General features: G+C 69.3%; 60 protein-coding genes and 2 pseudogenes (1 of these 62 cut by a window edge). 40 read left to right on the forward strand and 22 right to left on the reverse strand.

The genetic code is table 11. The features are described from left to right. Positions 1-95: 95 nt before the first annotated feature. From AB0M79_RS09140 to AB0M79_RS09155, 4 genes and pseudogenes are all read left to right on the forward strand, one after another. Positions 96-464: a TIGR02452 family protein gene (locus AB0M79_RS09140; RefSeq protein ID WP_364209958.1), complete on the forward strand. Its 369-nt coding sequence runs from the start codon at positions 96-98 to the stop codon at positions 462-464. Then, positions 461-586: a hypothetical protein gene (locus tag AB0M79_RS09145; protein WP_364209961.1), complete on the forward strand. Its 126-nt coding sequence runs from the start codon at positions 461-463 to the stop codon at positions 584-586. Before AB0M79_RS09140 ends, AB0M79_RS09145 begins: the two co-directional genes overlap by 4 nt. A 42-nt stretch (positions 587-628) precedes the next feature. Next, positions 629-1,033: pseudogene (locus AB0M79_RS09150) on the forward strand (nucleotidyltransferase family protein); the annotation flags it as partial. 79 nt (positions 1,034-1,112) lie between these two features. Further along, the gene (locus AB0M79_RS09155) at positions 1,113-1,757 is read left to right on the forward strand and encodes a hypothetical protein (protein WP_364209964.1); all 645 of its coding nucleotides are present in this window, start codon (positions 1,113-1,115) and stop codon (positions 1,755-1,757) included. An 80-nt stretch (positions 1,758-1,837) separates the two neighbouring features. Here the strand turns inward: AB0M79_RS09155 and AB0M79_RS09160 are convergent, their stop codons facing one another. Beyond that, entirely contained in the window at positions 1,838-3,481 is a 1,644-nt protein-coding gene (locus tag AB0M79_RS09160; protein ID WP_364209967.1) for a plasmid pRiA4b ORF-3 family protein, read from the reverse strand. A gap of 6 nt (positions 3,482-3,487) precedes the next feature. On the opposite strand from AB0M79_RS09160, the gene AB0M79_RS09165 reads away from it, so the two are divergent. Then, on the forward strand, positions 3,488-4,084 hold the full coding sequence (locus AB0M79_RS09165; protein WP_364209970.1) for a DUF6518 family protein: 597 nt from the start codon (positions 3,488-3,490) through the stop codon (positions 4,082-4,084). A 73-nt stretch (positions 4,085-4,157) separates the two neighbouring features. Further along, positions 4,158-4,499: a VOC family protein gene (locus tag AB0M79_RS09170; RefSeq protein WP_364209973.1), complete on the forward strand. Its 342-nt coding sequence runs from the start codon at positions 4,158-4,160 to the stop codon at positions 4,497-4,499. A 30-nt stretch (positions 4,500-4,529) separates the two neighbouring features. Here AB0M79_RS09170 and AB0M79_RS09175 read toward each other — a convergent pair whose 3' ends face one another. Then, on the reverse strand, positions 4,530-6,164 hold the full coding sequence (locus AB0M79_RS09175) for a DUF6194 family protein (RefSeq protein ID WP_364209976.1): 1,635 nt from the start codon (positions 6,162-6,164) through the stop codon (positions 4,530-4,532). 80 nt (positions 6,165-6,244) lie between these two features. On the opposite strand from AB0M79_RS09175, the gene AB0M79_RS09180 reads away from it, so the two are divergent. After that, positions 6,245-6,955, forward strand: coding sequence for a MerR family transcriptional regulator (locus AB0M79_RS09180; protein WP_364209979.1), 711 nt, complete (start codon positions 6,245-6,247; stop codon positions 6,953-6,955). A 65-nt stretch (positions 6,956-7,020) separates the two neighbouring features. Here the strand turns inward: AB0M79_RS09180 and AB0M79_RS09185 are convergent, their stop codons facing one another. Then, positions 7,021-7,557 carry a GNAT family N-acetyltransferase gene (locus tag AB0M79_RS09185; RefSeq protein ID WP_364209982.1) on the reverse strand — a complete coding sequence of 179 codons (537 nt, stop codon included), beginning with the start codon at positions 7,555-7,557 and terminating at the stop codon, positions 7,021-7,023. A gap of 67 nt (positions 7,558-7,624) precedes the next feature. On the opposite strand from AB0M79_RS09185, the gene AB0M79_RS09190 reads away from it, so the two are divergent. From AB0M79_RS09190 to AB0M79_RS09205, 4 genes are all read left to right on the forward strand, one after another. Further along, positions 7,625-8,941: an MFS transporter gene (locus tag AB0M79_RS09190; protein WP_364209985.1), complete on the forward strand. Its 1,317-nt coding sequence runs from the start codon at positions 7,625-7,627 to the stop codon at positions 8,939-8,941. Positions 8,942-9,066: 125 nt separating this feature from the next. Beyond that, positions 9,067-9,327: a hypothetical protein gene (locus AB0M79_RS09195; RefSeq protein WP_364209988.1), complete on the forward strand. Its 261-nt coding sequence runs from the start codon at positions 9,067-9,069 to the stop codon at positions 9,325-9,327. 61 nt (positions 9,328-9,388) lie between these two features. Continuing rightward, on the forward strand, positions 9,389-10,078 hold the full coding sequence (locus AB0M79_RS09200; RefSeq protein ID WP_364209991.1) for a hypothetical protein: 690 nt from the start codon (positions 9,389-9,391) through the stop codon (positions 10,076-10,078). Further along, entirely contained in the window at positions 10,075-11,193 is a 1,119-nt protein-coding gene (locus AB0M79_RS09205) for an XRE family transcriptional regulator (RefSeq protein ID WP_364209994.1), read from the forward strand. The genes AB0M79_RS09200 and AB0M79_RS09205 overlap by 4 nt, the downstream gene beginning before the upstream one ends. A 15-nt stretch (positions 11,194-11,208) precedes the next feature. On the opposite strand, the gene AB0M79_RS09210 is transcribed toward AB0M79_RS09205, so the two are convergent. Beyond that, positions 11,209-11,853 carry a DUF6308 family protein gene (locus tag AB0M79_RS09210; protein ID WP_364209997.1) on the reverse strand — a complete coding sequence of 215 codons (645 nt, stop codon included), beginning with the start codon at positions 11,851-11,853 and terminating at the stop codon, positions 11,209-11,211. Positions 11,854-11,949: 96 nt separating this feature from the next. Beyond that, entirely contained in the window at positions 11,950-13,521 is a 1,572-nt protein-coding gene (locus tag AB0M79_RS09215; protein WP_364210000.1) for a pectate lyase, read from the reverse strand. A gap of 449 nt (positions 13,522-13,970) precedes the next feature. Here AB0M79_RS09215 and AB0M79_RS09220 point away from each other — a divergent pair, with 449 nt between their 5' ends. After that, positions 13,971-14,651 (forward strand): CatB-related O-acetyltransferase, encoded by a 681-nt coding sequence (locus AB0M79_RS09220; RefSeq protein WP_364210942.1) that lies wholly within the window; start codon positions 13,971-13,973, stop codon positions 14,649-14,651. A 46-nt stretch (positions 14,652-14,697) separates the two neighbouring features. On the opposite strand, the gene AB0M79_RS09225 is transcribed toward AB0M79_RS09220, so the two are convergent. Then, entirely contained in the window at positions 14,698-15,108 is a 411-nt protein-coding gene (locus AB0M79_RS09225) for a DUF2690 domain-containing protein (RefSeq protein WP_364210003.1), read from the reverse strand. A 408-nt stretch (positions 15,109-15,516) separates the two neighbouring features. Here AB0M79_RS09225 and AB0M79_RS09230 point away from each other — a divergent pair, with 408 nt between their 5' ends. Together AB0M79_RS09230 and AB0M79_RS09235 are read left to right on the forward strand one after the other, a co-directional pair. After that, the gene (locus tag AB0M79_RS09230) at positions 15,517-16,020 is read left to right on the forward strand and encodes a matrixin family metalloprotease (RefSeq protein ID WP_364210006.1); all 504 of its coding nucleotides are present in this window, start codon (positions 15,517-15,519) and stop codon (positions 16,018-16,020) included. After that, positions 16,007-16,615, forward strand: coding sequence for a hypothetical protein (locus AB0M79_RS09235; protein ID WP_364210009.1), 609 nt, complete (start codon positions 16,007-16,009; stop codon positions 16,613-16,615). Before AB0M79_RS09230 ends, AB0M79_RS09235 begins: the two co-directional genes overlap by 14 nt. Before the next feature lie 112 nt (positions 16,616-16,727). Here the strand turns inward: AB0M79_RS09235 and AB0M79_RS09240 are convergent, their stop codons facing one another. Both AB0M79_RS09240 and AB0M79_RS09245 read right to left on the reverse strand, forming a co-directional pair. Further along, positions 16,728-17,201, reverse strand: coding sequence for a RidA family protein (locus AB0M79_RS09240; RefSeq protein WP_364210012.1), 474 nt, complete (start codon positions 17,199-17,201; stop codon positions 16,728-16,730). Positions 17,202-17,504: 303 nt separating this feature from the next. Next, a complete protein-coding gene (locus AB0M79_RS09245; protein WP_364210015.1) occupies positions 17,505-19,685 on the reverse strand; it encodes a sigma-70 family RNA polymerase sigma factor in 2,181 nt (726 codons plus the stop codon). A 443-nt stretch (positions 19,686-20,128) separates the two neighbouring features. On the opposite strand from AB0M79_RS09245, the gene AB0M79_RS09250 reads away from it, so the two are divergent. Genes AB0M79_RS09250 through AB0M79_RS09260 form a run of 3 tightly spaced genes read left to right on the forward strand, consistent with a single transcriptional unit; the run spans position 20,129 to position 23,532 of the window. Further along, complete coding sequence (locus AB0M79_RS09250; protein WP_364210945.1) at positions 20,129-21,976, forward strand: ABC transporter ATP-binding protein; 1,848 nt, start codon at positions 20,129-20,131, stop codon at positions 21,974-21,976. A gap of 9 nt (positions 21,977-21,985) precedes the next feature. Then, positions 21,986-22,666 (forward strand): hypothetical protein, encoded by a 681-nt coding sequence (locus tag AB0M79_RS09255; RefSeq protein WP_364210018.1) that lies wholly within the window; start codon positions 21,986-21,988, stop codon positions 22,664-22,666. 23 nt (positions 22,667-22,689) lie between these two features. Further along, on the forward strand, positions 22,690-23,532 hold the full coding sequence (locus tag AB0M79_RS09260; RefSeq protein ID WP_364210021.1) for a class I SAM-dependent methyltransferase: 843 nt from the start codon (positions 22,690-22,692) through the stop codon (positions 23,530-23,532). 12 nt (positions 23,533-23,544) lie between these two features. Here AB0M79_RS09260 and AB0M79_RS09265 read toward each other — a convergent pair whose 3' ends face one another. Both AB0M79_RS09265 and AB0M79_RS09270 read right to left on the reverse strand, forming a co-directional pair. Continuing rightward, positions 23,545-23,868 carry a hypothetical protein gene (locus AB0M79_RS09265; RefSeq protein WP_364210024.1) on the reverse strand — a complete coding sequence of 108 codons (324 nt, stop codon included), beginning with the start codon at positions 23,866-23,868 and terminating at the stop codon, positions 23,545-23,547. A gap of 188 nt (positions 23,869-24,056) precedes the next feature. Beyond that, positions 24,057-24,755 carry a TetR/AcrR family transcriptional regulator gene (locus AB0M79_RS09270; RefSeq protein WP_364210027.1) on the reverse strand — a complete coding sequence of 233 codons (699 nt, stop codon included), beginning with the start codon at positions 24,753-24,755 and terminating at the stop codon, positions 24,057-24,059. Positions 24,756-24,869: 114 nt separating this feature from the next. Between AB0M79_RS09270 and AB0M79_RS09275 the strand changes: the two genes are divergently transcribed. Both AB0M79_RS09275 and AB0M79_RS09280 read left to right on the forward strand, forming a co-directional pair. Then, positions 24,870-25,835: an NAD-dependent epimerase/dehydratase family protein gene (locus tag AB0M79_RS09275; protein WP_364210030.1), complete on the forward strand. Its 966-nt coding sequence runs from the start codon at positions 24,870-24,872 to the stop codon at positions 25,833-25,835. Between the two features lie 93 nt (positions 25,836-25,928). After that, on the forward strand, positions 25,929-26,537 hold the full coding sequence (locus AB0M79_RS09280) for an ABC transporter permease (RefSeq protein ID WP_364210033.1): 609 nt from the start codon (positions 25,929-25,931) through the stop codon (positions 26,535-26,537). A 76-nt stretch (positions 26,538-26,613) separates the two neighbouring features. Here the strand turns inward: AB0M79_RS09280 and AB0M79_RS09285 are convergent, their stop codons facing one another. Continuing rightward, positions 26,614-28,551, reverse strand: coding sequence for an Ig domain-containing protein (locus tag AB0M79_RS09285; protein WP_364210036.1), 1,938 nt, complete (start codon positions 28,549-28,551; stop codon positions 26,614-26,616). Between the two features lie 505 nt (positions 28,552-29,056). On the opposite strand from AB0M79_RS09285, the gene AB0M79_RS09290 reads away from it, so the two are divergent. Both AB0M79_RS09290 and AB0M79_RS09295 read left to right on the forward strand, forming a co-directional pair. After that, entirely contained in the window at positions 29,057-29,404 is a 348-nt protein-coding gene (locus AB0M79_RS09290) for a hypothetical protein (protein ID WP_364210039.1), read from the forward strand. 49 nt (positions 29,405-29,453) lie between these two features. Then, entirely contained in the window at positions 29,454-29,966 is a 513-nt protein-coding gene (locus tag AB0M79_RS09295) for a hypothetical protein (protein WP_364210042.1), read from the forward strand. Between the two features lie 30 nt (positions 29,967-29,996). Here AB0M79_RS09295 and AB0M79_RS09300 read toward each other — a convergent pair whose 3' ends face one another. Both AB0M79_RS09300 and AB0M79_RS09305 read right to left on the reverse strand, forming a co-directional pair. Further along, positions 29,997-30,422: a hypothetical protein gene (locus AB0M79_RS09300; protein WP_364210045.1), complete on the reverse strand. Its 426-nt coding sequence runs from the start codon at positions 30,420-30,422 to the stop codon at positions 29,997-29,999. Further along, entirely contained in the window at positions 30,419-30,973 is a 555-nt protein-coding gene (locus AB0M79_RS09305) for a hypothetical protein (protein ID WP_364210048.1), read from the reverse strand. Before AB0M79_RS09305 ends, AB0M79_RS09300 begins: the two co-directional genes overlap by 4 nt. 71 nt (positions 30,974-31,044) lie before the next feature. Here AB0M79_RS09305 and AB0M79_RS09310 point away from each other — a divergent pair, with 71 nt between their 5' ends. From AB0M79_RS09310 to AB0M79_RS09330, 5 genes are all read left to right on the forward strand, one after another. After that, entirely contained in the window at positions 31,045-31,959 is a 915-nt protein-coding gene (locus AB0M79_RS09310; protein WP_364210050.1) for an aminoglycoside phosphotransferase family protein, read from the forward strand. Between the two features lie 94 nt (positions 31,960-32,053). Continuing rightward, positions 32,054-32,656, forward strand: coding sequence for a helix-turn-helix domain-containing protein (locus tag AB0M79_RS09315; RefSeq protein ID WP_364210053.1), 603 nt, complete (start codon positions 32,054-32,056; stop codon positions 32,654-32,656). 3 nt (positions 32,657-32,659) lie between these two features. Then, positions 32,660-33,031, forward strand: a complete 372-nt coding sequence (locus tag AB0M79_RS09320) for a hypothetical protein (protein WP_364210056.1) — start codon at positions 32,660-32,662, stop codon at positions 33,029-33,031. Next, positions 33,028-33,951, forward strand: coding sequence for an ABC transporter ATP-binding protein (locus AB0M79_RS09325; RefSeq protein WP_364210059.1), 924 nt, complete (start codon positions 33,028-33,030; stop codon positions 33,949-33,951). Before AB0M79_RS09320 ends, AB0M79_RS09325 begins: the two co-directional genes overlap by 4 nt. Next, positions 33,948-34,745, forward strand: a complete 798-nt coding sequence (locus AB0M79_RS09330) for an ABC transporter permease (protein WP_364210062.1) — start codon at positions 33,948-33,950, stop codon at positions 34,743-34,745. Before AB0M79_RS09325 ends, AB0M79_RS09330 begins: the two co-directional genes overlap by 4 nt. Positions 34,746-34,850: 105 nt before the next feature. Here AB0M79_RS09330 and AB0M79_RS09335 read toward each other — a convergent pair whose 3' ends face one another. Both AB0M79_RS09335 and AB0M79_RS09340 read right to left on the reverse strand, forming a co-directional pair. Next, the gene (locus tag AB0M79_RS09335; RefSeq protein WP_364210065.1) at positions 34,851-35,210 is read right to left on the reverse strand and encodes a hypothetical protein; all 360 of its coding nucleotides are present in this window, start codon (positions 35,208-35,210) and stop codon (positions 34,851-34,853) included. A gap of 86 nt (positions 35,211-35,296) precedes the next feature. Beyond that, a complete protein-coding gene (locus tag AB0M79_RS09340) occupies positions 35,297-36,034 on the reverse strand; it encodes a phosphotransferase (RefSeq protein WP_364210068.1) in 738 nt (245 codons plus the stop codon). 240 nt (positions 36,035-36,274) lie between these two features. On the opposite strand from AB0M79_RS09340, the gene AB0M79_RS09345 reads away from it, so the two are divergent. Genes AB0M79_RS09345 through AB0M79_RS09355 form a run of 3 tightly spaced genes read left to right on the forward strand, consistent with a single transcriptional unit; the run spans position 36,275 to position 38,288 of the window. Beyond that, entirely contained in the window at positions 36,275-36,655 is a 381-nt protein-coding gene (locus AB0M79_RS09345) for a YciI family protein (RefSeq protein WP_364210071.1), read from the forward strand. Then, the gene (locus AB0M79_RS09350) at positions 36,652-37,047 is read left to right on the forward strand and encodes a YciI family protein (RefSeq protein WP_364210074.1); all 396 of its coding nucleotides are present in this window, start codon (positions 36,652-36,654) and stop codon (positions 37,045-37,047) included. The genes AB0M79_RS09345 and AB0M79_RS09350 overlap by 4 nt, the downstream gene beginning before the upstream one ends. Further along, entirely contained in the window at positions 37,044-38,288 is a 1,245-nt protein-coding gene (locus tag AB0M79_RS09355; protein WP_364210077.1) for a DUF6596 domain-containing protein, read from the forward strand. The genes AB0M79_RS09350 and AB0M79_RS09355 overlap by 4 nt, the downstream gene beginning before the upstream one ends. A gap of 48 nt (positions 38,289-38,336) precedes the next feature. On the opposite strand, the gene AB0M79_RS09360 is transcribed toward AB0M79_RS09355, so the two are convergent. From AB0M79_RS09360 to AB0M79_RS09370, 3 genes are all read right to left on the reverse strand, one after another. Continuing rightward, positions 38,337-39,026 carry an alpha/beta hydrolase gene (locus tag AB0M79_RS09360; protein ID WP_364210080.1) on the reverse strand — a complete coding sequence of 230 codons (690 nt, stop codon included), beginning with the start codon at positions 39,024-39,026 and terminating at the stop codon, positions 38,337-38,339. A gap of 359 nt (positions 39,027-39,385) precedes the next feature. Next, positions 39,386-39,883, reverse strand: coding sequence for a YcxB family protein (locus AB0M79_RS09365; protein WP_364210083.1), 498 nt, complete (start codon positions 39,881-39,883; stop codon positions 39,386-39,388). A 165-nt stretch (positions 39,884-40,048) separates the two neighbouring features. Further along, positions 40,049-40,453 (reverse strand): hypothetical protein, encoded by a 405-nt coding sequence (locus tag AB0M79_RS09370; RefSeq protein WP_364210086.1) that lies wholly within the window; start codon positions 40,451-40,453, stop codon positions 40,049-40,051. A gap of 58 nt (positions 40,454-40,511) precedes the next feature. On the opposite strand from AB0M79_RS09370, the gene AB0M79_RS09375 reads away from it, so the two are divergent. The 3 genes from AB0M79_RS09375 to AB0M79_RS09385 all read left to right on the forward strand — a co-directional run bounded on the left by AB0M79_RS09375 (position 40,512) and on the right by AB0M79_RS09385 (position 44,656). After that, positions 40,512-41,447, forward strand: a complete 936-nt coding sequence (locus AB0M79_RS09375) for an aminoglycoside phosphotransferase family protein (protein WP_364210948.1) — start codon at positions 40,512-40,514, stop codon at positions 41,445-41,447. A 343-nt stretch (positions 41,448-41,790) separates the two neighbouring features. After that, positions 41,791-43,602: a ribosomal protection-like ABC-F family protein gene (gene abc-f, locus AB0M79_RS09380; RefSeq protein WP_364210089.1), complete on the forward strand. Its 1,812-nt coding sequence runs from the start codon at positions 41,791-41,793 to the stop codon at positions 43,600-43,602. A 220-nt stretch (positions 43,603-43,822) separates the two neighbouring features. Next, the gene (locus AB0M79_RS09385; RefSeq protein WP_364210092.1) at positions 43,823-44,656 is read left to right on the forward strand and encodes a phytanoyl-CoA dioxygenase family protein; all 834 of its coding nucleotides are present in this window, start codon (positions 43,823-43,825) and stop codon (positions 44,654-44,656) included. 211 nt (positions 44,657-44,867) lie between these two features. Here the strand turns inward: AB0M79_RS09385 and AB0M79_RS09390 are convergent. From AB0M79_RS09390 to AB0M79_RS09400, 3 genes and pseudogenes are all read right to left on the reverse strand, one after another. Beyond that, positions 44,868-45,029: pseudogene (locus AB0M79_RS09390) on the reverse strand (creatininase family protein); the annotation flags it as partial. Beyond that, entirely contained in the window at positions 45,026-45,817 is a 792-nt protein-coding gene (locus AB0M79_RS09395; RefSeq protein ID WP_364210095.1) for a methyltransferase domain-containing protein, read from the reverse strand. The pseudogene AB0M79_RS09390 and the gene AB0M79_RS09395, both read right to left, overlap by 4 nt. Positions 45,818-46,000: 183 nt before the next feature. Beyond that, positions 46,001-46,720, reverse strand: a complete 720-nt coding sequence (locus tag AB0M79_RS09400) for an aminoglycoside phosphotransferase family protein (protein ID WP_364210951.1) — start codon at positions 46,718-46,720, stop codon at positions 46,001-46,003. Here AB0M79_RS09400 and AB0M79_RS09405 point away from each other — a divergent pair. Next, entirely contained in the window at positions 46,616-46,864 is a 249-nt protein-coding gene (locus tag AB0M79_RS09405; RefSeq protein ID WP_364211027.1) for a hypothetical protein, read from the forward strand. The two genes, AB0M79_RS09400 and AB0M79_RS09405, sit on opposite strands and share 105 nt — an antisense overlap. A gap of 8 nt (positions 46,865-46,872) precedes the next feature. Here AB0M79_RS09405 and AB0M79_RS09410 read toward each other — a convergent pair whose 3' ends face one another. After that, entirely contained in the window at positions 46,873-48,279 is a 1,407-nt protein-coding gene (locus tag AB0M79_RS09410) for a helix-turn-helix domain-containing protein (protein ID WP_364210098.1), read from the reverse strand. A gap of 231 nt (positions 48,280-48,510) precedes the next feature. On the opposite strand from AB0M79_RS09410, the gene AB0M79_RS09415 reads away from it, so the two are divergent. The 7 genes from AB0M79_RS09415 to AB0M79_RS09445 form a co-directional block, all read left to right on the forward strand. After that, entirely contained in the window at positions 48,511-49,875 is a 1,365-nt protein-coding gene (locus tag AB0M79_RS09415) for a Scr1 family TA system antitoxin-like transcriptional regulator (protein ID WP_364210101.1), read from the forward strand. Between the two features lie 370 nt (positions 49,876-50,245). Beyond that, entirely contained in the window at positions 50,246-50,629 is a 384-nt protein-coding gene (locus AB0M79_RS09420; RefSeq protein ID WP_364210104.1) for a 6-carboxytetrahydropterin synthase, read from the forward strand. Continuing rightward, positions 50,626-51,333 carry a 7-carboxy-7-deazaguanine synthase QueE gene (locus AB0M79_RS09425; RefSeq protein WP_364210107.1) on the forward strand — a complete coding sequence of 236 codons (708 nt, stop codon included), beginning with the start codon at positions 50,626-50,628 and terminating at the stop codon, positions 51,331-51,333. Before AB0M79_RS09420 ends, AB0M79_RS09425 begins: the two co-directional genes overlap by 4 nt. Positions 51,334-51,616: 283 nt before the next feature. Continuing rightward, positions 51,617-52,093 carry a phosphoribosyltransferase family protein gene (locus tag AB0M79_RS09430; protein ID WP_364210110.1) on the forward strand — a complete coding sequence of 159 codons (477 nt, stop codon included), beginning with the start codon at positions 51,617-51,619 and terminating at the stop codon, positions 52,091-52,093. After that, positions 52,063-52,929: a class I SAM-dependent methyltransferase gene (locus AB0M79_RS09435; protein ID WP_364210113.1), complete on the forward strand. Its 867-nt coding sequence runs from the start codon at positions 52,063-52,065 to the stop codon at positions 52,927-52,929. The genes AB0M79_RS09430 and AB0M79_RS09435 overlap by 31 nt, the downstream gene beginning before the upstream one ends. Next, positions 52,926-53,594, forward strand: a complete 669-nt coding sequence (locus AB0M79_RS09440) for a hypothetical protein (protein ID WP_364210116.1) — start codon at positions 52,926-52,928, stop codon at positions 53,592-53,594. The genes AB0M79_RS09435 and AB0M79_RS09440 overlap by 4 nt, the downstream gene beginning before the upstream one ends. After that, positions 53,591-54,400: the 5' portion of a radical SAM protein gene (locus AB0M79_RS09445; RefSeq protein WP_364210119.1), read on the forward strand. It continues 222 nt past the right edge of the window; 810 of the gene's 1,032 nt are visible here — the first part of the coding sequence; it begins with the start codon at positions 53,591-53,593; the stop codon falls past the right edge of the window. Before AB0M79_RS09440 ends, AB0M79_RS09445 begins: the two co-directional genes overlap by 4 nt.

A 54,400-nucleotide genomic window follows, 5' to 3' on the forward strand; every position in this document is an offset into this window, starting at 1 on the left:
CGTGGACACACGCCTCGTGCGACGCAGTTGTGCGTTCTCCCAGTTCAGGCGGCGTTTTCAGTGAGTCGTTTGTCTACGAACTGCGGAACTCGGGCGTGCCGGTGTTCCGCGACGACAAGGGCAACCTGCTCGACCAGCCGTACCGGACGTCGTTCCTGACGGCGGCGGCACCGAACCTCGGCGCGATCGCGCGCAACCAGCCCGGGCACGTCGGCGACGTGCCGGCGGTGCTGGCCGCCCGCGCCCGTCGGGTACTCGATGTCGCCGCCGCCCACGGTCACCGGACGCTCGTGCTGGGCGCGTGGGGCTGCGGGGTGTTCCGCAACGACCCGGCGACGGTCGCCGACGCGTTCGCCACCGCGCTGCGGGCCGTCGACCGGTTCGACCACGTCGTCTTCGCCATCCACGACAACCTTCCGGGTACGCCGGTCTACGCCACGTTCAGGAGGCACTTCGGGACATGACCGACAGCCTGGAGACACTGATCCGGTCGAACGACTGGCTGATGCGGGTGCTCACCGTCGTCCGCGACGAACGGGTCCCGGACGCCTGGGTCGGCGCGGGGGCGCTGCGCGACCTGGTCTGAGGTGAGCGGTACGGGTCCGGGTTCCGCCCCGACGAGGTACGCGACGTCGACGTCGCGTTCTTCGACGAAAGCGACCTCAGCCGTGGGTACGACGACCGGGTGACCGCCCGCCTGGGTGAGCGGATGCCCGGCGTCCCGTGGGAGGCCCGCAACCAGGCGGCGGTCCACACCTGGTACGCCACCAAGTTCGGCGGCGACCCGGTCGAGCCGCTGACGTCGATCGCGGACGCGATCGGCACCTGGCCCGAGACGGCCACCGCCGTCGTGGTGCGGCTCGGCCACGACGACCGGATCGAGGTGTGTGCCCCGTTCGGGGTGGCGGATCTCCTCGACGGTGTGTGGCGGCACAATCCGCGACAGGTCACAGTGGACCGGTCGCTGGCCCGGCTCGCCCGGCACCGGCCCGCACAGCGGTGGCCGGGCGTGACCGTGATCCCGCCGGCCTGAGTCGTTCCGGGCGCTGTCGACGGGGCGTCGCCACGCCGGTTCGACACGGCGCGGCCGACACGATGTCTACAGTGGCCTGATGGTGCTGACGAGGGGATGGTTCGGTACGGATCTCGGGCCGTACCGGTGCGACGACGGGACGTACGACTACTTCCCGCCCGACAGCCTGCCGCCGCTGCCGGAGCCGTTGTTCGACGGCCGGTTCGCCTGGCTGGCCGGGGCCCGCGATCCGCGGGTCGCGTACATGCGGCCGATCGACGTGCGGGCGGACGGGGCGTTTCTCGGTACGGGGTTGCCGGATCCGTTCGTGGAGTTCATGAGGCGGCCGGAACTGTCGGGCGCGGTGCCGTCGTGCACGGCTTGCTGGTGGCAGCCACCGGGGCCGCCGGTGCCGAGCCCGGTCGGTGCCGGCGCGAGGCTCCTGCGGTTCCTCAACGACCAGCAGGACTGCCTGTTCTGGTACCTGTACCTGGAACCGGACGGCGGACACCGGGTGGTGGCCGGCGGGATCAACTACGACACCTGGGTCGAGGACGGCGTCGACGAAACGGACGCGGCCGGCGACCTGGTGGAGGTGGCGCCGGACTTCGAACGGTTCGTCTACCGGTTCTGGGTGGAGAACCTGGCCTGGTTCGAGGTGGTCGGCCAGAAGCGGGACTGGGACGCCCTGTCGCCGCCGGTACGGGACTACCTCGCCCATTACCGGTCCGCAGTCGGCTCGTAGTGCTCCCGCGACAGCGATCCGGGCGGGGCTGTCGCGTTGCGGGTCGGTGATTCCGCCAGGCTGAGGCGTCGGGAAGCAACTCACCGCCAGCCGGCTGTGACCTGCGCGAGTTCCTGGTTGATCCCGTCGAGGTCGAAGTGGGCGGGGTCGAATTCGGCCGCTGAGGACAGCCCGAGCCATTCGAGGCGTTCGGCGTGTTCCTCGTGGGTCGGGTCGGCCAGGATTTCCACGAGGCTCTCGTAGCCCCAGATGCCGCCGCAGTCCTCCGGTGGCGCGGTCCGGCGGCCGGCGAGACAGCGGGGATAGCTGATGTCTGCCTCTGCGGCGCGGACCTCTTCCACCACGATGCTGTGTTCCCAGTTGTCGCCGAAGTCGTAGGTGTAGTTCAGGCGGCTGCCCTTACGGGCTGCGACACCGTGCAGCTTCCTGGCTGCGGCGGACCTGATGTCGAGTTCGCGATCCGGGATCCCGTACCGGCCGGCGCCGTTCTCGAACACCCACATGTGGTAGTTCTCCCAGCCGAAAGCGGCCTGGATCACCAGATGCAACTCGTGCAGGCTGGTGTCGGAGGGCACCTCGACCCGTCGCCAGATCGGTGGCCTGGCTCCGTGCAGCGACACCTTCAGCCGGTGCACCGTAGCGGCCGACGACGCTTTTCGGGATACGCGCTTCCGTGTTGACACGTTCCTGTCCGGGCCGGCGTCGGGCAGCAGTGCGGCCCGGCTACGGACCAGGTCCAGGAACATGTCGACGTCCTCGATCTGATCGGGTTCCACCGGGCAGGGCGGTTGCTCCAGGGCCCGGTGCAGGATCGCCCGCGCTTCGGCCGGCTGGTAGTCCGCGAAGCGGAGTCCCTCTTCTGCTGCGGAGATGCGGTAGGCGGCACGGATCTGGTCGGGTTCGTCGGTGGGCCAGCAGTCCTTGACCCCGCCGCCGAGGTCATGGTCGATCAGTACGGCGATGGCGTGCTCGCGCCGCCCGTAGCGGAACGTGACCGCGACCGTCTCCTGCGCCCCCAGGTCGTCCCTGTAGCCGAAGCAGGTTCCGACCTTCGGGTTCCCGAGATCCTTGACCCACGGCCGGTCGGTCAACCCGCCGGCGACGAGCCGGTCGGCGGCCTCAGCGGCTGTGGGCCGTACCGTTGCCGGCCCGATCGCCGCCATCGTTCGCAGGAACGCCAACGCGGCAGCGCCGCCGTATGCGGCCGTGTCTTCGACGAGTGCGGTCAGCATTCCGGCAAACCGGTCCGGGTCGGGTTCGGCGGAGCGGAAGGCGGCGACGAACTCCAGCCCGGATATCTCGGCGGTCAAGGGGTCGACGCCGCGTGCCAGCAGCGGCGTCCACTGAGCGATCAGATTGGGTAGCGCATCGTCGGGGGTCGGCAGCACGTCGGCCTCGGCCAGGCGGGCGAAGATCTCATCCGGGCCGCCGGCGTCCAGCATCCGTAGCACCTCGTCCGGGGCGCCGGCTGCCGCCAGTGCCTGCCGCAGCAGGCCGACCTCGTTGGCCGTCCCACTGGCGGCATCCACGTCGCTGGTGTTCTCGGCCCGGGTGGTACGTCGCTTCGCCATGGGCTGCCATCCTGCCATCTCGGCCCCTGGCAGCGAGCGTCGCCAGCGGTGATCGCCGAGTCCGGTGACCGACGCCGGTAGGGGTGCCCGACGCACCTCGCGTCGACCAACGATGCATACCCGGTATGCTCTCTGGCCATGGCCCCTGATCATCGTCGTGTGGCGCTCGCCGCGGTGGTGGGCGGCTTCCTGCTGGGGTTCCTCGACTTCGTGTGGATCAAGTGGGTGCCGTACCCGTTCGCCGACCTGGGCAACTCCAGCGCCGTGTGGGCGGTGGCGGCCTTCGGCTTCGGCTACTGGGTGCGGTCGGGCTGGCTGCGCGCGGCGCTGGGCGCCGCCGTCGGACTCGTCGTCGCGGTGCCCAGCTACTACCTTGCGGCGACCCTGATCCAGGGCGACGACCTGGCCGTGCTGTGGGCGCCGACGTCGCTGCTCTGGATGTCCTTCGGTGTCGTCGCGGGGATCGTCTTCGGCATCGGTGGGACGTGGGCGCGCGGGTCGGGGTGGCGGCAGGTGGTGGGGACCGCGCTGCCGGGCGCGGTGCTCTTCGCCGAGGCGGGGCTGCTGGCCAGGGACATCGGACACCCGAGCTACGGGATCGATCCGCTGTGGACCGCCCTGATCAACGTCGTGCTCGGTGTCCTGGTCGTCGTCCTGGTCGGCGGGACGAACCGGCGGCGGGCACTCGCCCTGGCCACAGCTGTGCCCTTGGCCGTGGTCGGGTTCGGGGCGTTCCTGGTCGCGGGATTCCGCTGACGGCCGGGCCGGGGTCCGGTCCGGGCGAACCGGTACGCGGGCGGGTGTCGGACGCGGCGGTTAGCATGCCGGCATGGCCGTCGATTTGTTCGCGGGAATACCGGTCAGCGACTACGCGACGTCGCTGGCCTGGTACGAGCGCCTGCTCGGCTCCCCACCGACATTCCTCCCCAATGACATCGAAGCAGTCTGGGAACTCGCGGAACACCGGTACGTGTACATCGAGCAGCGGCCCGACCACGCCGGCCACGCCATGCACACCCTCTTCGTCGACGACTTCGACACCCGCGTGGCAGAGATAGAGGGGCGGGGACTGGAGCCGGCGAAGCGGGAAACCTACGACAACGGCGTACGGAAGACGACCTTCCACGACCCCGACGGCAACGAGATCGGGTTCGGCGGCGCCCCGCTGTGACCGGGCGCCCGCCGCACCCGGTGGGCGTGATCAGGGCTGCCGTTTCCGCTGCGTCGAGCGCCGGTGGGCGTACGCCAGCAGCCGTTCCACCTCCGCCCACGTCCCGGGGCCGGGGTTGCTGACGCTCACCCAGCCCTGTACCGCGTACGCCGGGTGCGGCACGATCACGTCCACGGCGGTGAAGTCGATCCCGTCCCGGTGGTCGGCGAACTGCTCGGGCCCGTAGCCGAACAGCCGCCGGAACTCGTCGCGGCCCGCCTCGATGTTGAGCCGGAACACTCCGGCGCGGTCCAGCCGCGACCGGTCGTCGAAACCGGGGATGTCGTGGGCGACGATGGTGGCGAACGGCCGGTGCCGGTCCGGTCCGGCGAAGAAGAACCGGTCGTCCCAGCCGAGTTCGGGTGCGCCGAGGTCCGGGCCGGCCCGCATCTCGGCGACGTCGGGCAGCTCCAGGATCCGGGCGGCGAGGGCCGCCGCGGCCGGCGAGAACCGCTCGACGTGCCACACCGCGTCACAGTGCGAGACCGTCTCGGCGTCGAGCGGGAAGTATCCCTGCTCGGGCGTCACGTCGGCGCGGACCCGCGCGCCTTCGACGAGCGCGGCCAGCGGGGCGGCGGCGAAGAGCGGACCCTGCCCGGTGGCGGCACCGATCCTGCCCTCGTACGTGTCCTCAGCCGGTGCGTCGAGTTTCAGGGCGACGCTGGCGCCGAGGCTGCCCAGGACAACGGCGTAGCGGTCGCCGAGCAGCGCCGACACGATCGAGCCGGCGCTGGACCATTCGAGGTCCATGTCGGCGAGCCGCCACCTGCTGGGGTGCCGCTGAAGGTGCCGGTTGTTGGCGAAGACCAGGGTCGGGCCGCGGCCCTGTTCCGTCGTACGGATGTCGAGCAGGTTCTCGGCCATCAGGGCGTCCCGTACGGCGAGCAGCCGGGAGGTACGGTCGGCGGCTGGCGCCGGGTCGGCGGCGACGGCGTGGTAGCGCAGCAGGCCGAGGGCGGTCGTGCCGTGCAGCCGGGCACACCGCCAGTCGTCCAGGGTCGAGGCGGCGACCAGCCGGGGTGCGTGCGCGTACAGGGCGGTGAGCAGGTCGTCGGTGAGGATCCGCAGCGTGCCGGCCGCCTCGGACCGGCCGATCGACTTCGCGGCCTCCATCAGCGCGGCCGGGTCGCTCCACCGGGCGTCGTCGCCCAGCAGCCGCTCCAGGTCGTCGACGCCGGCCGGCAGCGGCTCGGTGCCGAGGTGGTTGACGAGATAGTCGCAAAGATGCCGCAGGTAGGGGCCGGGCCCGACGGCGTGGGTCATCTCCAGGGGCGCATCGAAGCCGTGGAACGCCAGCCGCTCCGCCGGCGGAACCGACCCGTTGTACGTCCGCATCCACTCCACGAGTTCGCGGGTGGCGGCGCATGCGCCCAGGCCGTGGGTGAAGCCGTCGGCGAGCACGTCGTCGATGCTCCCGCCGGCACCCCGGACGTAGGTGTCGACGGCCAGCGCGGCGACCCGGTCGGATTCGACGGCGATGGATCGGAAACCCAGCTCGGCGAGGACCTTGACCGCCCCGTTGCGCAGGCGTGGGAAGGCCGGTTCCCCGTGGGTCGGCTCGCCCAGGGCGAGCAGTTCGACGGGGCGGGTACGGGATTCGAGGAAGGACCGGAGGTCGGTAGCCATGACCTCGACCGTATCCTTGAACCTGCTGTCGAGACTTTTCCGATGACTCAGGCTTGGGAGATCCGCTGAAGTCTCAAAACGTGGGGCATGGCCGTCCGGCCGATCTGGGGCGGGCGTACGGCATCTCGGCGCAGACGGTCCGCAACTACGAGCACGCCGGGGTGATCCCGGCCGCGCGCCGTACGCCGAGCGGCTACCGCGTCTACACGCCCGTGCACGCCGGCGCGCTCGGCGCCTATCTGGCGCTGATTCCGGCGTACGGGTACGCGACCGCCGGAACGATCATGCGGGCGGTTCTCCGGGGTGACCTCGACGCCGCCTTCCAGGTGATCGACGCCGGCCACGCCCAGCTGGCCGGGGACCGGGAAACGCTCGACTCCGTCGAGGCTGCCATCGACGTACTCGTCGGCACCCCGGCCGCGCGGCGCCCGGACCGGCCGCTTCCGGTCGGCGCGGTCGCGCACCGGCTCGGGGTCACCGCGGCGACCCTGCGCAAGTGGGAACGCGTCGGCATCCTCACCCCGCAGCGGGACCGGGCCACCCGGCACCGGGTGTACCAGGCCGACGACGTACGCGACGCCGAGCTCGCCCACCTGTTGCGGCGGGGCGGCTATCCGCTGGCCCACATCGCCACGGTGCTGGAACACGTACGCGGCGCCGGTGGCGCCGAACCGTTGGCCAGCTCGCTCGCGGACTGGCGGCGACGGCTCGCCGGCCGGGGCCGGGCGATGCTGACCGCCGCCGCCCGCCTCGACGCTTTCCTGTGCCTGCCCGACGAGCCGACCAGGTAGGCCGTGACCGGCCGGATGCCTGCCCGACGAGCCGGCCACATAGGCCGTGACCGGCCGGAGTGCCGTCAGCCGGCCGGTGCGGCGATCCGGTAGAGGACGTGGCGGCGTACCGGGCCGTCGGGAATGTTCGGGTGGTCGAAGTCCCCGTCGGGATCGCGGGTCATCCCGATCCGCCGCATGACGGCCTCCGACCGCTGGTTGCCGACCGCGGTGAACGCCACGATCTCCGGCAGGGCCAGGGTCCCGAACCCGTACGCCAGGCAGGCGCGGGCGGCCTCGCTGGCGTATCCGTGTCCCCACGCCGTACGGCGCAGCCGCCAGCCGGTCTCGACGCCGGTGAACGGCATGTTGGCACGGATCGGGTTCAGGCCGGTGAACCCGATGAACTCACCGGTCGCGGCGACCTCGACCGCCCACCAGCCCCAGCCGCGCTCTTCCAGGCCGGCCTGGAAGAGGGCCACCGCGGCCGTGCTCTTCTCGCGGGTCTCCACGTTCGGGAAGAACTCACGCACCTGCGGGTCGGCGTTCATTTCCGCCCACGGGTCCAGGTCGGAGTCGCGCCAGTGCCGTAGCAGCAGCCGTTGGGTTCTCAGTTCTCCCATGCCGGCACTCTAGCTTCCGTGATCGCGACAAACCGGGTGGCGCGGCCGCACCGGTCCCGCGATCCTGGTGACGTCGCTCGATGCCGTGCCCGCCCTCGACCCGCAGGAGACGCCCGTGACCGACGAGGCGGCCGCCCCGCCGGCACCGGCCCACCACGGCGGCCGGGGGCCGGCGACGACCTCGGAGCGGCCCGCCCGGGCCGGCATCGGCGTCCTCGTCACCGCCGCCGGTGCCGACGCCGTCGCAATGGGCGTGATCCTGCCCGCCCTGCCGTTCATCGTCATCGCGATGCACGGCAGCGCGTTCGGGCTCGGCATCCTGCTCGCCGCCGCCAGCGTCGCCACCCTGGTCGCCGCCCCGGTCTGGGGCGCCCTCGCCGACCGGTACGGCACCCGACGCCTACTCCTGATCGCCCCACTCGTCGCCGCCGCCGGCCATGTCGTCTTCGCCTTCTCCACCAACTACCCGACCCTGTTCGTCGGCCGGGTCGTCGCCGGCCTCGGCGCGGCGGTGGCGCTGCTCGCGCAGACGCACGCCGCCCGGATCGTCGCCGACGCCGACCGGGCCGGCGTCATCGGACGGGTCACCGCCGCACAGGGCGTCGGCAACATCGTCGGCCCGGCGCTGGGCGGCCTCGTCCTGTCGTACGGAACCATCGCCGTCGGGCTCACGGCCGCGGCCGGACCCCTGGTCGCCTGGCTGCTCACCGTCTTCCTGCTGCCGGCCGCCGAGCCCCGGCCGGCCGCCGAGCCCCGGCTGACCGCCCGACCCGGCCGGCAGCGCCGGCTGACCGCCATGGTCACGGCCCTGCGCCAGCGGCGGCTGCGCCGGGCCGCCACCGCGATCCTCGTCGGGTGGCTCTGCTTCACCGGATACGCCACGGTCCTGCCGGTCGAACTCGCCGACCGGCTGGCGATCACCGCCGCCACGTACGGGGTGATCATCGCGATCAGCGGCGTGGTCGCGGTCGTCGTCCGTGGCCTGCTGCTCGGCCGCCTGGTCAGGGCGTTCGGCGAAACCCGGCTGATGGTCGGCGGCGCGGCGCTGATCGCCATGTCGATGCTGCTGGCACCGGTGGTGCCGGCCGGGTGGGCGGTTCCGGTGCTGCCGCTGACCTGGGCGCTGGGTGCCTCGGTGCTGTTCCCGTGCGCGGTCGCCGAGATGAGCCGGATCGCCGGCCCCGACTCGGTCGGGCTGGCCATGGGGGCGGCGGCGATGCTCGCCGGAATCGGTTCGGTCGCCGGCCCGCTCGTCGCCGGAACCGTCCGGACATTCCTGTGGGCGCCGGGGCCGTTCGTCGCCGGTGCGGCGCTGATGCTTGCCGTCGCCGCCCTGGTCGAACCCGGGCCCACGGTCCGGGCGCCGCCGCCGGCGGCTCAGTAGAGTCACCGGGTGGCGCGGGTGCTGGTGACAGGGATGTCGGGCGCAGGCAAGAGCACGCTGCTGGCTGAGCTGTCGCGGCGCGGCCTCTGCTCGCGGGGCGGGCCGAGGTCGTCGTGTCGGGAACCGTGGCGAACCAGGGCCGCTTCTACGACCGGTTCGACCACGTCATCATGCTGACCGCACCACTCGAGGTCCTTCTCGACCGCGTCGCGGCGCGTGCGAGCAATCCGTACGGGAAGACGGCCGAGCACCGGGCGGAGATCGAGCGCTACGTGGGTGAGGTGGAGCCTTTGCTCCGCCGTGGTGCCACCATGGAACTCGACGGCCGCCATCCCATCACGGAACTGGCCGACATCGTCGAGCGGCTGCTCACCACGACCTCCTGAGCGGCGTGTCGCCCGCTTGATTTCTGGAACATCATCTGGGGCATCGGCTAGATTTCTCGCCATGGGTCTGCTGGGTGATGCAGTGGCGGTACTGGACGACCGGGGCGTGCTCAAGCCGCTGGGCGAACTGATCCGGCAGGTGTACCGCCGAGCCGCCGACCGGCACGAGCCGGAACTCGGCGACGACGCGATGAGCTTCGGCACCACCGTATGGCGCAACCTGGCCAACCTCGGCAAGGCCACCTTCGACGGCGTCGAGGGCGTACGGGTCCGGCTGGAGGACAACTCGCTGGAGATCCTCTGCGCCGGCTACGTCGTCCGGCTCTACTCGATGCAGGGCGGGATCGAGTCGATCCGCTGGGAGGGCAGCGAGGTCCGGCTCGGCGGCGCGGTGGAGAACAGCCGCGACCGGCAGCTCGCCTTCGACGACGAGGGACAGAACCCGGAGGTGTTCGCCGGGGTGGTCCCGCCGAAGCGGCACATCCGCATCGCCCACACCGGGGACATCACGACCGGAGAGGCGACCGCGTACATCGGGCTGCCGAGAGACAACCGGGACGGCGGTTCGCCGTGGTTCGAGGTGACGCTCTGGTTCGGCGAGGCCCCGACCGTCGGCACCCCGCTGCCGCTCGTCGTCGCGCAGGACGCGGTGCCGGGGCAGAGCTACGACGAGTTGCCGCTCCCTGAGCTGTCGATCGAGGCCCTGCGGCTGGGCGGCGTGGCCGGCCGTACCGCCGGTCGGCTGGCGTGACGGACGGACCACGACCACCGGTACCCGCCACCGTGGCCGTCGCGGCGTTCGAGCCGCACGCCCTCGGGCTGGCCCGCCGCTGGCGACGGATGCGCAAGAACGAACTGGCCCGGCAGATAGGCGTCACCGCCGCCGCGGTCAGCCAGTACGAGCTCGGCCAGGCCCGCCCGTCTTCGGCGGTGCTGGCCCGGCTGGCACTGGCACTGGGGATGCCGGTCGAGTTCTTCGCCGCCGGCATCCCGACGCCGGCCACGGCCGGGCACGCGCACTTCCGCAGCCTGCGGGCGACCAGCCAGGCGGAGCGGGATCAGGCGGAGGCGTTCGGCGAGATCGCCTGGCGCGTCGTCGAGGTCGTCGGCCGGCACCTGCGGTTGCCCCCGCTGCGGCTGCCGCATTTGGACCTGCCGGAGCCGACGCGGGCGGAGGACGTACGGGCGGCGGCCGCGGCGGCCCGGGAGGCGTTCGACCTCGGCGCCGCGCCGGTGCCACACGTGGTCCGGCTGCTGGAGGCGTACGGGGTGATCGTGCTGGCCCTGCCGGACGTGTCCGAACGCGTCGACGCGTTCTCGCACTGGTACGGCCAGCGGCCGTTCGTCTTTCTCAACCCGGCGAAGAACGACAAGGCCCGGTCCAGGATGGACGCCGCACACGAACTGGGACACCTGCTGCTGCACCATGACGCCGAGCCGGGCAGCCAGATCCTGGAACGGGAGGCGACCGCGTTCGCCTCGGAGTTCCTGGCCCCGAGCCAGGTGCTGGCGGAGGAACTACCGGCCCGGCTCGACTTCGACCGGCTGCACGAGTTGAAGCGCCGCTGGGGGATCAGTCTGAAGGCGCTGGTCTACCGGGGGCACGACCTGGGCGTGTACCGGGAGCACACCTACCGGCGGGGAATGGGCCTGCTCGCCCAGTGGGGATATCCCGAGCCGGGCGACCTCGGCCCCCGCGAACAGCCGTCACTGCTCGGCAGAGCCGCCGAGCTGCTCGAACGGCAGAAGGTCACGGCCGAGAGCCTGGCGGCGCGGGCGGGACTGCCACCGGCACTCGCCCGTACGGTCTTCGACGCCGCGACAGAACATCTTCCCGCGCTGCAACTCGTCCTGGGCCGAGCCTGATCGCGGCGGTGATCGCTACGAGCGGGCGAGCAGCTTTCTGCCCGCACTCCAGGCGACGATGTCCAACGCACGCAGTGAGGTGATTCTCGGTGTCGTCGTCAGGCTCACGACGTCAGACCAGAATTCGGGTGCCGCGTTGAGGTCGTCGCGCATGGCCCCGGCCAGCAGGGTCATGAACTCGCTCCACGTCCGATGCTTTGACGGCGGGATCGGAGCGTTCTCCCCATTCTGGTAACAGTGTCCGGCGTACTTGTCGTAGAGCGGAATGAAGGCCGGCCGCTTGCGGTGAAGGATCTTTGCCAAGGTTGTCCCCCGGACGCCGGGGATGCCGGGCGCGTCAAGGACCGAGAACAGCTTGCCGATCGGCGACAGGTCCACTTCGGGAGCAACGATGTCGTTCTTGCCGATCTCGGCGAGTGCCGTCTCCAGCAGGTCGCGGTGGGCCCGCAATCCGTAGTAGCCGCGCAGCGTCACCCCTACGTTGAGCAGCATTGGCGCGAGCAGGTCCGCGTCGTCGAGCTTGTCGGGGTCACCGCCGCCCTCGAAGGCGTCGTACGCCGGGTATGCCCCCTGATAGGCCCGGTCGACCAGGTAGGTCTTCGCGTAGGCCCACGCGTCGTCCTTAAGAATCCGAACTCCACCCACCCTGATGTGCGTCACCGGAAAACGATACGAGCAGCGGGATAATCGCGCGAGGGCAAGGCCGGTGACCGACGCCGGTCACCGGCCTTGCGCTTCACCCGATCGGTTGTGGAGTCAGAGTTTGCCTGCCCCCGCGCCCGCGGTGACGGATGCCTTCACGGTTTCGACGTTGTCGGCGGTGTAGCCGTACGGGAGGGCGGCCACGGAGCCGTTGGTTTCGCACGGTCCGGAGTTGGTGAGCGAGTTGTCGCGCGCGACCAATCGGCCCGGGTCGGAGTCCGCGTACCCGCTCGCCGACCAGCACGCCTGCCGCACGTTCTCGAAGACGTTCGCCTCGACGAGCAGTCCGGCGTTCTCGAGCGAGGCGATGGCGTACGAGTCGGCGTTGTTGTTGACGTTCGAGTAGTAGTTGTTGAAGACGTGGACGGTCTCGCCGAACCGTACCCGGGGGCTGCGTTCGAAGGTCCGGTCGAACCAGTTGTGGTGGTACGTGACCCGCAGGTGGCCGATGTCCTGGCCGCCGTTGCCGTCGGAGTGGCCGACCAGTGAGGTCTTCCAGTGGTCGCGGATGACGTTCCACGAGACGGTGATGTAGTCGCTGCCCCGGGTGATGTCGATCATGCCGTCGTAGAAGTCGGGGTGGTTCTCGATGGTGCTGGACAGGGTGTTGTGGTCGATCCAGACGTGGGTGGCGCTCTCGATTCCGATCGCGTCGCGGCCGGGTACGCCGCGGATGTTCATGTTCTGGATGATCACGTTCGCCGGGGACATGTCCTCGATGCCGAGGGTGGTGCCGGAGATGCCGGAGTTCGCGCCGACGCCCCGGATCGTCTTGTTGGCGGTGATCTCGACGGTGCCGGAGCCGGTGAGCATTCCGTTGACGAGGATGGTCCTGGTGCCCTCGGTCTGTGCCTGGGTCCGGAAGTCGGCGAAGGTGCTCACGGTGACGGTGGGTCCGCCCGCTCCGCCGGTGGTGCCACCGGCCTGTGTGGCCCATCCGATGATCCCGGTGGGCGAGGGCGGCGGGGTGGTCGGCGGTGGGGTGGTGGGTGGTGGCGTCGTGGGTGGCGGGGTCGTCGGCGGGACGGTCGTGGGCGAGGTGGTCGGGCTTGGTCCGGCGGCGTCGGTCGCGAGTACGTCGTCGAAGGAACCTGCGGCGTAGTTGGCGACGAGCCCGGCCCGCCCGGTGGAGTAGGAACCGTCCGATGCGGACACGACCTGGGTTCCGTTGACCGACCCGACCAGCGAACCGCCGGTCGCGCTCAGCGACAGCGTGTACCAGGCGCCGGTGGACGTCGGGAACGACGCCGAGGCCAACGTGGTTGCCGCTCCCTTGCGGATCTGAACGGAGTTGGGGGTGAGCACGAGCGAGTAGAAGTTCGACGCGCTCTGTACGCGGGCCGCGACGCCGATCCCGCGTGAGGTCGCGCCGCCGAAGGTGTTGGCCCGGACGTTGGCCGTCACCGTGGCGGTCGACCACGAGGTGGAGCCGCTCAGTGCCTTGGCGCTGGCGCTGGTGCTCGACTGTGAGTAGGTGCCGGACGATACGGACCAGGTTCCGCCCGAGGTGCTCCAGCCGTTGGCGTTGCCGTCGTCGAAGTCGTCCGACAGCAGTGTGGCCGCGTTCGCGGTCGCGCTGACGGTCAGGACGAGTGCTGTGACGGCGGCGCTGGCGCCGGCCGCCAAGGCGATTCGGGTACGCCTACCCGGTCGGTGGGGTGTGTGTCGCGCTTCCTGCACTGTGAGCCTCCCTGCGATGGAATGCGCTTTCCCGTCAACATAGAAAGGCGTACTCAAAACCGTCAATGGGTACCATTTGCAGCTTTGTTGCATTGAATTGGCTGAAATGCCAAATGCCGGCTCGTCGGCCGGCTGTCATATGGGAAGCTATCGCCGGGTTTGGGACGGTCCCCGGACTCTCCGCATTCGCAGGATTGGCGCCGATCCTATGGCAGCCACTTCCCGTCCACCAGTCGCAGCCGGAACGCGGGCCGCCAGCCCGATGTCGCCCCAGACCTCGCCCCGGCCACCGGAAACGGCGTTGATCCACCCGCCGGGTCGGCGGATGCTGGTTGTGCCCCCGGCCGCGCGGGTACGTGACGTACGCCCTGACCCGGCCGGGCGGCCGGCAGAGCATGGACCGTGAAGGAGACGTACCGGTGACGCCCGACCCGACGACCGTCCATCCGCTCCCGGCGCACGAACGTGTCGTGTTCCTCAAGCCGCTGGTCACCACACCGAAGATCGTCGTGGGGGAGTTCACGTACTACGACGACCCGGACGGTGCGACGGAGTTCGAGCACCGCAACGTGCTGTACGGCTACGGGCCGGAGAGGCTGGTCATCGGGAAATACTGCGCGATCGCCGCCGGTACCCGGTTCCTGATGGCCGGAGCCGACCATCCCACGATCGGCGTTTCGACCTTCCCGTTCACCATGTTCGGCGGTGAGTGGGCCGAGAAGACCCTTGACATCATCACCGGCATGCCCAGCCGGGGCGACACCGTGGTCGGCAACGACGTCTGGATCGGTTACCAGGCCATCGTCATGCCGGGTGTGCGGATCGGCGACGGGGCGATCGTCGCGGCCGGTGCCGTGGTCACCGCCGACGTGCCGCCGTACACGATCGTCGGCGGCAACCCGGCCCGGACGATCCGGCAACGCTTCGACGACGCCGACATCGACCGGTTGCGGCGCGCCGCCTGGTGGGACTGGCCCGTCGAGCTCGTCACCGAGCACGCCCGCACCATCATGGCCGGGACGCCGGCCGACATCGAACGCGTCGACGTCGAGCGGCGTCAGCGGTCCAGCGGATGACCCGCCGGGGGTACGGTCCGTCTCGGCGCCGGGCGATGGCCGGCGATCAGTGCCAGCCCGTGCATCCGTCGGTGCGGTAACTGTCGTCCGTGGTCCAGATGATGAAGCAGGCCCGTACGTACTGCCGGAAGGACCACATGTTGGTCCACTTCTGCCCGCCGCCCGGACCGCCGCCGAGCTGTTCGGTGCCACCCTGCACCTGGAGCACGAAGCCGCACGGCCGCCACATCGGCAGGCAGTCGAGGCCGGTGGTCCGGGCCCAGGCGGCGTCGCAGTTCCTCGACCGGCGCAGCTCCAGCAGCACGCCGGCGAGGTACGGGTCGGAACCGTTGTAGTAGAACGAGGCGAGATTCCCCGACGACGTGTCGTTGCACTGTTTGGCGCCGGGATCCTGGCCGTTGCAGCTGGACTGGTGACACAGCGCCGCCTGCGCCGGGACGGCGATGCCGATGCTCATGAGTAGGCCGGCGAGAATGGCCGCCAGCAGTCTGCGGTTTATCGCTTCTCCTCGGGGCCGTCGATGTGGGCCAAGGCCGACGGTACGGTCGTTCGCCCCGCCAACGGAGATCGCTTGCAATCCTCGTCGTGGCCCGCAATCGAGCACCGGGCGCCGTCGTGGCGATCTCCGTGCGGATATCGTCAAACGTCTATGTTGACGGAGGGGTGTGGGCTTCCTACCTTCGGTCAGTGCGGGGTGCCGCCAGACCTGCTGGCGACAAAAGACTGACTGCTCCGAAACGAAGGAGGCAGGCGGAATGCGAATCAGTCCAACCGGTCCAGGCCCGAACGGGGCCGCCACGAGACCCAAGACCTGGCGGCGGGTGGTCGGCCTGGCCACCGCGGCGCTGCTGGGGGCCTGTCGATCGTGGCCACCCAGCAGAGCGCGAACGCCTACGCGTTCATCGGATGCAAGTGGAACACCTCCGCGGTCCGGTACTACGTACCGTCACCCCTGTTGTCGTTCCCGACCTGGCTCAACGCCGGCGACTCCTGGGCCGGCCTCGACGCGACACTGACCTGGATCAACTCGAACGTGCACATCCACGCGACGAACGAGAGCCGCGGCAACACCGTCGTCTGGACCGGGGTGACCCGCAACCGGGGCACCGTGCAGGACCCGCCGCCCTGCCCCGGCGGCATCTTCACCACCGGCCAGGTCGAGGTCGTCCTCAACTGGACGGCGATCAGCGGCTACAGCAACGCCCAGAAGCAGGGCGTGGCCGCCCATGAGTTCGGACACGCGCTCGGCCTGGCCCACACGACGACGCTGCCGGTCAAGCTCATGTACCCGTACGACAGCAACCGGCACAGCGCCGGCGTCACGACCCCGCAAAGCGACGACAGGGCAGGCATCAATGCGCTCTACTGACCGGCCGCGAATCGGCGTACTCGTCACCGCCGTACTGATCGCCGCCTCCCTCACGGCCTGCGGCACCCCGGAGCGGGCGGACTCCCAACTGCCCCGGTTCGACATCGAAGGCACCCGGGCGCACATGTACACGTCCGTCCAGGAACTCGCCGACAAGGCCAGCGCGATCATCGTCGCCACACCCACGGGCAAGTCACACAGCCGGCCGCTACCGCCCGAGCACGGCGAGCCCGACTCGGCGCCGACCCGCTACGTCAAGATGACCGTCACCAAGGTCGTCCAGGGCACCCTCGACGCCCGCGAGATCGACCTCGTCAGCCCCGGCGTCGACCAGAGCACCGGCGACCTCGGCCTGCTCTCCGGCGGCCCCTTCCTGCTCTTCGTCACCCCCGCCATGTACGGCCCCAACGACCCCGCCGGCGGCTACGTCGTGGTCGGCGGCCCGGCCGGCGTCTACGCCAAGGCGACCGGCGCCACCGCGTTCCAGAAGGTCGACGTGGCCAGCGGGTCCCTGCCGGCCACCCTGCGCGACACCCCGCAGGACCTGCCCGCCATCACCAAGACCGAGGCCCAGCTCCTGCGCGAAGGGCCGTAGCGACCGACCACGGGTGCCGCCCGCCGGGCCGACGTACGGCCGGGCGGCACCACGGCATCCGGCCGCGCGCCGTCGGCTCCAGCCGTAGCCCATCGCCGTCTCCGACCACGGGTCAGTCACGGTAGGCGAACGTGATCTCCAGTTCGACGCAGATGTTGTGCGGCAGTCGAGGGTGTGAGAAGGCCGTCCGGGTATGCCCACCGCGCTCGCCGAGGACGTCGGTGAACAGCAGGGAGGCCCCGTCGAGGACCATGGGCTGATCCCAGAACGTGTCGGCGGAGGCCACATGCCCGGCCACGTGCAGCAGGCATTCCAGCCGTTCGAAGCCGTCGAGGGCCTGATACAGGCGGGCCAGGGCGTTCAGCCCGGCGGCGCGGGCGGCCTGCTGGCCGTGCCGGGTGCTCAACTCCGCACCGACGCGTCCGGTCAAGGCGTCAGGTCCCGACCCGGAGACCTGGGCGGCCAGAAACCCCATGCCGTTGTGCAGCCGGTACGGCAGGTACGCCCCGGCCGGCGGCGGCGGATCCGTGGGAAGGCGCAGCCCCAGTTCGGTCAGCCGGGCAAGGGCTTCCTCGGTGAACGTCACTGTCTGGATCCCCCTGAGTGTGCGACGACGCGGCGGGAAGCCGTGCAAGGTCATCGTCCCGAACGGCTGGCCCGCACCCTGCGCGACAGGCTCGCCAGCCTCGATCGTCCCTGATCGCGTCCAGTGGCCGTGCTGGGCGGTACGGCGTGGCGCGGCACCGCCGTACGCCTGGGCGTCCACCATCGACCAGGCCGTGGCAGATCTCGTGGCCCGAGGCGCTCCCGGCGGCAGGAGGCCGCTGTGGGAGCGTCCCCATAGGAGTGCACATGGATCGGGAACCTGTAAAGAAACAGCAGCCGGCCCTCAGGAGGCGGACATGTCCGCCCCGATGCCGCTACGGCTGCTCAGATAGCTGGTCGGCGGCAGCTTCCCGTCCGGTGGCCGGGCGCCCTCGGCCGCGGACGCGTCCGTCGACCGGAACTCCGACCGGGTCCACTGCCCACCGTCCCAGGAGTTGCCGTCCGGCGTCACACCGGACCCGACCCGCACCGCACGCTCGTTGTCGACCGCCAGATTCCGGCGCGCCGTGCCGGTGGCGTCGGTGAGGTCGAAACCGGTTCCGTCGTTGTCGAAGGCCGTGTTGCCGATCAGGCTCAGGTTTCCCCGATTGGCCTCGACACCGAAGCCGTGTCCCCGGTTGCCCCACGCCGCATTGCCGTGGACCCGGTGCCCCGACGACGATGTCAGCTCGCCGCCGCCCAGGGAGAAGCCGTACCCGTTGCTCCGCCAACCCGACACGCCCCAACGGTTCTGGCCGTTGCCGTACGACCAGTTGCGTTCGACGGTCAGCGGGCTGTCGAAGGCACCGAAGTCGAAGCCGTCGTCGGCGTTGTGGAACGCCCGGTTGCCGCGCAGCACGTTGCCCTCGCCGGCGCCGAACTTCACCCCCAGTCCGATGCCGACGCTGCCGGTGCCGCCCGGCTCGTGGTTACGGAAGAAGTCGCTGTCGAGCACCTGGTTGCCGACGGTGCCGCGATCACGCAGCAGCAGCCCCGACCTGGCATTGTCGTGCATCGACAGCCGCTGGAAGGTGCTGTGCGAGCAGGCACTGCACACCCAGGCATGACTGCGCGAACCGTGGACCTCCAGATCCTGCACGGTCCAGAAACCCGTCTGCTGGGTCACCGCCCACTTGTCGGCGGGCACCCCGGTCGCGTCCAGTACCGGCCGCTCGTCCCGGTAGGCGCTCAACACGATCCGCCGGTCGGCGGCACCACTCGTGCGGATCTCCACCGGCCGGGTGAGACGGTACGTACCGCCGCGCATCGCGATCGTCTGCCCGGGCCGGACGACCTCGACCGCCCGGTTCAGGGTGGCGAAGGGCCGCTCCAGGCTGCCGTCGCCGCCGTCGCTGCCGTCCGGCGCGACGTAGATGTCGGCGCTGGCCACCCCGGTGACCCCACCTCCCGGCCCAGGTGTCGCCGGCGTCGCGCCCGCCGACGGCCCGGCGGAACCCGGCGTCGGGGTCGGCGCCGGCGCGGCCACCACAGGGCCCGGCGCGCCGGGCGCGGCACCCACGACATCATCACCGGGCCCGGTGGGGGAGACGTGGACGGCGAACATGATGGCGCCGACCGCCAGCGCGACGACCGCGCCCGCCCCGACCACAACCTTCTTCGACAGGGCAGCCTGCACACCGGAGCCGCCACCCGTCCCGGACGCCAGCGCGACAGGTGTCGCCAGGTGTGCCTCCACCGCCGCCCGCACAGCCGCGGCGGCCGCGACCGACAGCGGCAACGGTGCCAGGCCGTACAGCAGTTGCTCCGGCGGAACCAGCCCACCGCCGATCCCCGCGCAGAGCTGGCAGTCGCGTACGTGCCGGACGAACCGCTTGCGCCACAACGGCGACAACGAGTCGTCCCAGGACCGGGCGAGCGCGTCCAGTTCCGGGCAGCGGGGTCGGTGCCGCAACGCGGCCACCACCGTACGCACGGCCGCGAGCTGAGCCTTCATCCGGTGCAGCCGTACGGCGGCATGCCGCTCCGTCAGCCCGAGTGCGGTCACCACCTCGCCCCGGCTCAGCTCACCGGTCGCCTCCTGCCACCACAGGGCGAGCAGATGGCGGTCCTCGGCATCGAGCCAGCGGGTCGCCTCGGCCAGCTGCCGGCGCTGCCCGCCCAGCACCAGCTCGGAGACCGTCCGGTCGACGAAGTCGCCGGCCGGATCCGGAACGTCGTCGGCCGAGTCCTGGAGGGGCACCTCGACCCCCCGGCGCCCGCGCCAGTATTCCTGGACCTGCCGGTAGGCGATCGACACCACCCACGGCCTGAACCGGTCGGGGTCACGCAGGTCGGGCAGGCCACGGACGACCCGCAGCATGCACTCCTGGACCACGTCGTCGACGTCGGCGTGGCCGTTCAGCGCGCGACCGATCACGTTGTAGACCAGTGGAAGATGGGCGGCGACCAGCTCCGCGACGGCGGACCGGTCGCCGGCCTGGGCGGCGACGACGAGCGCCTCGGTAGCAGCCTCGCCGTTCCGCACCGCCGCACTCCCTCGCACACCGTCCGTCAAGGGCGGCGCATCTCTGGCAGCATGGCTGCGGCGAGCGGGCCGGAAGCGGACAACACCAGGGTCGGCCATCCATCCCGACCGATGGGGATCGTACCAGTGCCCATCGTCGACGGGACCGTACGAATTCCGGATTAGGGTCCAGGGCCGAGGGGCCCGCCCGCGAACCGCGACCGGTCGCCGGGGACGCTCCGCGGCAAGCATGGTTTGGGACGTTGGACGGTTCTGGCGCCTGCTCGACATCCCTACATCCCGGTCTTCCCAATCCTGGACCGCATCGACAGTCTCCGAGGTGGGATCGCGATGAGGGGGTTCATGTGACGGCACCGACGACCAAGGCGAAGATCCACAGTGACGGGGGGCCGGATACGGGCGGCGGAGATTCGCAGGTGTCGGTCCTGCCGGAGCTGCGGGAGATGTGGTGGGAGTCCGGGATGCGGGCCCGCGCCGATGCCGGGGTGTTCGCGGTGTTCGCGGAGCTTCCGCGGCTGGTGGTGACGGCGTTGGCGGTCGCGTGGCGGGCGGACCGGTTCCGTACGTCGGTGGTCGGTGTCGCGACCGTGGGGGCGGGGGTGATGGCGGCCTTCGGGCTGCTGGCCACCCAGCGGGTGCTGGTGGAGTTGTTCACCGGCGGCCCGACCCCGGACCGGGTCGCGGCGGCGTTGCCGGCCCTGGCGGCGCTGGCGGCCGCGACCGCGGTGCGGTCCGGGCTGGGGATCGCGACCGGGTACGCGCAGAACGGGTTGACGCCGAGGGTGGACCGGGAGGTCGAGCGGGGCCTGTTCGAGGTGACGACGGCGGTGCGGCTGGACGCCTTCGACGCGGACGCGTTCGCCGACGAGATGGAGCGCGCCTCGCGCGGCACGGACTCGGCGATCTCGCTGGTGCAGGGAGTGATGAGCCTGCTCGCCGGAGTCGTCGGCCTGCTCGCGGTGGCGGTCGCGGTCGTGATCATTCATCCGTTGCTGCTGGTCGCACTGCTGGTGGCCACCGTGCCGGGCGGGTACGCGGCGTTGCGGGCCGGCCATCTGCGCTACCAGACGTTCCTGGCCGGGTCGGTGCGCCGCCGCCGGTTGTGGCTCCTGCACCGGCTGATGGCCGAGCGGGCGACGGCGCCGGAGTTGCGTTCGTACGGCCTGCGCGGGTTCCTGCTCGACCAGTACGACCGGGTCATGGGGGTCGAGACCCAGATCCAGCTCGCCCTGGCCCGCCGGGTCACCACGACCACCGCCGTCGGTGCGGTGGTCGGCGGGATCGCGACCGGCGGCGTCTACGTCCTGCTCGCGGTGCTGCTGCTAAACGGCCGGGTCCCACTGGCGGCCGCGGCGACGTGTGTGATCGCGGTCCAGGCGGCACAGCGGGCGCTGGCCACGGTCACGTTCCAGGTCGACCGGATCTACACCGAGGGCCGGCATTTCGGTGACTACACCGGCTTCATGGACCGGGCCGCCCACCACCTGCCCGACCCCGCCGACGCCGGCCGGCCCGAACCCGGCCCGCTGGAACAACTCACCATCCGGGGCGTCAGCCTGTCCTACCCCGACCGGGACGAGCCCGCCGTCGACGACGTCACCCTGACCGTCCGGGCCGGGCAGACGGTCGCGTTCGTCGGCGAGAACGGCTCCGGCAAGACCAGCCTCGCCGCCGTGATCGCCGGACTGCGCGCCCCGACCGGCGGCGGTGTCGAATGGAACGGCACCCCGCTGCACGGCTGGGATCCGGAAGCGCTGCGGGCCAGGATCGCCGTGGTCACGCAGGAGTACCACAAGTGGCCGTTCACCGCCGCAACCAACATCGCCATCGGCGACACCGGCACCGCACCGGACCAGGCCCGGATCGAGGCCGCCGCCGTGCGGGCGGTCGCCCACGACATGGTCCGCGACCTGCCGCACGGCTACGAGACCCTGCTCGACCGGACCTTCGCCGGCGGCCAGGATCTCTCCGGCGGACAGTGGCAGCGGATCACCGCCGCCCGCGGCTTCATGCGCGACGCCGAACTGCTGATCATGGACGAGCCGTCGTCCGCCCTCGACCCACGCGCCGAGGACGCCCTTTTCCAGGCCATCCGGCACCGGCAGGGCAAGGCGACCACGATCCTGATCACCCACCGGCTGGCCAACGTCCGCCACGCCGACCACATCTACGTCTTGGACCACGGCACCCTGATCGAGTCCGGCACCCACGACCAGCTCCTCGCCGCCGGCGGACACTACGCCGAACTGTTCACCCTCCAGGCGGCCGGCTACCGCGCCGCCGCGGCGTAAGGTCACCCGGTGACCGTGTACGACGTCGCCGCCAAACTGCCGTCCATCGACGTGCTGCGGGACCGCTGCAAGGCACTCGCCGTACTGGACCGGATCATCGACGATGATCCGTACTACGCCTACACCCGCGAGTGGGGCGACGACGAAGCGGCGCTGATGAGCGACGGCAGCGGCAACGAGTGGGCCATCGTGTTCACCGGTCATGGTGCGTTCATCCGGGTCTTCGACCACGAGTCGGCGATGACGCCCTACCGCGATCCGGACCACGAACTGTGGCCGGGACTGCTCGACGGGATCCCGGAGGTGTTCCGTCCACACGTCGAGGAACCGGCTTTCGGCGACGGGGCGGGACAGCTTGTCGCCACCGCCGTCCTGTGGCGGCTTACCGATGACGACGCATGGCGGGCAGGGGAGAGCATCACGTTTCCCCCGTCACGTGGACCGTACGAGCACACCGGTGGACCCGACGGCTCCGGCATGCTCGACATCCTGTTCGACGACATCGTCGACCGGTACGTCGAGTTCGCCGAGGACTACTACGAGATCGAGGTCGACGCGGCGGTCGTCGACCATGTCGTCGCGCACCGGCCCCTCACCGACGCCGTCGTGCGGGCGTTGAACCCGGAAGCTACGGTTGCCGAGCTACGCGAGGCCGTCACCGAGGTCGGGTACCCGATCGCGGCAACGTGAGGCCTCACCCGAGTGGAGTGCACATGCCCGACGGCTGGCAATGGGATCGGACCCTGTTCCGTGGCAGTGCCGCCTACTACGACCAGGGCCGTCTGCCGTACGCGCCAGGGTTCGCCGACCGGCTCGCCGAGACGCTCGGGCTGGACAGGCGGGGCCGGCTCCTCGATGTCGGTTGCGGTCCTGGCACGGTCACCCTGGCGCTCGCCGGACACTTCGCCGAGGTCGTCGGCGTCGACCCGGACCCCGACATGCTGGCCGAGGCGCGTCACCGCGCGCGGCGGATCGGCGTCGACAACGTGCACTGGGTCGAGGCCCGCGCCGAGGATCTGCCGGCGGATCTCGGTGTGTTCCGGGCGGTGCTCTTCGCGCAGTCGTTCCACTGGACCGACCGCGACCGGGTGGCCGCGACCGTGCTCGACATGCTGGTGCCTGGCGGGGCGTTCGTGCACATGAGCGACCACAAGGAGCCGCCGGCCCGGCCGGCGCCACTGCCGCACCCGACGCCGCCGTTCGAGCGGATCCGCGCGCTGGTGCGCGACTACCTGGGCGAGGTGCGCCGCGCCGGCCAGGGGGTGCTCGTCAACGGCACGCCGGGCCGGGAGGATCTGGTGCTCGCGCGGGCCGGATTCGAAGGGTTCCAGCGGTTGATCGTGCCGGCCGGCGAGGTCGTCGAGCGCAGCGCGGACGACGTCGTCGCATGGGTGTTCTCCCGGTCGGACTCGGCACCGCACCTGTTCGGCGACCGGCGCGACGAGTTCGAACACGACCTGCGTGGGGTGCTGCGCGACGCTTCGCCCGACGGGGTCTTCGCCGAGCGGTTGCCGGATACCGAGATCATGCTCTGGCGTAAGCCGTCGGTCGCGTGACAGTGCTCAGCGTCAGGACACGATGTCGCCGTGGACGAGGACCTTGTCGCAGTAGATTTCCACCTGGGTCAGCTTGAGGCTGAACGTGCCGCTGGACCTGATCTTGAATTCCCACTTGTGGGTCACGCCGTTCAGTGCGAACGGGAAGCGGTAGTTCGCGGTGTCCCAGCCCATGGATTTCTTGACGGACTGGCCGTTGACCTGGGCGCCGGATGAGCCGGCGGCCGAGATGGAGAAGGTCAGCGGCGTCGCGTCGGGGGCCGCGGACTTGGCCCTGATTCTGACGACGTACAGCGATGGACTCTTGACGATGTTCTCTACTTCGAAGTCGTTCATCGCCGCACCCCGAGGGTTGATCGTGATGAGCCCCGCCCGAATCCAGACAAACACCGGTTGTCGGGGCTGTCAACGAGGGGCGGACGCGACGATCCGTCGAACCGCCCATAGTGGATGATCGGGGAGACGTGCCGGCACCTTCGGCTGTGACTGAGGCCGGATCGGCCGTTGCCGCCGCGGGTCGCGGATCAGGGGCAGGGTAGGCCGATCAGGTCGCACATCCGGCGCATCTGGTGGTCGAAGTACTCCTCCCGGGCCCCGATCACGCCGTCGAGCTGTCCGAAGAGTTCGAAGCTGACGGCGCCGAAGCAGTGGATCCAGCCGGTGGCGCCCCGGGCCAGCAGGGCCTCGGGAAGTCCGGCGAAGAGGCTGTCGCGGACGGCGGCCAGGTCGGCGTGGACCGGGTCGGGCAGTTCACTGGGGCCGGGATCGGTCAGGGCGCCGGTGGCGAAGCCGTCGACGAGGATCCCGATGAGGGTGGCCGGGGTTCGGGCGGCCGCCACGGTGGTCTCCTGCGGGGCGGCGTAGCCGGGAACCGGGCTACCGAAGAGCAGGGCGTACTCGGCGGGGTGGGCCAGCGCCCAGCGGCGTACGGCGTGGCAGACGGCGAGCCATCGGCCGCGCAGGTCGGCGCGGTCGGTGACCCCGGCGTCGCCGGCCGCCGCGGCGTCGCCGAGTGCGTGGTAGCCGTCGACGATCAGGGCGGTGAGCAGTTCGTCCCGGCTGGGGAAGTAGCGGTAGATCGCCGACGACACCATCCCCATGTCGCGGGCGACGGCGCGCAGCGAGAGGTTCGCCCCCTCCGCGGCGAGGTGGCGGCGGGCGATCGTCTTGATCTCGTTGATCATCTCGGCCCGGGCCCTGGCCCGGATGCTGGCGGCAGGCATGTCAGAGAGTGTCGCACACATTCGAGAGCACTGCTCTTGACGGCCGGGGTGGCTATAGGTGAGCATTGGTCTCGTTAGAGAGCACTGCTCTCAAATGCTGAAGGGAGACCTCCAATGGCCGTACACCTGATCGTCGGCGCCGGCATGGTCGGCTCGACCACCGCGCGACAGCTCGCCGAACGCGGCGAGCAGGTCCGGATCGTCAGCCGCTCGGGCCGGGGCCCGACCCACCCCCTGGTCGAGCGGATCGCCGCCGACGCCGCCGACGCCGACCGGCTCGGCGAACTCGCACAGGGCGCCGCCGCGATCTACAACTGTCTCAACCCGGCCTACCACCGCTGGCTCACCGACTGGCCGCCGATGGCCGCCGCGCTGCTCACCGCCGCCGAGCGCTCCGGCGCCCCCCTCGTGATCGCCGGCTGCCTCTACGGCTACGGCGAGGTCACCGGCCCGATGACCGAGAACACCCCGCTCGCCGCCACCCATCCCAAACTGAAGATGCGCGCAGACATGTGGTGTGACGCCCTCGCCGCCCAGCGGGCCGGACGGATCCACGCCGTCACCGAGGTGCGCGGCAGCGACTACCTCCAGGCACAGTCGATCTTCAGTTTCGTGATGGGTAAGCCACTGCTCGCCGGACGCCGCGCCTTCGTCCCCGCCCCGCTCGACGTGCCACACACCTGGACCTCGATCAACGACATGGCGGGGATGCTCGTCACCACCGCCACCGACCAGCGGGCCTGGAACCGCGCCTGGCACGTACCCAGCGCGCCACCGCTGACGATCCGCGAACTCGCCACCCGCTTCACCGGCGCGATCGGGGCGCCCGCGCCGAAGCTCACCACGATCCCCGACCCGATCTTCCGCGCCACCGGCTTCCTCTCCCCGATGCTGCGCGAGCTCCAGACCACGGCGTACCAGTTCGCGCGGCCGTTCGTCATGGACTCCACCGCGGCCACCACCACCTTCGGCCTGCGCCACCAACCACTCGACGAGGCACTGCGCGAGGCGGCCACCGCGCTCGGCGGCATCCCCGGCACGACCACCGGAACTCCGCAAGCCCGCCCGGCCACCGCCTGACCCGCCCCGCGCCGACGACACCTGCCCCGGACGTCACCCGGCGCGGTCCGGCTCCGCCCAACGCCCATGCCGAGCCCTCACCGGAGGTTCACCATGTCCACCGCCACCATCGTCCCCACCGTCGTCGCCGGCACCACGAGCCACCGCCTCACCGGCCAGATCGACAACCGCTTCGCCTACGCCAGCTTCGCCCTCGCGTACCTGGTCGGACACGGCGCCGCCGCCCTCTCCCAGGGAACCGACCCACTGGTGAACCTGCCCGGCTGGCTGCCGATGACCCTCCTCGCCACCGGCATCGTGGCCGGCTCGGTCGCCGCCACCGTCGCCGCCACCCGCGCCCAACGGGGCGCCCCCGAAGCCGAGGCCCTGTCCGGCAAGCTCCTCGGCATCGCCTGGGTCACCGGCTTCACCGCCCTCTTCCTCGCCATAACCGGCCTGGCGAACACCCTCGACATGCCCGAACTGCAAACCGTCCTCTGGCCGACCGGCTCCGCGTTCGTCGTCGGACTGATCTACCTCGCCGAGGGCGCCGCCCGCCGGAACGTTCTGCACTACACCCTCGGCAGCTGGCTCGCGCTGATCTCCACCGCGTCGCTCTTCCTCGGCACGCCGGGCCCCTTCTGGATTCTCGCGATCGCCGGCGGCGGCGCCTACGCCATCGCCGCGGTGCTCGAAACCCGCCGCCTCGCCACCCGGGACTGACCCACATACCCGAAACGCGGTGGTCCGCTGGACCACCGCGTTCGAGGTACCCGGCCGGGACGGCGCCGCACCCCCGTCAGCCGAAGGCCTTCACCTCCAGCAGGCCCACCGAAAGGTTCGGCGCACTCTGCAGCGACACCCGCAACCGGGTGGTGTTAACCGCCGGGAACGTGACGGTGTTGTACTGGTCAGCGGCCACCGGGTATCCGCTGGCACCGGGCACGTCGACGTAGGAACTGCCGTTCCAGTACTGCAACCGCCACGACGCGGGCAGGTCGACTCCCTGGTTGTCGTCGAAGAAGTACACCTGGGCCTGGCGGAGCGTCTGCGCCGACGACCAGGTGAGTTCGGCCCACTGCTGACCCTGCTCCGGCCAGGTGCCCCAGCGGTTGCCCTGGTTGGGGGCGCCGCTGTTGGAGCTGGTCGGGTCACCACCGGTGTTGATGGCCGCGCAGCTCTCCCACGACGAGGTGAACGAGCACGAGGCGGTCGCCTGCGGGGCGAGGTTCCCGCCGCCACTACCGCCGCCACCGACGGTGAGCTGGAACGTACGGGTCACCGGGGTGCTGAGACTGTCGTAGTCGCGCAGCTCCACGGTGAACGAGTAGGTGCCGGCCGTGCTCGCGGTGCCGCTGATCGCGCCGGTGAAACGGTCGAGGCTCAGGCCGGCCGGCAGCGCGCCGCCGACGACCCGCCAGTCGTAGAAGGGCACACCACCCTTGGCCACCAGCGTCTGCTGATACGCCTGCCCGGTCGGGGCGTTGGGCAGGCTCGTGGTCACGATGGAGGGAGCGAGGAACGGCGTGAGGTTGCGGTTCAACGGCCACCCGGCGTTCTCGGCGATCAGCAGCGCCAGCTTGGTCAGCATCCACCGGCGGGTCGGGAAGAGGTGGGTCCAGCCGCCGCTCTGGCCGCTGAGCCGGTCCCAGTACGCGGAGCCGCCGGGGACGTGGTAGCTGCTGTCCAGCGGCACGGTCCGGCCCTGGTATGCGATGACCTCCTGGTCGTTGGCGCCACTGGTGTTGACGTAGTTGCGCATGCCGGCCCAGTCGCTGTGGAAGGCGACCGCGTGGCCGTACTCGTGCATCACCAGACCGTGGACGTCCAGCACCGAGCCCTGGATCTCGGTGCGATACCAGTCCTCGTCCGCCAGCGAGGTGAACAACTGCTTGCCGGCCTCGTCGTACTCGAAGATCATCGCGGTGGAACGGTGGATCGGACCGGGCAGCTGCTGCCCGTTACGGGTGTGGTAGCGGCCGTTGCGCGCCGGATAGCCGGTCGAGTACGGCGTCTGGATCCCCCGGAAATACACCCACATGCCGTTGTAGGCCGCGTTGTTGGTGACGTTGACCGTGTTCTGCCAGTCGTTTCCGGGCAGATGGTTGGGCTCCGCCCCGGACGCCACGGTGTCGAACGGCTGCAGGTCGAAGAACCGGAACCAGTCCTTCACCCCCTCCTCGGCGGCGGTCCGGAAAGCCGGGTTGTTGAAATAGCCGGTGATGTTGTCGTACCGGTAGTCGAAGACGATCGGGATGGTCGGCTCGAGCGCGGTCTTCTGGTCCTGCTGGACCCGGATCGGCATGGCCTGGGTGTACGTCGTGTTGTTTCCGGCCCGGACCGTCAGCCGCAGTGTGTAGAGCTCGTCCTGCCCCGGGCCACGTTTGGAGTGGATCGCCAGCTTGAAGGTCTTCTGCTCGGCGGAGTTGGCAAAGGTCAGCCGCTTCGTCGCTCCGGTCGCCGTGAGCTGACTCGGTAGATCCATCATCAACCGGGAGGTGCCCTCGGCCTTGAGATCGATCGTCACCGGAAACGGGACGTCCGTCGGTGGCCGCACGGTCAGTTCGATGTATGGGTTGGCCAGATAGCCCTCCCAGTCGACGAGTTTGACGCCGTAGTCGTTGACGATTCGGCCGAACCTGTCGACCACGGTGGCCGTACCGACGGCGTGGGCCGGCGTCGCGATCAGCAGGGAGGCGAGCAGAACCAGCACCGTGGGCATGATGGCGCGTCTCATGTCGAACCTCGGTTTCCTGATGTCGGTGAGCGCCACTGCTGCGCTGAAGCAGCGCCCGGGGACGAGAGAAAGTGCGACGGCGGGGCGGTGACCGCACCCGTCACGAAGCCGGTGGCATCTCTATCCACCGATACGCCTCGTGGAGTTGCCGAGATTCGCCCCGCGATCCGGCCAGTCGGATCACGGTTGAGGGTGCCAAGGCCGAAAGCCACCGGTACGGCCGTCGGCTGCTCGGATCGGGCTGCCGTCCGTCCACATCGGATGCCTAGCATGCGCGAGGTGGCGGAGGGGGCGAGGAAGATGGATCTCGGACGGCGTCACCATGGGCTCCCGGGTCGTCAGGTCACAAGGTGTTGTGCCTTGCTACGGGTGCCCGGAACCGTCGCGGGAGAACAGTAAAATATTAATCGACGTGCGTCAAGGTTGTGGAGGGTTGGCTCCCCAGCCCGAGCTTCGGGACCACGGCGGTGGCGGTGCGGCCCGGTACCCAGGGAAGATCAAGTACATGGGGCGCAGAACTGCCGACTGGACGTGGTCGAAGGTCGACACGATTCACCGAGGCGATGACACGACGGATGCCGTCGCGTGTGACGGCCAGATCCATTCCTACCGTTACCGCTTCTACGCGCCGTCGGACAGCCTCCACGAGCGCTGCGTAGGCTTGGCCTGGTGCTCGATGTGCCGCGAATGCTCCGGCGCCATGGTGTTCGTACCGCGCGGGGAAACCCTTCCGGACCCCCTTGCCGACCTGCCGGCCCCGGAACGTGAGCGGCTCACGCGAAGCGAGGTCAGGCTGCTCGACCACCTGGACCGCCTCGTCCGGCGGGGAACCTGGCCGACACGCCAACCATGACCAGGCAACGCCCCCGGTCGATCCCGATCTGCATCAGGAGCGTGGACTGTTGAGCGACGCCGACCTGAGCACCTGGGCGATCAAGCGGCTCGAGGCACATACGCGCGCATTGCGCAGCGGCGACCCTGCGTTGGAAGCGGTTCGGGTCGTCGCCCAGTCCAAGGTTTACCACTCCGCCGAGGACCGGGACACCCGCCTACGCTGGGCACTGCTTGCCCTGAACGCCAACCAGCGGCTGCATGACGACAGTCTGTGGGCGAAAGCCAGGATGCTGGGTCATGCCTTCATGCTGCGTACCTGGGTCATCGAGCACTTCGGCCCGGGCGCCGACCCGACGTGGGATCCGGAGACCCTGGCTACGGACACCCTCCTGGCGCTCGGCGTTGACCCTGCCGAGGTCCCAGCCGTCGACTGGCGCGGGCTTACCGTCGAGGAGATCGGACGGCTACGCCGGTACAAGAATCTGACCGCACACCTTGACCGGCTGATCAGCTATCTGCCACCAGGCGCGACCAAGGACGAACTCGCTGCGTGGATCCAGGTCCGGGGCCGTCTGCCGTGATCCGGGATCCCCGCAAGAGCCTCCGAGAGATCAGAACCCTCGAAATACCCCGTCCGGTCCCGCTGCTCGCTCGAAGTCGACGTAGTCCATGTTCGCGAGCGACAGGTTGTTCTGGATCGCCTGCACCTGGCGGGGCACCGTTCTGAACGGTCCGGCGTCGACTCCGGTGTTGAGATTGACAACGAGAAGAGCGTGTTCGGGCGCCGCCATGGCCACAAGATCGGCGACGAACAGGACCGGATGTCTGTACTCGCATGGGTAGGCCGGGAGGTACCGCGCCGCGATGGCTAACCCATCCAACCCCGCGAGCGTGCGGTCCTCGACGAATTCGACATCGCCGCCGAATCCTTCCTCCGTCGCGGCACCGATTTCCCTCACGATCCACTGCCAGGCACGATCGTGGTCGAAATCCGCGCGGACGACGGGAACACTCCACGTCTCCGGGAGACCGGTCATGGCCGCGGGCTGTCGAGTGGATCAGACAGGCTGGCCTGACGACGCGCACGAATTCGCCGCAGCAGCCTGGCCACGATCACGGGTGGCAGATGCAGCACGACAATGAGGACGATCGTCAGCGCGGCGATCTGGCCGATCGAGAGTCCTTGCAGCGCCAGCACCAATCCCGCGCATGCGCCGCTGAGCAGCGCGTTCAGTGCGACACGGCGCGCGGTCCCGCGCGTCGACATGTCCGCGTCGGGCTCGGCGGTACGCCGCCTCGGTGTCTTCACCATCGCCGCGATCGCGATCAGGACGGCGAACTGCAGCGCCCAGAAGGCAGCCGTCCCAACGCTGGCGTCACTGGTCACCGACGGCGCGGCGACGGTCATAACTGCGAACACGATGAAAGCCGGCGGCCAGGTGAAGACAAAGCCGGCCGCCGCTGCCAGTGCGACTCTTCTCGGCAGACTGGGCTGCGGCTGGACCTGTTGTCCGATGCGGGCGATCACCTCGTCGGAGGCCCACACCAGCTTCCGGGCCGAGCGCGGGTCGGGCGTCGGGCGCGACATGCGGGCAAGCCTAGAGCGCGCGATCCGCTGGCAGGTAAGCAGGCAGCGCCGCGAGACTACTGTTGCTGCGTATGACCCATGCCGAGATCGAGATCACCGCGGAGTTGGTCCGGGACCTGGTACGCGACCAGCACCCCGACCTCGCCGATCGCCCGGTCCGGCTGGGCGCGCGTGGGTGGGACAACCAACTGTGGCGGCTCGGCGACGACCTGGCCGTCCGGCTTCCCTGGGCGACCGGGTCCGCGGACGCGCTGCTGCGTAACGAGCACGCCTGGATGCCCACGCTGGCCCCGCGCCTTCCGCTGCCGGTCCCCGTCCCGCAGCGATTCGGCGAGCCTTCCGAACGCTTTCCTCGGCCATGGCTCGTCACGACCTGGGTTCCGGGCACGCCTGCCGACCGTGCCCCGGCCAGTCGGGCCGCAGAGGCGGCCAGAACTCTGGCCACTTTCCTGACGGCTCTTCATCAACCCGCGCCCAGTGGCGCGCCCGCGGGCCGCGACCGTGGGGGGCCGCTGGCCGACCGAGCCGAGGGATTCGCTGGAGGGTTGACAGCCGCCACCGAGCGAGGACTGATCACCGATCCAGATGCGGTCCGCGCCGTCTGGCACGACGCGGTGACCGCGCCGCAATGGACGGGCCCGGCGCTGTGGATCCATGCCGACCTGCACCCGGCCAACGTCCTCACCGCCGACGGCACGTTCTGCGGTGTGATCGACTTCGGCGACCTCTGCGCGGGCGACCCGGCATACGACCTCGCCGCCGCGTGGCTCCTGCTGCCGGATGAGGCCACCGAGCATTTCTACGCGGCCTACCAGCCGACCCCGGACGCCGCCACCATGCGCCGCGCCCGAGGTTGGGCGATGGCGCGCGCCCTCGGCGGCATCCTCATCGGCGACGCCGGCGTTCACGGCCGGCCAGGCGGCAAGCCCACCTGGGGCCCACCCGCCCACGCCGCCCTGCAACGCCTCATCGCCACGATCGGCTGACCGCGGCGGGTACGACCGGACCCGCGGTAACGATCTGTGTGCGGCAGCGACGTGCATTCTCGTTATCGAGAGTGATAACGTTGCTATCGTGGAGATGTCGAGAGAGCGTTGGGCCGAGCTGGCGCTACACCCGGTGCGGATCCGGATCCTGCGGGCGGTCGCGGGCGCCCGGCTGACCACGCATGACCTGGTTGAGCTGCTGCCCGATGTCCCGCAGGCCACCCTTTACCGGCACGTGGCGATGTTGGTCAAGACAGGGCTGCTCGACGTGGTCGAGGAACGCAAGATACGCGGCGCCGTCGAGCGGGTGTACGCGCTGCCCGAACACGGCGCGACGCTGGACGCCGCGGCCCTGGCCACGGCCACGCCGGAGGACCATGCGCGCTACTTCACGGCGTTCGTGTCGAGCCTGCTGTCGGAGTTCTCCCGCTACCTCGCCCGGGAGCGGATCGACTTCACCGCCGACGGGGTCGGATACCAGCAACTCGTGCTGCACCTGACGGATGCCGAGCTGGGCGAGTTCGCCGCCGGCTTCAACGCGCTGGTCGGGCCGTTGCTCGGCAATGGGCCCGGCAACGGGCGGACACCACGGCTGTTGGCGACCGTGCTGATGCCGGCCGACCGGCCAACGGCCACCGGCGACGACAAGCAGGTACCGGGGCCGGTGAACGACTCCGGTACGACGAAGGGGGAATGACTGATGGCATCCGTCACGATTGTCGGCGATGTGATCGACATCCGCTTCACCGGATGGGAGCGGCTGTGGATCGGGCGGGAGCGGCTTGCACTGCGTCTCACCGCGGTGCGGCACGCCACCCCGGTGGACAACCCCCTCCGTCTGGCCCGAGGCGCCCGGCGGGGGTACGTGGTGTCGGGCCTCACCAAGGTCGGCGTCTGGGGTTTGTTCGGTGGTCCCCGGCAGCTCGTGGCGGCCCGCCGAGGCGAGCCCGGGCTGCACCTGGTTCTGGACCGGGCCGCGGCGGGCGGTGAGTTCGACGAGATCGTGCTCTCCACCCCGGCCGCGCCGGTCCTGGCGGAGACGATCGGGCGTGCGCTGGCGGCCCGCGGATGACCGGCGACCGTCTGACGATCGAGGTGTCGCACCTGACGAAGCGCTACGGTGATGTCACCGCCGTGCGCGATCTGAGCTTCACCGTGGAGCCCGGCGTGGTCACCGGGTTTCTCGGCCCGAACGGCGCAGGCAAAACCACCACGATGCGCATGATGACCGGACTGGTGTCGCCTACCAGCGGCACCGCCACGATCGGCGGGCAGCGGTACGACCGGTTGGCCAGCCCGTCGCGCACGGTCGGCGCGGTGTTCGACACCAACGCGTTCCACCCCGGCCATTCCGCCCGCGACCACCTGCGCGTCTACGCCGCGATGGGCGGCTATCCGGACAGCCGGATCACCGAACTGCTGGACCTGCTCGGCCTCGCCGAGGCCGCCGACCGTCGTACCCGCGCGTTCTCCACCGGCATGCGGCAACGGCTCAACCTCGCCACGGCGCTGCTCGGCGACCCCCGCGTACTGCTGCTCGACGAACCCGGCAACGGCCTGGACCCCGAAGGCCTGTCGTGGCTACGCGGCCTACTGCGCCGGCTGGCCGACCAGGGCCGCACCGTCCTGATCTCCAGCCACGTGCTCAGCGAGATCCAGCAGCTCGTGGATGATGTGGTGGTGATCCGGCGCGGCGAACTCGTCGCCACCGGGCCGTGGTCCCGGCTCGCCGGCCCGCCAGCGGTACTGATCACCTCACCCGACGCCGACGTCCTCGCCGTCACCTTGGCGACCAGCCCGGCCAGCGGCGGCACCGCCCCGTCCGTCGAAGCCGTCGGGCCTGGCCGGCTGCGGGTGCGTGGGCTGGACGCGCCGAGCATCGCCGACCTCGCCGCCGCGCACCGCCTACGGGTCCACGAGTTGGTCACCGAGAACCCCAGCCTCGAACAACTCTTCCTCCACCTGACCACCGGCAAGGCGGCCACCCGATGAAGCTTCTGATCAAAGCGGAGTTTCGCCGGCTGCTGGCCACCCGGATGTGGGGCGGGCTGCTGCTCGCCGCCGCACTGCTCGGCGGCGGCCTGCTCGGCACCATGGCACTGGTCGGCCCGGAGAACTTCGACCCACCGATGCCCGGACTGGACACCGAGGCCGGCCTCCGCTCGATCCTCGGCATCCTCGGCTACACCGCATTCGTGCCGGCCGCCGCCGGCACCCTCGCGGTCACCTCCGAGTACCGGCACCGCACGGCCGCTGTCACCTTCATGTTCGCGCCGCGCCGAGGTCAGGTACTCGCCGCCAAACTGGCCGCCTACACGGTCGTCGGCCTCGCCTACGGGCTCATCCTCGCGGGTACGGGCGCATTGGCCCTGTTCACCGTCGCCACCGTTCGCGGCGTCTCACTCGGTCTGCCAGCCACCACCGTGTTGGCGCTACTCGCCCGCATCGCCCTCGCGATGGTGGTGTATCTCCTCATCGGCGTTGGCGTGGGCGCCCTTATCCGCAACCAGGTCGCGGCCCTGTGCGTCGTGATCGGCTATCTGTACCTGGGTGAGCCGGTGTTCATGATGATTCCCGGCGTCAACACGTTCTACCCGGTCCTGCCCGGCGGAGCCACCGCCGCGTTGACCGACTTCACCTACCTCGCCGACGCCATGTCCGAACAAGTCGGCAGTGACGTCGTCCAACTCCTCTCACCGGCCGCCGGCGCCCTCCTACTCACCGCGTACGCGCTGACCGCCTCGGCGATCGCCGTGATCGTCTCCATGCGCCGCGACATCACCTGACCGACGTGGCGGTACTGGCCCCGTACCGCGCAACGACCAGCACTCACACCGTGAGTCAACCCGTGACCCGGTCGGTGAGCCCGCCCGGCGGCATACGTCGGCGGCTCACCGATCTACGGTGGGAAGGTCCTCGCCGCTGATCACGAGGCATCTGAACATGTCGCCGAGGACAGCTCGTTGGTGTTCCGTGAGCGGGTTCACGAACACCGCAACACCAACATCCGCAACCCGCACCGCTTGCGCGATCTCGCGCGCTTTGCCGGGGCTGACCAGCGTCCGCCGCGAGAACGGCTCGGTCATCCTGGCCGCGCCGCCGTGCGAAACGCCCCGCCGCTGGACGTGCCGGCCCACGACCCGCCCACCATGTGCCGTCACCGAAGCCGCCAGCCGATCGAGCTTCGCACCGAACTCCCTGTCCTTCGCCGAGAACAGGCCCACGAGCAGCACATCGGCGCCCGCCAGCACACGCCCGGCCGGATGACGAGGCGCTGGGGGAGGTGACCCGCTCGATGCGGCAGAACGGCGCTCGTGGCCGTCGGGCTGGTGCGTCCTCACATTCGGGACCTCAGCACGTCGACCTCGCAGCCGGGCGAGGACGGGTCGAAGCCGTGCTCGACCAGCCAGCGGACCGCCACCAGGCTCCGCAACGACCACCATGCGCGGATCACGTCGAGATCGACGTCGGTGCCGTACCCGGCCACCACGTCGCCAAGGTGCTCCTCGTGCCCGAGCGTCAAGATGGCGAGGTCGTGCAGAGCATCGCCCTGCGCCGCCTCGGACCAGTCGATCACGCCGGTGATCTCGTCACCGTCGACGAACACGTGGGCGACCTGCAGGTCGCCGTGCATGAACACCGGCTTGTACGGCCGGAGCGCGGCCTCGGCAACCTCGCGGTTGCGGGTGACCAGGTCGGCGGGTAGGACACCGTTCGTGACGAGCCACTCGCATTCGCCGTCGAGGCGCGATGTGAGCTCGTCGAGGCTCCGACCGGGCCACGGTGGCAGCGGCGCGTCGTGCAGCATCCGTACGGCGGCACCCGCCGCGGCCCACGCCTTCGACGACGCGGCCGACGGCTCGCCGAGGCGGCCGAGTGCCTTCCCCGGGAGGGCGGCGAGCGCGAGCACGGGCGGCTTCCGCCACAGGATCTGCGGAGTCGGGATCGGTGCCAGCGCCATCGCCTCGACCTCGACGTCGGTGCGCGTCTGATCGGCGTCGATCTTCAGGAACACGTCACCGACACGCAGGGTCGCGCACCCGTGATGAGCGACGACGACCTCGACCTCTTCCACGTCGGCAGTTTCGCGGAAACGACCAGCGACGTCACCGGGTTATCGCGTGCGACCGCGTACCGGTCGAAGGGCGGAGGTCGATCCTTTCCTCGGTCACTACGCAGGGACTGTCTTGAGAAGAAATTTCCGGGATGGTGTCGTATCAAGGCGCAGCCGCTCGTGGAATTGGTGCGGCGGTCGGCCGGGCCGCAGGCGAGGAGTCGGGAAAGGCCCTCGTCCGGGGACCGAGAGGAGACGACCATGACGGAGTACATGATCACCTTCAACGATGAGTGGGTGCCCGAGCACACGGCGGAGGAGTTGCGCGAGAAGGCCACGGCCGTCCGGGCCGTGGTCGAGGAGATGCAGGTCGACGGTGTCCTGATCTTCACCAACGGCGGGCTTGACCGGTCCACCGCGGTCTGCAGTGTCGAGCCGGTCGACGGCAAGCCCGTCTTCACCGACGGCCCGTACGTCGAGACCAAGGAGCACCTCGGCGGCTTCGTCGTCGTGGACGTGCCCGACGACGCGGCGGCGCGATACTGGGCCGGCAGGCTCGCGACCGTGCTCGACTGGCCGCAGGAGGTGCACCGGTTCCGAGGTCCCGGGCAGACCCGGCGTAACGACTCCGGGGAGAGGTGAGCACGGTGCCCAGATACCTGCTGTCCGTCTACGGACCGGCCGAGCACACCGAGTTCGGCACCTACCCCTCGAAGGAGGCCATGCTGCAGGCGTTTGCCGACACCGGCGCCTTCAACGAGAGGCTCAAGAGAGACGGTCACCTCGTCTTCGCCGACGGCCTGGAGCCCGCGGAGACCGCCACCACCGTCGACGGCCAGGGCGCGAAGCCGACCTTCACCGACGGGCCCTACCTGGAGACGAAGGAGCACCTCGGCGGCTTCTGGGTCATCGAGGCGGCCGACCTCGACGTGGCCCTGGCGCTTGCCGCCGAAGGGTCGAAAGCGTGCCGCGGCACGGTCGAGGTGCGTCCCTTCCGAACCGGGGAATCCGTCCGAACGCTGCTGGAGCCGTGACCGGTCCCACCGTCGAGCAGGCGATCATCCGCGTCCACCACGAGGAGTGGGCGCGGCTGGTCGCCAGCCTCGCGCGCCGTTTCGGCGACCTCGACGTCGCCGAGGAAGCGACCGCCGAGGCATTCGTAGCGGCCGCGGAGCGGTGGCCGCACGAGGGCGTACCGCCCAATCCCGGCGGTTGGCTCGCCACCACCGCGACCCGCAAGGCGATCGATCAGCTCCGTCGCGAGTCGCAGCGCGACGCCAAGCACCAGGCGGCCCGGATCGTGTACGACGACACCCCTCCTGAGCCGACCGGCCCGGTCGAAGACGACCGGCTCAGGCTGGTCTTCACCTGCTGCCATCCCGCGCTCGCGATGGAGGCCCGGGTGGCGCTCACCCTGCGCCTGCTCGGCGGCCTCACCGTCTCCGAGATCGCCCGCGCCTTTCTGGTGCAGGAGACCGCGATGGCGCGACGGATCACCCGAGCCAAGGCAAAGATCAAGGCGGCACACATCCCGTACCGGGTGCCCTCGGCCGACGACATCCGCGAGCGGCTCGCCGGGGTGCTCGCCGTCGTCTACCTCGTCTTCAACGAGGGCTACCTCGCCAGCGAGGGGGACGACCCGACGCGCGTCGACCTCACCGACGAGGCGATCCGCCTCGGCCGCCTGCTCCGAGCTCTCCTTCCGGACAACGGCGAGGTGGCCGGCCTGCTCGCCCTGATGCTCCTCACCGACGCCCGGCGGCTGGCGCGTGTGTCCCGCACCGGCGAGCTGGTGACCCTCGACGAGCAGGACCGCGGCGCATGGAACCGCACCCTCATCGCCGAAGGCAACGCCCTGGTCCGCGAGCGGATCGAGGCGGTGGCGGCCGGCGGTGACCCACCCGGGCGCTACCAGCTGCAGGCCGCCATCAACGCGGTCCACACGAATGCCCCGACCGCCCGAGACACCGACTGGTCCGCCATCGTCGCCCTCTACGGCCGCATGGTGCTGCTCGACCCCTCGCCGATCGTGCGGCTCAACCGGGCGGTCGCGGTCGCCGAGGTCGACGGCCCCGGCGTGGGGCTCGCCGAGATCGACCGGCTCGCCGAAGTCCTCGACGGCTACCATGCCTTCCACGCCGCGCGCGCCGACCTGCTGCGGCGACTCGGACGCGGCGGCGAGTCGCGGGCGGCGTACGACCGGGCCATCGGTCTCGCCGGCAACCCTGCGGAGCGGGCCTACCTCACCCGCCGCCGCGACCAGCTCGTCGGCTGACCGACACGTGGAGCCAGCCCGTCGCCGGTAATAGCGGATGGGCGCCGATCACTCGGTGAGGAATGCGATCAGGGCCCTGAGGTACTCGTCCGGAGCAGTCTGGTGAACCAGATGGCCGGCCGCGATCGTCGTCAGCCGGGCGTCGGCCAAGCGATCGGCGAGTTCGGCGAGGTGCTCCTGGGGGATTGGGCTCGCTGTTCCTCCCCCGATGAGCAGGGCGGGTGCCGTGATCCGGGCGACGATGTCGGCCCACCCCGGATCTGGATCGTCGATCTCGGGTCGGATCTGCTCCACCATGTGCCAGTCGAAGGGCAGATCCCCTGCGGGACGGTCGGGAAGCCCCGGCGGTCGAGGGTGCGGGTAACCGATGTCCTCAAGCACGAGTCTGCGGACGTGTGCCTGCCGTTCAGCGGCGACCCCGCAAGCCACCAGACCGCCGAGGGAATGGCCGACCAGGTCCACCGCGCCGATGTGCAGCCGGTCCAGGATGCCGATGACGTCTTGCGTGAACAATCTCAGGCTGTACGTGCCGGGCCAGCCGCTGGCACCGTGGCCGCGCAGGTCGACGGCGTACACCGTCCGCTGAGCACAAAGGCCCGAGGCGATCACGTCCCAGTCGCAGGCGGTCTTTCCGGTGGCATGGAGCAGTACGGTGGGCGTCTTGTTCTTGTCGGCGGCTTGCCATACTCGCAGGGAGAAGTGCAGCTCCCCGACTGCGATGTCCATCAGCTCAGGCACACCCTGAGCCTCGCCAACCGTCGCCTCCGAATTCAAGACATTCCGCCGTGGGCAGACGCCGCACGTCATCCGGGCAGATGCGGCTACCGAAGCCGGCTTTAAACAGGTGGACCTGCACGCTTCGCGGCTGCCGTCAGGGCTGCGATGCCGGATGATCCCCTGAGTGGCCGCTATCGATCCACTGAAGGCCGACCCGTACCTTGACCGGCTGGCCTGCGCCGCTGGCTGACGATGACGTACGCCGGCACCAGAGCGGTCGGCGGGGTGGTCGCCACGTCGGTCGAGGAGCCGAGCCGCGGCCTTCCTGGTCGCTGGGCCCGGCAGCGAGAGCCCCACACGCTCGACGTGGGGCAACGAGTTCATCGAGACTGGAGCAGCCCACGTTTGGCCATGAAGGCTCGCAACGTCTCGTCATCCTCGGCGGACATCAAGCGGCGTGGGATCACGGTCGCCGGCATCCGGCCGACGTACACGATCCAGAACTCAGGGGTGTCCGTTACCTGGGCGACCCCGTCCCAGGCGATGCCGCCGGACTCCGAGCCGCTGCGCATCATGATGTTGTCGTCGGTGATGTCGTAGGCGCCCTCGACGGCGTAGCCACTGGAGCGGCGCTGGGCGCGCCACCGTACCCACGGCGCGTACAGCATCGACAGCAGGCCACCCATGACCATCGGCATGCACAGCAGCGAGATCTGGTCGCCCCACGCGGACCCCCGCGAGACGGCGAGACCGATCGCCCCGACCGCCGCCAGCACTGCGCCGATATATCCGTACTTGCGCAGCCGAACACTGCTGAGGGCAGCGGCCACGCGGCCTGGGTAGGCGGGATCCGCCGGGACGTCGAAACGGATGTGCACGCCAGAACGATAGTGCCCCGACCCGCGCCGGGCAGCGCCTGGCTCGCGTCCCGCTGGCCGGATCGTCGGGTCCGCCCCTTGTCGGCGGCGCGCACCGGCCGCGGGGCTGTGGGGCTCCGCCGCTGATCGCGATGCATCCGAGCCCTGTCGCCGGGTGCGTGATGGCTACGTCCGCAATTCATCGATCAATGTCAGGATCGCTGGATCCAGAGGCTTTCGTACGTCTGCCGGACGCGTCACCTTCCCGTCCTGGGAGTCGTAGACGGTGAGTTTGTGCCGTTGGGCGAGTTCGTCGACCAGCCGCAATGCCGGGTCGCTGCGTTCGCCGAAGCTCAGGCACATGCTGACGTGATCGATGCCGACGTCAAGGGGAGTCGTCATCCATGGAGAGTCCTGATCGTGAGGCGAGAAGTCCGGGTACCGGGCGCGGAGGGTCTCGTAGAACCCGACGATGCGCTCGTCCAAGTCGCCCTCGGGGTGATGCAGGCTGCGACAGCGGTCCGCCGTAGCCCGTATCTCGGCATCGGTCGCGCTCTGGTCGACGGCGAGCACGACAAGATCGAAACCCATGGGCAGATGCTGCGCTACCGGTACCGACATGTCGAGCACGCAAAATCACTGGCCTGCCATGACATTCATCGGAAAGATCCCCGACGTGACGCTGCACGACAACGAGGTTCCGATCGACGAGGCGGTTGTCAGGTCGCTGCTGGAGGCGCAGTGCCCGGAGTGGGCCGGCCTGCCGTTGGCGACGGCGGGCGCGGGCACGGACAACTTGATGTACCGGCTGGGTGACGATCTGCTCGTGCGACTTCCGCGAACGGCTGACAAGGCGCGGTCCGTACGGAAGGAGCAGGAATGGCTTCCCCGTCTGGCGCCGCTGCTCGCGTGTCCGATCCCGGAGCCGGTCCATGCCGGCACGCCCACCACGGCATTCCCGCTGTCCTGGTCGGTCTACCGCTGGCTCGACGGGAACGAGGCCCAGCCGGACACCGTCCAGGACTGGGCCGCCTTCGGAACCGACCTGGCGGCGTTCGTACGGGAACTCCACACCATCGACCTGATGGGAGCCACTCGCACAGGCGATCTCAGCTGGTACCGCGGCGGCAGCCTGCAGGCCTGCGACCAGTGGATCAGCACGTGTTTCGAAGACTGCCGAACCATGATCAGTGGAGAACTCGATGTCGACGCCCTGAAACGGCTGTGGGACGGCGCGCTCGCCCTGCCCGAGCCCTCCGTGCCACACGTATGGCTCCACGGCGACCTCAAGCCCACCAACCTCCTCGTGCAGGAGGGCGCCCTTCACGCGGTCATCGATTTCGGGGGACTGTCGGTCGGTTATCCCGACGCCGAGCACTCCACCGTCTGGGACCTGCCGCACCAGGCACGGCAGGCTTACTGGAATGCCTTGAACCTTGACGATCGGACCTGGGCTCGCGCCAGGGCCTGGGCCATCGCGGTCGGCGTGAGCGGAGTCTCCTACTACTGGCAGACGTATCCCGCGTTCGTCGCCGAATGCCGAGCCCGACTTCAGGCGATCGTCGCTGACGCCGCTGCACGTTGAGCGGCATCGTCGTCGGCAACCATTCGGCGCACTGCGCCGCCACCTGTGGCCAGGCAGCGGCTGTGTCCCGTGACAGGCGGTCGACAGCAGGTCACGACGCCTGACTCCGGGGGTATCACGAGGGGCACACGACCCGGCTGGGTGGTAGTCCAGGCTGGGTAAAGACCGCAGCCACCCGTCCGCGCATAGCCTGACATCGGGGCAGAACGGGCCTGGCCGTGGACGTCCCGGCCGCCACCGCTAATCCGTTCGTGGCACGGCCGGCTCTGCTACCGTAATGATCGTGGGTACGCTGAAGCTCTAGTACGGGACGCCGCGTCGAGCCTCCTCCGCGGTGGGTCCTATGCGCGCTGCCCAGCCACATCGCTGGCCGCGCGAGGTTCCCGTACATTCGCGCGCTCGATCAAGCGCGTCTTCCGCGACGGCAGCCATTCTCGCCTGCGCGTCGCGGGGAGGAGCTCTCGTGACCCACACTTCCCCTTCCCCGTCCCGGCAGCACCGGGTGTGTGCGATTCACGGCGGGGCCGTCCGGTTCGCCGAGCAGGTCGTCCTGGCCGAGATCGATCTCGTGGTCGGCCCGGCCGAGCGGATCGCCGTGATCGGCGACAACGGCGCCGGTAAGTCGACGCTGCTGCGCGTACTCGCGGGCACCGTGCAGTTGACCGCCGGTGAGCGGGCGGTCGAACTGCCCGGCGGCATCGCGTTCGCCGAACAGCAACCCCGGTTCCGGCCCGGCGCGACCGTCACGGACGCGCTCGACGACCTGCTCGCCGACATCCGTGAACTCGAGGCCGAGATTCAGCGCACCGCTGAGCGGCTGGCGCAGGCGGGCCCCGACGAGCGAGCCGTGCTGCTCGCGCAGCTCAGTTCCGCCATGGACCGATTCGAGGCCCGCGACGGGTATCAACTCGACCGAAGAGTCGATGCCGGCCTCGATCGGCTGGGGCTGGGTGGCCTCGACCATTCCCGGCCCGTACACACGCTCTCCGGCGGCGAGCGGGCGCGACTGGCGCTCGCCGCGGCACTGGCGTCCGAGGCGGAACTGCTGCTGCTCGATGAACCGACCAACGATCTCGACGACGCCGGCATCGCCTGGCTGGAGGAACGCCTGGCCGTGCACCGCGGCGCGCTGGTGGTCGTGACCCACGACCGCGTACTCCTGGACCGTCTCGCGACCGACATCGTGCACGTCGAGGATGGCGCGCTGCGCCGATACGGCGACGGCTACGCCGGATACCTCACCGCACGCGCGAACGAACGGCGGCGGCTGCTGGAGGAGTACGAGGCATGGCGACAAGACCTCGCACGTCAGGAGGCCCTCGTCACCGCCAACGCCTTCCGGCTCGACGCCATACCGCGAAAACTGGAACGTGGGTCCTTCGGCCACGGAGCGTTCCGGGCACGCGGCCGGGACCACGGCGCGATGGGGCGTATCCGGATGGCGAAGGAGCGGATCGCCCGGCTGCGCACGGACCCCGCACCGCGACCCGCCGACCCTCTCCGGTTCACACCAACCTTCACCGAGCCGGCCGCCGGCGTCGCCGACGAGAAGGCCGTTCTGATCCGTGCGGAGGGTGTCCGCCTGGACGTCGACGGGCCGAGGCTGCGGCTGGACGCGCTCGAGGTGTCGGCCGGGGACCGGTTGCTGATCTCGGGACCCAACGGCGCCGGGAAGACGACGCTGCTGCACGTGCTGGCGGGCGAGCTCGTACCACAGCGGGGAAACCTCTGGCAGCGACCCGGCATCCGCATCGCCTGGCTGCGGCAGGACATCACACACGGCTCTCGAGCGACGCTCCTCGACGCCTTCGCCGCCGCCACCGGCGCATACCGGGACGACGCCGCCGACGAACTGCTGCGGCTCGGCCTGTTCCACCCCGACGACCTGCAACGGCAGGTGGCACAGCTGTCGGTCGGGCAGCGCCGACGCCTTGAAGTCGCGCTCGCCGTCACCCGTCCCAGCGACGTCCTCCTGCTCGACGAGCCCACCAACCACCTGGCTCCCGAACTCCTCGAGCAGATGGAGGAAGCCTTGCGCGACTACACCGGCGCCGTAATCACCGTCACCCACGACCGACGGTGGCGCGAGCGGGCAGGCGGTTCCGCCATGATGCGGCAGGTCCATGTGGCACCGGGCGGCTTCGTGATGCCTTGATGGACAAGCCGGACGCGGGCCGCGTACCCCACGAGCCGGAACTCGGGATGGACGACGATGCCGGTGTCCACGTGTTCGCTCCATTCGACGGTCAGACGGAGTGCCGAGATCATCAAGCCTCCGTCCGACGTCAACCTTGGTCGCAGCACCGGTGGCACCCGACAAAAGCGGCGCGGAGAATGTCGGGTGATCGAGACCGGCACCGCCGCACGATGGGGGCATGGATGACACGACCTTGGTATCCCGCTTTCTTCGCGACGGCTTCGTAAAGCTGGAGGGCGCCGTTGCGCCGCGCGTGGCAGCGGACTGCGCGCGGCTACTGTGGCGGGAGACGGGCTGCGACCCGGACGATCCAGCGACGTGGACGCAGCCCGTGCACTGGGTGCCCGGCATGGCGCAGGGGCCGTTCGCCGCTGCTCCAAACTCCCCGTTCCTCCATCACGCATACGACTTGCTCGTCGGCGCGGGACGCTGGGAGCCGCGCTACTCGCTGGGCACGTTCCCGCTGCGCTTCCCGCACGAAGAGGAGCCGGACGACGCGGGCTGGCACATCGAGGGCAGCTATCTGCCGGAGGGCGAGAGCTGGTACTTCACCAATGTGCGCTCCCGCGGCCGGGCACTGCTGATGCTGTTCCTGTTCAGTGAGGTCGGTGAGAAGGACGCCCCGACCCGGATCCGGGTCGGCTCCCACCTCGACGTGCCGAAGGTGCTGGAGAAGTACGGGGAAGATGGAGCGAGCGGACTGGCCCTTGCGCCCGACCTGGTGGCGGCGTCCGAGCACCGGCCGCTCGCCCTCGCCACCGGATCTCCGGGCGACGTCTTCCTGTGCCACCCATTCCTGGTGCACGCGGCGCAACCGCACCACGGAACGCGGCCTCGCTTCATGGCCCAACCGCCGCTGATGCCAGCCGCACCGTACGAACTGGTGCGGGCCGACAGCGCGTACTCACCCGTAGAGGTCGCGATCCGTCGGGGTCTCGGACAGGATGCCCTCGGTCCGGCCGGGGACCGCACCGACCGCGGCGCCGGGGCGACTTGCTCCGTCCGTTCCTGAGAGCTTGGCCCAAGGTCTTGTCGGAAACCTCGGGGGAGCCAGAGGCCGGTGAAGTGTGGCAGGCAGGGCAGGGCGGGCTACGTGCGTCGGAGGCGGTCTGGATCATCACGCCCCCGTAGCTCAGGGGATAGAGCAACGGTTTCCTAACTAGGGACAGGCCATATGGCAGCGCTGGCAACGCCCAGAGGTCGTGTTGGTCGCCATAGCGGTCGACAAGACGGTTGGTGAACTCTGCGGCGATGACGGTGTCGGTGTGCAGGGGCAGGTGCGGGCCGTGCTGTTCATGTGAGCCGATCGGCAGGCACAGGATCGATCTCTCGGTTATCCGAGTGGCGATCTCCGGCGCCGAGAGCGATCCGTACCAGCGGTTCATGCCCGTTCTCGGCGGCCGATGCGGATGAGGAACTCGTTGTCCTCGGCGAAGGTGTCGGTGTCGCTGTATCGGGCCAGGGTGGCGCGGACGACGCTGTCGAACTCGTCGAGCCGGTCGCCGAACAGTTGTGGCGCGGCGAACGAGGTGGAGTACAGGTACCCAAGGATGCTGTCGGCGGTCCAGGTCCGATTGACGGGCACGGTGTGCTCCTCGACCCGGCTGAACGGGGACTCACGCATGATCTCGCTGTAGGGGCGGTTGTGGTGCTGGAACGTGCGTTCCCCGGCGCGGCGCTGCTTGCCGAGGAAGTTCTGGATGATCGTGCGGATTGCGGCCTTCCAGTCGCTGGTAGCGGTCCAGAAACTGTTGTCGCCGAAGATCGCGACAGCGCCATTCGGGCTGACCTGTGCGTCCAGTCGGGTCAGGATTGCAGCCTGGTCGAGCCAGTGGAAAGCCCGGCAGATCGTTACCAGTTCGGCCCGCCATCCCGCCGGTGGGGTGAACTCCTCCGCCGTGACCTCCTGCAGGCGTAGTTGAGCGTCGGCGGGTAGCTGTGGGCGGAGCGCGTCTTCGGCAGCGGCGAGCATGTCGGGATCGTTGTCGATGGCAATGATGTCACCGAACCGGCCAAGCAGGGACTCCACCACGAGGCCGGTGCCGGTGCCGACGTCGAGCAGTCGCCGCGGCGTACCGGTAGGGGCTGCGGCGTCCAGGACGTCGGCGACGATCGCCGGGATGCCGGGCCGGTACTGCCGGTAGAAGCCAACGGTTCCGTGGAACAAACTCATGATTGTCTCCATGTTGCGAGTTCGGTGAAGTGCTGGCTGGCGGCGGTGAGATCAGCAGCCACGAGCCCGCCGCCGTCATTGAGCCGTTCGGGCTCGGGCACTGGTCGTCCGTTCGACACCCAGTGACCAAGGAGTAGGCGTGGACTGGCAGCACGCCTACGGTTTGTTCCTTTTGTGGCCGCCTTAGAAAGCGGACCATCTCCAAGGTCGCGTGACCTCTCCTCTCAGGCAGGAGATTCGGTAGGCTGCTTCCTCCGCTGCGGCGTCGTCATATGCAGCCCTGTTGATTACGAAGGATGTCCATCGCATAAGCTGAATCCCGGCAAGTAGTCCATAGTATGGACGATGCGTTACGTCTAAACCGTACGCCTCTGCAAAGGATCTGTACTCGCTCTCGGATATTCGGCTGAAGTGCGTGTAGTCGACCGCTATCGGGATGAGGTCCCAGTCGGTAGGCCCAATGCAGAACTCTTCGAAGTCAAGGAGTACGGGTTGAAGAGATGTGGATACGGCCAAATTCCCCTGCCAGGCGTCACCGTGGATACCTGTGACTGAGTCAAACTCGGTCTCTAGATAGCGTCCGGTGAGTTCGTCGGCCTGGCGCTGTACCCACTCGCGGTTGTCGCAGGAGAGTGAGGGTGATCGGAATGCCTCAGTCCAGGTTTCGTTCACTGGATGAAACGGGGGTAGGCCCAGGCCCCTCGGCGTTGGTATCCGGTGTAGATCTCGCAATACGAGGCCGAGTTCTTCCGGGGTTCCGGTCCGATGCGCGGGCAGGAGTTCCCACCAGGAAACCGGATGTCCGTCGACAACGGTGGGTTGGGTGAAGTCATCGAGCGCGCGAACCGCTCGGAGGCCATTGCTGGCCAGCCATCTGGAGACCGCGATTTCGCGTCTGGCGATCCCTTCACTGCCGAACCGACCTACCCGGCCGACGATGCCGTTGCCCAGCTTGCAAACGAGATGGGAGCCGTTTCGGATGACCTCCACGTCCTTCAACCCGATCCTGTTGAAGTTGGCAGCCTTCGCGAGTATCGCCAGACCTAGTGCGGAGTTCATTCCTGCGCGGACTCCTGCCAAGGCAGGTTACGGACCTCGTTACGCAGTTCTGCCACCTCCGCCACCTTCTCGTACCTTATCGCTAGGGTGTCGAGTTGTCTGATCTCAGAATTGAGGCGGCTCGACCGCATGGACGAAGCGTCAACCAACGCGGCACGACCTATCTCCGCGGCCTCCTTTGGATTCCCGGCTTTCATTAGAAGCGACGCGAGCCGCGTCCTGGAGAAGGCGCGTGAGCGCGGGTAATGCTGATCGTGGAGGCGTACGGCGGCCTTCAGTCGCGGAACAGCGACGCCTAGGTCCTTGGTCGACAGGGCAACCGGAACCAGCGCACGTCCGGTGCTCCCCTGGTGCTCTGCCTCATCGTAGTACGAAAGCCAGGGCGGATCCTCGCTCGATGTTCGGCTGGCAAAGTAGCCGTCAGAACGATCAACCTCCGCCATCGCCTCCGCATATCGATCCTGCCAGGCGAGTAGCTTCGCACGAAGGCTGCACAGCATGGCTCGACTGGTAGCCGAAACGCGGTCTGACCGCACCTGCGCAAGCTCGATCAGTGACAGCGCACTGTCGTTGTCCCCAAGGTAGGACGAAAGTCGTGCCATATCTGCCAACGTACTGGCTCGAAGTTCCCAGGACTGCGCCTTCACAGCGCACCACAGCGAGAAGTCGAAGCACCGCTTGGCCAGGCGGTGGGCTTCAATGTCGAAGGCGGAGAAGCCAACCACGCAGCCCAGGTTGCCTACCGCCTCGTACATCGCGCGCCGAACCTCACCGCCAGCGCGGGCCTCAAGCATGCGGGCAGAGGACCGCAGCTGTGCTACCGCCGCCGCGGCCGAGAGACCACCTCCGTAGACGTTCTCTGACCGAGCTAGCGCACGGGTGATGTGCCGAACATGGTGCACTTCGGTCCATCCGAAAACCCTATGGGCTGGCTGATCAATTGCCAGGGATGCCACTTCATGGAGAAGTGCGCTCTCGCCCTTCTCTCTCAGGGAGCCGGTGTTCCCGTCCTCGGTGCCATGATCAATCCAGTGCGGGATGGCGTTATCCGAAAGCGGCGCGTAGCCGATGTGTTCCAGGTCTGTGACATCCGATCGCCTAGTTCCGTCGTGGTTCCGTCGCTCGTTCTCCGAGGTTCCAGCCTTTGCGTGCTCGGAGAGCCGCCGGCTCCCATGGATGTCACTGTTGAGATGATGAAAGCTCTTCACCACGTTCTCGTTCGCTGCCTTCAGATAGCCATCGAGCAGCGATTGGCTGAACGGGGACAACGGCCGCCCAGCCTCCCAGTTCGTGATTGAGCGCAGCGTGACGCCGAGGCGCCGGGCGAACTCGGTCTTGGTCATCCTGGACGCGGCGCGTAGCGCCTTGACATGTTCTGCTGACCAGTAGTGCACATCGCCCATGTGCCAACCCTCTCCGATTTTGGCCCCGGAGCGCCAATCATGCCGGTGAGCTTTCCGCCTGGGTACGGCCCGATTCCACTCCGATGTGTTCCCAGCGGTCAAGTCCTGATCCAACCTGGGCGACGGCACACGGGATCCAGGCCGTCGAGGCGGGTCGTTAGCCCATACCTCGAGTTCGACGAAACCGTTGCCGCACCCAGGCCCTCGGCCCCGTCCGCTTCCGGGAGTGTCATGCCGTACAAGCAGCCGCCGTCCAGCCTGCGTGCCTTGTGGCTGGGCGAGCAGATGCGCCGCCTGCGCAAGGACCGGCGGATCACCCTCAAGGGCGCCGCCCGGCACCTGCGGCTCGACCACTCCGCACTGGCCCGGTTCGAGCGGGGTCAGTGGCCGTTCCTGGCCGGACGGGTCGCGACCCTGCTCGACGTCTACCAGGTCACCGACCCCAGAGGCCGCACCGTGCTGCTGCGCCTCGACGCCGAGGTCGACCGCCGTAACGCGTGGGAGGCCGATCCCGACGACCTGCACCATCCCGAACCCGACCACGAACCAAAGCCGGCCGATCAGGAGAACAACCGTATGCCGTTCCAGGAACGCCACCAGCCGACCGTGCGTGGCCAGTGGCTCGCCGAACAACTCCGCCAGCTACGCCTCGACCGCTCCCTGACCCTGCAGCAGGTCGCCGAACGCCTCCCACTCGACTGGAGCAGCCTGGGCCGGTTCGAACGCGGCGAGATCAAGCCCAAGTACGACGACGTCGCCGCGCTGCTCGACGTCTACCACGTCTTCGACGACCGGCAGCGCGACGTACTGCTCTCCCTCGCCCTGGACGCCCGCCACGGCAGCCACTGGGACGTCGACTTCGGCGACGAACTGCCCTACCGCCCCTACGTCAACCTCGCCTGGCTCGAAACCCGCGCCACCGCCATCCGCTACTACGCCACCGGCCGCATCCCCGACCTGCTCCAAACCCCCGAGTACGCCGCCCGCCTCATCCAAACCCAGATGGGCATCCGGCAGCCCACCCCCGAACACCGGGCCGCCGTCGCAGCTCTCAACACCCGGAAGCAGGCGTTCCGCGACGGCACCAACCGTCTGTCCGCCGTGATCACCGAGACCGCCCTACGAAACCAGGTCGGCGACAGCCACCTGATGGACCAGCAGATCAACCACCTGCACAAACTCGCCCGCCATCCCCGCTACACCATCGACGTCCTGCCCGACGGGCACGAGATCACCGCCCGGTACGACACCCCGTTCACCGTCTTCGACATGCCCGACCCCTACCCACCCGTCGCCGTCACCCAGAGCCTCGCCGGCCGCCTCTACCTCGAACACCCCCGCAGCCTGCGCTTCACCGTCGCCCACGACCACCTCAAAACCGCCGCCCAACCCCACACCCACACCACCCACCAAATCGACACCATCCAACAGGAAATAGCGGAAGCGGCCGGGGCTGGGAGCCGGGCCAGCAGCGAACAGAGCCAGACGCGTGGACCTGCCGCACCGGTAGGACGTCCTGAGATGACGCGAGGCGCCACTGGGGAGGACGTTCCCGCGTCCGCCGACAGCACCGGTCGACCGAAAGCCAGACAGTAGTTCGGACGTTGTGACAAGAGCGCGAGCCGGCCAAGGGTCGAGCGGTCAAGACGTGTACAAGGCATCTACTCCTCGCGGTACACCCGCGCGTGGAACTTCGCCGACACCAGTATCTGCCGCGACGAGCGACGAGGAGCACATCAGGCTTACGCAGCCACCGGCCTACCTGGGCACCGTTACCCGGCACCGCACCGGGGAATCGGCGACACGGGTCGCCAAACTGTCGGGCGACAAGCAGAACGTCCCGGAATTCGACCAATTAAACCTTCGGCGGTCACCGATGACGCCTTCTCGGTCATAATTGAAGTTCGCGACTACCTGTTCGACGCGGTTCCGCTGAACAACCAATGTGGGCGTAGCGAGGAGCCAGATGGTGGGCTACCTGATCGGCAAAACCTTCACCTTCAGCGCCAGCCACATGCTGCCCGGCCTTCCAGACGGGCACAAGTGCGCCAGGATGCACGGCCACAACTACCACGTCGAGGTTGTCGTCGGGGCAGACGTACTCGCCTCGCCGGGCTTTGTCACCGATTTCGGCGATCTCGCGCCCCTCAAGACCTACCTGGACGACACGTTCGACCACCGGCACCTCAACGACGTGCTCGACCTGGCCCCCACCAGCGAGCACCTGGCCGCACACCTCGCTGTCTGGATCATCGAGCATCTGGAGCCGGTGATCCCCGGCCGACTGCACTCGGTTCGAGTGTCCGAGACGGACTCGACTTGGGCTGAGTACACGCCGGACCGGTCATGACGAACAGCTACATGTCCCCGGTGGTGCGGGTCGCTGAGCTGTTCGGACCGACCCTGCAGGGCGAGGGAGAATCCGTCGGGCAACGGGCAATGTTTGTCCGCTTGTCAGGCTGCAACCTCGATTGCGGCTGGTGCGACACTCCCTACACCTGGGACTGGAGCCGCTTCGACCAGGCCCAGGAATCCCGTCAGATCCCGGTGTCCGCCGTTGTCGACTGGGTCCTGGCCCAAGACTGCGATCTTGTCGTCATCACCGGCGGGGAGCCGCTGATCCAGCAACGACGGCTGCTCCCGCTGGTGGCGGCACTCACCCTGGCCGGGCGGCGGGTGGAGATCGAAACGAACGGCACCATCACTCCTAACAAGGCCCTGGCCACGCACGTGGGACGTTTCAATGTATCGCCCAAACTCGCCGGATCGGGCGTCGCTGTTGAACGCCGGATCCGTCCCGAGGTGCTACGGGCCTTGAACGCCTGTGGAAAGGCCGTGTTCAAGTTCGTCGTGACCGGCGGGAGCGACGTGCGGGAGCTGGCAGACCTGCAGGTGCGGTTCGGGCTTACACCGGTATGGGTCATGCCGCAGGGCATCACGGCATCAGCGGTCCTGGACGGGCTGCGTGCGCTTGCCGGCCCGGCCTTGGAACACGGCTGGAACCTGACACCTCGGTTGCACGTGCTGCTCTGGGGCGACGAACGTGGCCGGTGACAGCCAGCGACTGCCACCGGCCTCCTGCGATCGAGTTTCGGTGCGGATGGTCGGCGCCGCAGCCACCGCGAACGAGCTAGGCCCCGGGTATGGACGGTCCGGCTGGCGACAGCCCGCACGGTCTACAACTGAGGATCACGATGGGAGCAAGATGGACACATCGCCTGCGCTCACGACTCAGTCCGGTCGCGACCATGGCGATTCTCCACGGGGGAGCCGCGACGTCGACGACGGCGGAGCCCGCACTCCCGAGCCGCCGTCGCCGGCGGACCCGGACGTGGCGATGGCGACCGTGCTGACGTGGTCCGGCATCACTGACATCGTCACCGACATCGCCAGGCGAGTCAGCGCCGATGGCATGCCGAACGTGGTGATCGGAGTGCTGCGCGGCGGAATGGTGCCCGCGATTCTGCTCGCCCATGCTATGGGGGTGCGCACGGTACGTGCGATCGAGGTCCTGCACACGGTCGCCGACGGAGTCGACGCGGCCAAGAGCAACCGTCCGCAGGTGTCCAATCAGGCAAGTCTTGGCACGTTGACGGGTCTGGACGTCGTGGTGGTCGATGACATCGCCGGCAGCGGCGACACCATCGCGGCCACCGTCGAACTTGTCGCTGGAGCCGGTGCCGGCCGGATCCGATCCGCGATGTGTGTGGTCAACGCCGCCAACTGGCGCCATCCGCTACCGCCCGAGCAGGCGCTGACCTATATCGGTGCCACCGTCGAAGGATGGGTGATCTTCCCGTGGGAAAAGCGATAACCAACCCTGATGGCCACGGCGGTGACGAACTGACCCGGACCCGCCCGGGAACCCCGATGATCGGGCCGTACTCGGTGAACCAAATGGACGACTTCTACACCGCGTTCGCCAACGGCGAGGTAAAGCCGTCAGGGGTCATGAACCTGGCGCAGCGACTGTACATCGCCGAGCGGTGCCCGCCGGCCGCCCGGATCGTCGACGTGTGCTGCGGGCGTGGCCTGCAACTGCCGACTCTCTACCGGTACGGCAGCAACCTGAACTCCTACGTAGGGCTCGACCTGTCCCCGGCGAACCTAGCCGAGGCGCGCAGCCTGATCGGCCGGCTCGACGCCGCATACGGAGGGCGACGGTTCCCGCTCGAGTTCGTCGAATGCGATGTTGCCGAGCCTTGGCCTGCGACCGTCGGCGTCGGCTTCGACGTCGCCGTCTACACATCCGCACTCGAGCACCTGCCACGCGAGCAGGCGGTGGCCAGCTTGCGGCACGTCGCCTCGGCCCTGCGCCCGGACGGGATCTTATATCTGTCAACGCCGAACACCGCAGGCGAGGCTCCCCGGCCGCTGCAGTACAGGGTGCACGTGTACGAGTGGAACATGCCGGAGCTAGAACCGGTGCTGTTTGACTGTGGGTTGGTCGTGACCGAGCGGGTCGGTTTGCTCGCGCCGCCGCCCGAGCAGGTGCGCGCCGCGCTGGCCGCCCAGTTCGGTCACGGTGCGGGCGCTCTGTACGAGCGGCTGCGTCAGACGGTGCCCGCCGCGCTACTCAACCCGCTGTCCGCCGCCGCCATCGCGCCGGTTGCCACGGAGGTGCTCTACGTGTGTCGGCGACAGACATGAGACAGCGAAGCTGCTGGGTCAGTGTCGAAGGAGTCAACGGCGTCGGAAAGACCTACCTGACTGGGCGGCTCGCCACCCAGCTCGGCACATCGTGGCGGCTGCTCAGCGAGCTGACAGACCACGGCGCTGACCAGCTCACCGGACAGGTGATCGCCGCACTGGCCCGCCCAGGCGGGACATTCCTGCGTACCGGAAACCCGCTGACCGAGACGTTTGCGCTGCTGGCGTCGAAAGTTCATGAGTACGAGCGACTTGCCACCGCGACCGGCGGCGAACCGGGCCCGGTTCTGGAGGACCGTGGCGTGGACAGCGTCGCCATCTACCAGGCCGCGATCCTGGCCGGTACCGACCGGTCGGCGGCTCCGGGACTCGTCGCGCGTATCCACGCCGCGGCCGTCCTGTGGCGGCCCCTACCGGCGTTGACACTGTTGATCGTCGACGACCTCGACTCGTGCGTCGCCCGGTTCGAGACTCGGCTCAGTAAAACACTGGACACCACCGATCGAGACCTGCTCGCCCACGTCGACGACCTCTACAAACATCTGGCCCAGTCGCATCCGCACCGGATCCGGATCGTCGACCGGACCGGGCGCGGCGAGGATGACGTCCTGGATGAGATGTACGCCCACTGCCTGACCGCCGAGAGAGAGGCGAAGACGTCATGACCGGAGTGAGCCTGTTGTGGGCGCTTCGATCACCGTGCAACCTCGGCTGCCGGTACTGCTACTTCGGCACGATCGAAGACCACCGCGACGCACCGCCGCAGCAGCCCGGCGTCCTGTCCCACCTTTCACGCGGCGACCTCACCCTGACCGACATCTCCGCGTTCGCGGATTCCCTGCCCGGATCCCGCGTCGAACGGATCTTCATCGCCGGCGGCGAGCCGTTGATCTGGCCACCGGTCATGGACCTCGTCGCCGCGATCAAAGCTGCCGGGGTACAGGTGGTGCTGTGCACCAACGGAATCCCGCTCAACCGACCGCACATCGTCGACCGGATCCTGGCCACCAATGTCGACGCGGTATCGGTGTCATTGGACTCCACCGACGCGCTGTACAACGACACCTGGCGCCCCGCCCGCAACGGTCTGCACGGACACTCGGACATACTCGACGGGATCCGGGCCCTTCTCAAGGCCCGGGGCCAACAGGCCGCCCCCCGGGTGGGCATCTACACGGTGATCACCCGACTCAACATCGACGCCGTGACCACCGTCGCCGAGTTAGCCGACGACCTCGGCTGCGACTACTTCGTACCCCAGCCGATCGCCCTGGACAGCGGGCACCCTCTACACGGCGAGCTCTCCCTTACCCCGGTCGACGCACCAGCAGTACGCGCCGCCCTGGACCAACTCCACACCAGGCCCGCCCCGCAGGTACCGGCACCGACATACACCGGCAAGGTCATCGAGGCGATCAGTGACACCAAACCCCGCGTGGCCCATGCCTGTTTCGGAGGCACCGACCTGTTC

This window comes from Polymorphospora sp. NPDC051019 (genome assembly GCF_040683055.1).
Taxonomy (GTDB): Bacteria; Actinomycetota; Actinomycetes; order Mycobacteriales; family Micromonosporaceae; genus Polymorphospora; species Polymorphospora lycopeni.

Coding starts and splice junctions, on each gene's coding strand:
- AB0M79_RS09375 (WP_364210948.1), top strand. CDS start 40,512: ATGACATTCATCGGAAAGATCCCCGACGTGACGCTGCACGACAACGAG.
- AB0M79_RS09385 (WP_364210092.1), top strand. CDS start 43,823: ATGGATGACACGACCTTGGTATCCCGCTTTCTTCGCGACGGCTTCGTA.
- AB0M79_RS09395 (WP_364210095.1), bottom strand. CDS start 45,817: ATGAGTTTGTTCCACGGAACCGTTGGCTTCTACCGGCAGTACCGGCCC.
- abc-f (WP_364210089.1), top strand. CDS start 41,791: ATGCGCGCTGCCCAGCCACATCGCTGGCCGCGCGAGGTTCCCGTACAT.
- AB0M79_RS09260 (WP_364210021.1), top strand. CDS start 22,690: ATGCCCGACGGCTGGCAATGGGATCGGACCCTGTTCCGTGGCAGTGCC.
- AB0M79_RS09265 (WP_364210024.1), bottom strand. CDS start 23,868: ATGAACGACTTCGAAGTAGAGAACATCGTCAAGAGTCCATCGCTGTAC.
- AB0M79_RS09185 (WP_364209982.1), bottom strand. CDS start 7,557: ATGGGAGAACTGAGAACCCAACGGCTGCTGCTACGGCACTGGCGCGAC.
- AB0M79_RS09305 (WP_364210048.1), bottom strand. CDS start 30,973: ATGTCGCGCCCGACGCCCGACCCGCGCTCGGCCCGGAAGCTGGTGTGG.
- AB0M79_RS09145 (WP_364209961.1), top strand. CDS start 461: ATGACCGACAGCCTGGAGACACTGATCCGGTCGAACGACTGGCTGATG.
- AB0M79_RS09225 (WP_364210003.1), bottom strand. CDS start 15,108: ATGAGCATCGGCATCGCCGTCCCGGCGCAGGCGGCGCTGTGTCACCAG.
- AB0M79_RS09300 (WP_364210045.1), bottom strand. CDS start 30,422: ATGACCGGTCTCCCGGAGACGTGGAGTGTTCCCGTCGTCCGCGCGGAT.
- AB0M79_RS09345 (WP_364210071.1), top strand. CDS start 36,275: ATGACGGAGTACATGATCACCTTCAACGATGAGTGGGTGCCCGAGCAC.
- AB0M79_RS09430 (WP_364210110.1), top strand. CDS start 51,617: ATGGCGACCGTGCTGACGTGGTCCGGCATCACTGACATCGTCACCGAC.
- AB0M79_RS09415 (WP_364210101.1), top strand. CDS start 48,511: ATGCCGTACAAGCAGCCGCCGTCCAGCCTGCGTGCCTTGTGGCTGGGC.
- AB0M79_RS09440 (WP_364210116.1), top strand. CDS start 52,926: ATGAGACAGCGAAGCTGCTGGGTCAGTGTCGAAGGAGTCAACGGCGTC.
- AB0M79_RS09405 (WP_364211027.1), top strand. CDS start 46,616: ATGTCCGTCGACAACGGTGGGTTGGGTGAAGTCATCGAGCGCGCGAAC.
- AB0M79_RS09290 (WP_364210039.1), top strand. CDS start 29,057: ATGGGGCGCAGAACTGCCGACTGGACGTGGTCGAAGGTCGACACGATT.
- AB0M79_RS09420 (WP_364210104.1), top strand. CDS start 50,246: ATGGTGGGCTACCTGATCGGCAAAACCTTCACCTTCAGCGCCAGCCAC.
- AB0M79_RS09275 (WP_364210030.1), top strand. CDS start 24,870: ATGGCCGTACACCTGATCGTCGGCGCCGGCATGGTCGGCTCGACCACC.
- AB0M79_RS09280 (WP_364210033.1), top strand. CDS start 25,929: ATGTCCACCGCCACCATCGTCCCCACCGTCGTCGCCGGCACCACGAGC.
- AB0M79_RS09330 (WP_364210062.1), top strand. CDS start 33,948: ATGAAGCTTCTGATCAAAGCGGAGTTTCGCCGGCTGCTGGCCACCCGG.
- AB0M79_RS09325 (WP_364210059.1), top strand. CDS start 33,028: ATGACCGGCGACCGTCTGACGATCGAGGTGTCGCACCTGACGAAGCGC.
- AB0M79_RS09315 (WP_364210053.1), top strand. CDS start 32,054: ATGTCGAGAGAGCGTTGGGCCGAGCTGGCGCTACACCCGGTGCGGATC.
- AB0M79_RS09250 (WP_364210945.1), top strand. CDS start 20,129: ATGTGGTGGGAGTCCGGGATGCGGGCCCGCGCCGATGCCGGGGTGTTC.
- AB0M79_RS09155 (WP_364209964.1), top strand. CDS start 1,113: ATGGTGCTGACGAGGGGATGGTTCGGTACGGATCTCGGGCCGTACCGG.
- AB0M79_RS09425 (WP_364210107.1), top strand. CDS start 50,626: ATGACGAACAGCTACATGTCCCCGGTGGTGCGGGTCGCTGAGCTGTTC.
- AB0M79_RS09435 (WP_364210113.1), top strand. CDS start 52,063: ATGGGTGATCTTCCCGTGGGAAAAGCGATAACCAACCCTGATGGCCAC.
- AB0M79_RS09200 (WP_364209991.1), top strand. CDS start 9,389: ATGGGTCTGCTGGGTGATGCAGTGGCGGTACTGGACGACCGGGGCGTG.
- AB0M79_RS09160 (WP_364209967.1), bottom strand. CDS start 3,481: ATGATCAGGGGCCATGGCCAGAGAGCATACCGGGTATGCATCGTTGGT.
- AB0M79_RS09175 (WP_364209976.1), bottom strand. CDS start 6,164: ATGGCTACCGACCTCCGGTCCTTCCTCGAATCCCGTACCCGCCCCGTC.
- AB0M79_RS09310 (WP_364210050.1), top strand. CDS start 31,045: ATGACCCATGCCGAGATCGAGATCACCGCGGAGTTGGTCCGGGACCTG.
- AB0M79_RS09235 (WP_364210009.1), top strand. CDS start 16,007: ATGCGCTCTACTGACCGGCCGCGAATCGGCGTACTCGTCACCGCCGTA.
- AB0M79_RS09270 (WP_364210027.1), bottom strand. CDS start 24,755: ATGCCTGCCGCCAGCATCCGGGCCAGGGCCCGGGCCGAGATGATCAAC.
- AB0M79_RS09320 (WP_364210056.1), top strand. CDS start 32,660: ATGGCATCCGTCACGATTGTCGGCGATGTGATCGACATCCGCTTCACC.
- AB0M79_RS09410 (WP_364210098.1), bottom strand. CDS start 48,279: ATGGGCGATGTGCACTACTGGTCAGCAGAACATGTCAAGGCGCTACGC.
- AB0M79_RS09370 (WP_364210086.1), bottom strand. CDS start 40,453: ATGGGTTTCGATCTTGTCGTGCTCGCCGTCGACCAGAGCGCGACCGAT.
- AB0M79_RS09170 (WP_364209973.1), top strand. CDS start 4,158: ATGGCCGTCGATTTGTTCGCGGGAATACCGGTCAGCGACTACGCGACG.
- AB0M79_RS09220 (WP_364210942.1), top strand. CDS start 13,971: ATGGACCGTGAAGGAGACGTACCGGTGACGCCCGACCCGACGACCGTC.
- AB0M79_RS09285 (WP_364210036.1), bottom strand. CDS start 28,551: ATGAGACGCGCCATCATGCCCACGGTGCTGGTTCTGCTCGCCTCCCTG.